The organism is Methylobacterium sp. ARG-1 (genome assembly GCF_001262595.1).
Lineage (GTDB): Bacteria > Pseudomonadota > Alphaproteobacteria > Rhizobiales > Beijerinckiaceae > Methylobacterium > Methylobacterium brachiatum.
On sequence record NZ_LHCD01000042.1, the window covers coordinates 1 to 49397 of the forward strand.

A 49397-nucleotide genomic window follows, 5' to 3' on the forward strand; every position below is an offset into this window, starting at 1 on the left:
TGGCCTTTGGAAGGTCTGCTTTCAGGCTACTGACAGCAGCTCGTCAACAGCCGGCCTCCTGGGTGTATGCTTTAGCCCACCAGCACGTGCAGGTTCTGGTCGATGTCCGATACGCCTTCCGAGGCGATCTGCATACTCGCTGAGATCTCGCGCGTCGCCACGGCCTGCTGCTCGACAGCCGAGGTGACGCCAGAGACCGCTTCGCGCACCGAGGTGATCGAGCGCGCGATGCTGCCAAGCGAGGACACCACGTCCCCTGCAATGCCTTGCATCGACTGAATGTCTTGAGCGATCCGGCTCGTCGCCTTAGTGACCTGGGTCGACAAGCTCTTCACCTCGCCAGCGACCACCGCGAACCCGCGGCCCGCTTCTCCAGCGCGGGCCGCCTCGATCGTAGCGTTCAGCGCCAGCAGATTGATCTGCTCGCCGACCCCCTGGATCAACTGAACGACGCCGGTCATCGAGGCTGTCGCCGCATTCAGCTGCACGGTCGATTGATCGGCCGCCTGAGCGCGCTCGTGGATGGCATCCACCTCCGCGCGGGAGTGCACGAGGTTCTGCGAGATCTCACCGAGCGAGGCACTCAGCTCCTCAGCTGCGGCCGCCGCGTTCTGCACGCTCGACAGGGTCTGCCCCGCCGCCCCACTGGCGCTGATCTGGGCTGCCATCTTGGCGGTGATGTCGGTGGCGTACTTCACGATCTTGAACGGCCTGCCGTTCATATCCAGGATCGGATTGTAGCTCGCCTGGATCCAGACCTCCCGGCCGCCTTTGGCCACGCGCTTGAACACGTCGGACTGGTACGCGCCGGCCCGCAAGCTATCCCAGAGTTGTCGGTACTCAGGCGTCCCAGCGTAGCCTGGGTCGACGAACATGCGGTGGTGTTGGCCCTGGATCTCGTCCAGCCGATAACCGATCGCGGCGAGGAAGTTCTCGTTGGCGTCGAGCACGGTGCCGTCGAGGTCGAAGTGGATCACACCTTGCGAGCGGTTGATCGCGGCGATCTGGCCCAGGATGTCGGCCATGCGCAGCTTCTCGGCCGTGACGTCGTTCGCGAACTTGACCACCTTGAACGGCTTGCCCTCCGGATCGAGGATCGGGTTGTAGATCGCCTGCAGCCAGATCTCGCGTCCGCCCTTAGCGAAGCGCTTGAACTCCGCCCGCTGAAACTCGCCCTGCGCCAGCGCCTCCCAGAAGGTGCGATAGGCAGCACTCTGGCGCTCAGCCGGATCGACGAACAGACTGTGATGCTGGCCGACGATCTCGTTCAGCGTGTAACCGACGGTGTCGAGAAAGTTCTGGTTGGCAGCGAGGATAGTTCCGCTGAGATCGAACTCGATCACCGCGCGCGAGCGGTCGAGGGCAGCAAACTTGCCCTGGAGGTCGAGGGTCCGAAGCTTTTGGGCGGTAATGTCGCTCGCGAACTTGACGACTTTGCTGGGTTTACCTGCGCGGTCGAGCACTGGATTGTAGGTCGCCTGCAACCAAATCTCGCGCCCACCCTTCGCGACACGCTTGAACTCGGCGGCCTTGAACTCGCCACGGGCGAGGGTGGCCCAGAACTCGCGATAGGCCGCGCCCTCTCGCTCCGTCGGTTCGACGAACATGCCGTGATGCTGGCCCTGGATCTCGGTGAGCGTATAGCCGACGGTGCTCAGGAAGTTACCATTCGCCGTCAGGATCGTGCCGTCGAGCGCGAACTCGATAACCGCTTGCGAGCGGTCGAGTGCGTCAAGCTTGGCGGACGTACCCCGGTCGGAGAAAAAGAGCACCGCGATCCTCCAGGCTGGGTGACAGTCGGAGACTTTCCGCTGACGCCCTCGGCGCATCAGACGCGCCTTTGCACAGATTGATTGCACGCAACTAACTAACGCAATGTTGCTGGTCATAGACTGCCAGGGAGCGAAGTCTCACGCTTGGTAGCCGTCGCGAAGGGCAGCTTGCAGCCCCGCCCAAGGTTTCTGGACGGCCGCTTACGAGAGCCGCTGATGGCTGTCGGAATGGCTGGCATGGCTCGGCAGCGGAACGTACGCTTCAGGACGAAGGTCTAAAGCCTGCTTTCCACCCAACCCAGACAATTGTCCTATCGGTTCGCGTGTCGGCAATTCGATCGTTTTCCCGACAATGCGCAATAGCACGTTCGGACCCGCCTCAAATGACTCCGTTCCTGTCGGAAAAGCGTGTCGGCTTTTCTATTGCCGGAGAAACGTATTTTTGGCACTGTCCCGACATGCTCGTCGGATATGCCCGCGTCTCGACCCTCGACCAGAACCTCGACCTCCAGCGCGACGCGCTGACCAAGGCCGGATGCGAGCGCCTGTTCGAGGAGAAGAAGTCCGGTAAGGCCGGGACCCGGCGGCCCGAGTTCGACGCCGCCCTCGCCTTCCTACGGCCCGAGGACGTGCTCGTGGTGTGGAAGCTCGATCGGCTCGGCCGCTCGCTGGTGGAGATGATGCGCACCATCGACGGTCTGCGCCTGAAGGAGGTGCACTTCCGCTCACTCACCGAGCAGTTCGACTCCGCGACCGCCCACGGCCGCTTCGCCCTGCAGATGCACGGCGCCATGGCCGAGTACTTCCTCGACCTCAACCGCGAGCGCACCATGGAGGGTCTGAAGGCCGCGCTCGCGCGCGGTCGCAAAGGCGGCCGGCCAAGGAAGCTAAAGGAGGCCGATCTCGAGGCGGCCCGGGCAATGCTGGCGGCCGGCACGATCAGCGTCGCCGACATCGCCAAGCGGCTCGGGGTCAACCGGGATACCTTCTACAACTACTTCCCACGCGCCCGTGCCAACAGCATGCCCGCAAAGGACTGAACGCTCCGATCCTCGGAGCACATCATCCCCCCGATGCCGGCAGCATCAGGGCCGACGATATGTGTCGCGAGCGGGGAGGTCTCGTGGTTCGCAACAGCAAGGGGCCGCCGGGAGGGGCTGGACGGCAACCAGCCGGAGCGGAAGAGGAGCGCAAATGCGCGCCTGCGTTTGCGCTTGGGTTTGGCAGTTTGGCTAAGCTCTGCCCTTGCGTTAGTGCCGGAAACACTGCGTGTAGCAGCGTGCATGCACCCTTATACTTCTTTACAACGACTCAGCCTGATCGTAGCGACCATCGAAAAAGATTTCATCAGCTGTCAAAAATTGTAGTCATTGCTTCGAAAATTTTTTAATAAACTTGGCATATAGGCTATTCTGACATCATTTTTTACGAGAGATGGCAAGTGTCGAACTGGAGCCCAGCAGCAAAGTCTATCTATTTCTTAGTTTTTGCTTTTATATTTTACGGAATAAACATATACCATTATCCAGACAATGTATCTGTACTACCGGAATTTCTCATGATGACGATAGGGGTTATGATTGGGTTTTTCGCGGAAGCAGCAAGAACGGCAAAGGTGCAGATTTTGCTATGGGCGACGAGTACGGCTTCAATGTGTATCAGCATCCTGATCGCTAGCATTGAAATCACGTCGTCACCATTTGACCTAACGATTTTACTGACTCCAGGCTCAGCGCGTTTGGCTCTGATGATGGCTATATTTAATATTATGTGGATAGTATATAATAGAGTTTGGGATAAGGTACAAATATTTCGGTCAGAATGAATTTTTCATCTCAGACTAAGATTATATTGCCATGCGCTTTATAGCTTTCGTTTTTATTGTAACCGTGTTCATGGCCTATCCGGTCGCGGGCTTGATCCAGAATGGGTTCGATCCTGCGTATTGGCCCACAGAGGTGATGCGCCCCGGCGCTTGGTTCGAGACCCTATTCTCCCCGCATGTCGGCGACGCGCTCGCGATGCCTTACCGAATGCTGATCGGCCGCGCCCCAGAGTTCGCGCGTGGCGGCTGGTCGCTGGCCCCGATCCTCGCCTTCTCACCGCTACTGATCCTGTTCGGCGCCGAGCTGCTGCGGCGTGCCAAGCCAGAACAGAAGCGGGACACCTCCAACCTGTTCGGCTCGGCCCGCTTCGCCAACACGGCCGAGCGCGGGCGGCTGCGCGGCGGCCTCGAACTCGGCCGAGATCCCGAGACGGGCCATCCGGTCCGCATCGCCGTGCAAGGCACACTCGTAACCATCGCGCCGCCGCGCAAAGGTAAGACCTCGGGCCTGCTCATCCCCAATCTCGCCTTTCCTGAGCCGCAGGGCTGGGGCGGACCAGCCGTCGTGTTCGACCCCAAGGGAGAGGTGTACCGCTCCGTAGCGGCAAGGCGCCGGGCGCTCGGCCGCCGCGTCGTCTGCCTGGATCCCATGGGTCTGGCCGGCGGCACAGATCGCTGGAACCCACTCCAGGGTCGTGACCCGAACGACCTCCTCTACCTCCAGAGCACCGCGCTGGCGCTCCTGCCCGAGGCTACCGGTGACGGCGAGGCATCCGCCTACTTCCGCAACCGTGCAGTCGACTTGATCACCGGCGCGTTTCTGGTCGCCCTACGCCGGCCGGAGGCGTGCACGGTGGTGGAGGTCCAGGACCTCCTCACCGCCGAGGCCCGTTTCCTCGGGCTCCTGCAGCAATACGTCAAACACTGGCCGGAGCCCGCGGCCTACGCGGCCATGGAGATCCTGGAGGCAGACCCGAAGACCAAGGACCCGATCAAGTCCACCGCCCTGCAGGCGTTCCAGTGGCTCGCCGACCGGCGCCTGCGCGACCTCGTCGGTGGCTCGACGTTCCAGCTCTCGGATTTGTCGACCGGCGAGGTCGATCTCTTCGTGGCCGTGCCGACCGAGTACAAGGCCGTGCTCGCGCCGTTCCTGCGCTGGCTGCTGTCCGACCTGTTCGCCTCGGTGCGCCGTCACCGCCCGACCGAGCGACTGATAATCTTCGTCGACGAGGCCGCGGTACTCGGGCGTTTCGACACGCTGCTCACCGCGGCGGGCGAGCTGCCGGGCTACGGTGCCAGCCTATGGACGATGTGGCAGGATCGCGCCCAGCTCGTCGGGCTCTACGGCGAGGCCGGAGCGGACGTGCTGCTCAATACCGCCGAGGTCGTCACCGTCTTCGACCTGCCCGCCGTCGATCCGGACGAGGCCGAGCGCTGGTCGCGGGCGCTCGGCGACTACACCGCCTTTGTGGAGACCCGGACGGCGCCGACCGGCGACGCCAAGGGGACGCCGTCGACGACGCGGGCTTCGCAGAGTGCACGGCTGATGACCAAGGAGGCGCTGATCGCGATGCCGGGCGACGAGCTCCTGGTGTTTCCCAATAGCGGCGGCCATGCCCGCCATCCGCTGCGCCTGAAGAAGACGGTCGCGCACACCGACGCGCGCTTCCGCAGGCTGATCACCTCCGTGCCGCCCGTTGGCCGGGCGCGGTGAGCCGAAGTTGTCGCCACGCACGCGTGCCCGGTGCCGGATCTGCATCGGCAGGGGTGGAAGGGCCGGGCACATGATAGAGGCAACGCGCCTGAGCGCGGCGGACGGCTGGAACGGCGCATGTCTACCGCCGGGGCGTTGCTCGATCGAGAACGCTCTGGCGCTCAGTGCGAGGCGGGTCCGGGGCGGGTCCGTACCCAGTCCACCGGCACGTGCGCCACAGCATAACCCGTACCGGACTGCCAATCGCGCAGTTCGGCCACCCCATCGGTGACACGCATCAGCGCGTAGCCGCGTCCCGCTACGAGGCGGTCTCCGGCGGGCCCTCCGTCCGGCATGACCCAGGCGGCAGTCACGTCCCTGTCGCTCCGAACTTCGACCCAGGAGGTCGGCGTACGGCGGTAGGCGACAACCAGCGCGAGCACCAGGCAGAGCGCGAGCAGCGCATCACGGGTGAGACGGCGCCCCCTGAACGGCAGGCGTCCGCGCCAGACCTCGATGCGGCTTGCGTGGCCAGGCGCGGGCCGGGCGCTCGGCTCTGCCTCGTCGGACTGGTCACGAATGGAGAGCAGGAGCTCGCGCCGATGCTCGGGCAGGAGCTGCGGGGCGCCATCCTCCAGGGCTGCGAAGCGCTCCTTTCTAGAGCGCGCTTTCAGCCGGGTGAGCGCGGCGCGGCTGTCGTGTTCGAATGCGGCTGCAGCCTCAGCGGCCGCACGGCTGGCCCGCGCGATGCGGGCGCGCACGTCCTCAGGCGTTGCGGGCACGCTTGGCTCCCCCCGTCGGCGTACCAGCACGAACCGGAACCGGGGCCTCCTCGACCAACCAGAGGGCAGCCGGTCTGACCGCCTCCATCACGGCGAGGCGGAAGGCGGTGAGGTCACGCAGGATCCGCCCGGCTTGGGCTGGTGAGGTCTGCTTGACCAAACCAGCCCGGTCGAGCCGGCCGACGCCGCGCAGCTGGCCGGCCGCCAGCACCGCACGCGTCTCGTCCTCCAGCTCGAAGGCGCGCAGGTGCGCGACCGTTGCGTCCCCTACGACCCGCTTCAGGATCGCCGGGTCGATCACCCCCCGTACGCCGTTGGCTACGACGAACCGGGCACCGGCCCAGTCCCGCGTCCCCTGCAGCAGCTTGCCCGCATCTGCGAGCGAGCCGGCCTCGGCGGCCACCACCACAACGAGCCCGAGCTCGATCCCGGCCTTGCGCAGCTCCGGCGCCTCGTCCTTCAGGACGCCGAGCAGGCTCGCGGAGGTGTTGGCGCCGATGTCGACGAGGGTGGGGGCCGCTACTTCGTGGAGCGCGTTGATCACGTCGTCGAGCTCGGATCGGGCGGCCTTGCCACCGCTGGCCTCGATCGCCTCACGCGTGGCGCGCATCTCGAAGTAGCGCACGCTGCCGGGCTCATTGGCGGCCGTCGCGGCCTTGAACTCGGTCAGGCGCGGCACCGACTCGATCTCCAGGATCGGGGCGTCCGGCACCGCCTCGGCCAGGCCGCGGGTCACGGTCGATTTGCCGACGCCGCCGGTTTCCTGGGCGACGAGGAGGACGCGGGGCATGGTGTCAGTCCTTCTTGAACAGGTGGTTGTGCTTTTCGGCCTGCAGCCGCCGGATCTCCACCTCGGTGAGCGGCGCATCCGCGGTCGACGGGGTGGGTGCGTCGCGATCCGGGCGCAGCTCAGGTGCGAGCCGCGACGGGCGGGGATCGGAAGAGGTTTGGGTGGCGGGAGGTCGCGCGGGATCCGGCCGATCGGGTCGGGCTACCCGCGCCGCCGCCTTGGCCGCGCGGGCGGCAGTCTGCCGGCGCACGCTGGAGATGATGCCGGTGAGATTGCGCCCGGTGATCGGCTGGCCGCCGGCGGTGGTGAAGCCCTGCGCCGTGAGCCCGGCCGCGACCGCGTTCCAGGTTAGGCCGCCGGCCTGAAGGGCGACGAGGGCGTCGAGATGGTCGCGCACGGCATCCATCAGACCCGTGGCGGGCCGACCGCCCGGTGCCCCCACCTTGCGGCGGCTGTCAGGGATCGCGGCGGCGTCGCGGGCGAGGCGGCTTAGATCGAGGCGGGGGCGCTGGGCCATGGCGAGGGCATAGCAGGACGGGACCTGCCAGGCCGTGCAGCCGATCGTTCAAATGCCGGAGATGACGGCAAGCGCACGTTAGGGTCCGGCATCGGACGGCAGGCTACGGCCGACGTCGGCAGCAGTACGGTAACGGGTACGGCAAGGAAGGATGTGTCACACCACACGCACTGAAGCTGCCGAAGCGTTAACTAAGGGGGCTCGCGCGCCTCGCCGCCGTGCCCAGAACCTGTCAGCGTCTCGGCCCGCTCCACGCGCAGCAGGTACGCCGATGCCCGACGAGGTCAAGCTCACCCTTACCCTGGCAGCCCCCCTCGCCCTCCGCCTCAGCGCCGCTGCAACCGAACGCGGCTGGTCGGCCGAGAGCCTGGCGGCCGAGTGCGTCGCTCAACACCTGGAAGTCGCGATCCGCCACCGCGTGCTGATCGAGCGCGCCGAACAGATCGACGCCGCCCTGCTCGACATGGCCCAGGCCGTGGGTGAACTCGGGGCGCCCTCAGGAGGCATCGATCTGACCAAGGTCTGTCGCTTTCGAGCCGACGACGGCGACGGCGACGGCACCGGAGCCCCGGTGGCGTGACCGCCTCGCTGCACCGGCTCGGGGCCGGCCCAGCGGCCGGGCTGTACTACACCAACGATAGCCAGCGCGAGGCGCGCCCGGACCGGCGCGACGAGTACTACGCCAAGGACGGCGATGGGGTGTGGTGGAGCTCCGGCGGGACGGTCGTGCGCCACGGCGCGGCGATCGACGCGGCCTCGTTCCGCGATCTCTGCGCCGGGTATCATCCCAGCACCGGCAAAGCGCTGGTGCGCGGTGCCGGCGCGGGCCACTGGGCCGGCCAGGACTGTACCCTGACACCCGGGAAATCAGTCTCAGTCCTGTGGATGGCGGGCACACCCGAGCAGCGCGCCGCGATCGAGGCGGCGCACCGGACCGCGGTCGAGCGGGCGCTCGCCTTCGTGGCGGCGGAGGGGCTGGTCACCGTCCGAACCGGTGCGGGAGGCGTCGAACGGCATCGGCCGAGTGATTTGATCATCGGCCGCTTCGATCATTACACCACTCGGGAAGGTGATCCAAATATCCACACGCACTGTGTTTTTATAAACGTCGCAGGAGCGCCGAAGAATACGGGTTCAGGTCGGTACAAATCGCAGACGCACCTGACCATCGAGGTCGAACAACTCTACACCTACCAGATCACTGTGGGTGCCGCCTATCGCGCTGCCCTGGCGGAGGACCTGCACCGTCGGTTCGGCTTTCGCTACCGCGAAGCCGGATGCGGGCAATGGGAGATCGCCGGCCCGCCCGAGGCGCTGCTAGCGAACTTTTCCAAGCGCTCGGAGCAGATCCTCGACTACGCTGGCGCCGGGGCCACGCCCGCCCAGCGCGAAGTCGCCGCGCTCGCCACCCGCCGGGGCAAGCACGAGCTGCCGACCGGCCCCGAGTTGGAGACCCGCTGGCGCGAGGAATTGGCCGCCTGCGCGCTCGATCCATGGGACGCTGCGCACCATCCCGAGCTCGACCCCGCCCTCGCGGCCGCACGCGCGGCGGAACTCGAACCCCCGTTCGACTCGCCCGAGATCCCCGGCGACAGTCCAGTGGCGCGCGCCGCCTCGGCCCTGTTCCGGCACGAGAGCGTCCTGACGCGCAAGGATCTGCTTCAGCGTGCCCTGGAGTTCGCAGGTTTACAGGGCCTCGGGGTCGGAGAGGTCGAGGCGGAGCTCACCCGCATGGAGCAGGACGGCACGCTGCTGCCGCTCGCCGCCGCCGAGATGGTGCCGGGGGCGAGTGCCTGCTGGACCAGCCCAGGCATCGCCGCGAGCGAGGCAGCGATGCTGCGCGCCGCCGATCGCCCGCTGGAGCGAACCTGGATCACCCCCGAGGCGGTGGCGACGGCCCTGGCCCGGGACGACCGCCTCAGCCCGGAGCAAGCCGAGGCCGTGCGCCACGCCGCCGGCCCGGATGGGGTGGGGCTGCTCCAAGCCGGTGCCGGGACCGGCAAGACCACCACGGCCGCGACCCTGGTCGACGCCGCGCACAAATCTGGGATGCGGGTGGTCGGCCTGGCCCCCTCCTGGGTCGCGGCCGACGAACTCGCCCGCTCCACCGGGATCCCGGCGCAGGCGATCGCGCGCTGGCGCCACGACCGCGCCCGGGCGACGCGCTCGGGGGCTGAGCGCCACACCGACGTTGCGGCACTCGACCGCGATACCCTGGTGCTGGTCGACGAGGCGGGCATGGTCGGGAGCCGCGATCTGGAGGCGGTGTTGAGCGCCGCGCAGATCGCCGGAGCGAAGGTGGTGCTGATCGGCGATCGCAAGCAGTTGGCCTCGGTCGCGGGTGCGAGCGCGCTGCGGGCGGTGGCCGAGGTGGTCGGGCGCTCGGCGGTGCTCGGGGAGGTCCGCCGGCAGACGGTGGACTGGCAGCGCGCCGCCTCGGTGGTGATGGCGCGCGGTGACGCCGAGGCGGGCCTGCGCGCCTACGCGGCCGAGCATCGGGTCGAGCTGGTCCCGGGCATCGAGGCTGCGCGCGGGCGGGTGATCGCAGCGTGGACCGAGCAGCGCGTCCGCCACGGCGGGGATGTGCTCATCGTCACCCGGCGCAACGCCGATGCGGCGGCGCTGAACGCTCGGGCGCGGGCAGTGCTGCGGGCCGAGGGTCAGCTCGGCCCCGACCTGATCACCCCACCGGCTCGCGACCGCGAGGACCGAGTCGTGCCGCTCGCGCTCGCCGTCGGCGATCAGCTCCGGTTCGGCGAGAGCCTCTCCCATCTCAAGCTCCGCAACGGCTCCCGCGCCCGGGTCGAGGCCATCGTCGCGGAACCGGACGGTAATGCCCACCTGCGCCTGGCGCTGGAGGACAACAGGGTCATCGAGGTGGCATGGAACGAACTGCGGCGGGTCCCGCGGTTCGGCCGCCGGCCCGCCCATCCAAAGGTCGTACACGCCTATGCCGGAACAACTTACGCGGCCCAGGGTCGGACATGTTCCGCGGCGGTGATGTATCTTGGGTCCGGCACCGACGCGCGCGAAATCTACGTCGGGCTGACGCGGCACCAGCACGAGGCCCGGGTGGTGGTCGAGCGCGACCGGCTCGACGCCCTGTGCCGTCAACGCCAAGCGGATCCGCGGATGCCGGCCACCGATACGATGGTCCTGGAGCGGCTGTTTCGGGAAGCGCTGAGCTACCACGAGAAGGCCAACGTGATCGACTACGCCGCCGATCGGGTCGCGTTCGTGCGCGATGGGCTGCTCAGGCTGCCCGAGCGCGTCGCCCCGGGGATCGACGTCGGTCGGGCGGTGCGCGCGGCGCGAGCGCTCCGCGAGGCCGCGGCGTGGCTCGGGGTCGAGCGCTTGATCGTGCCGGCCTGGCGTTTGGTCGACGCCTACGGACGCCGGCTGAGCCGTGCGCCGGCCCCGGCGGTCCGCAGCTTGGTCGCGCAGGTCACGCGCCGTCTCAGCCGCCGCGATCCGGAACTCGGTCGCGGGCAGGGTATCGAGCGGTGAACGCGATCGGTCGGCCCTGTGCCCGGTCATGGACCCTGGGCTCGACGATCCCGGTCGCCCAGGATCAACCGTAGGGCCCGCGGAACAGGTCACCCAGCGCCTTGCGCCGAAACAGGGTCGCCCAGCGACGGCGGCGGTGTTCGGGCCGATCGTGGATCATGTGGCAGCGCTGGCAGAACGCGGCGAGATTGGCTCCGGCGTTGTTAGCCGTGTCGTGATCGCGGTGGGCTGCTGCCAGCACCACCCGGGTCCGACGTGCAATCCCGAGGATGTCGACAGACCCGGGCGCGACCCGCACCCGCCGGCCACGTCCGTCGCGCCAGACGGTGGCCGCGTCGTCCCACCAGCGACCGTCGCCGAGATGGACGACGGTTCGCCCGTGCGGCCGGCCGCAACCCTCGCAAGCCCCCTGGGCGCGCCCGAACCGGATCGCGATCGAGAGCTGTGGCCAGTCGATCGGGTAGAAGAAGCGGTGCTCGCGCCGGATCGGCATGGTGCGGTTCGAACGCTCGAATTTGAAGCGTGACCGTAGAACAGCACGGACCGGTCGCCCAGGGCTTCGTCGTCAACTGGTGTGAGCCGCCCTGCCCCATCCAGATTCTGGCCGTGGAGCTTCAGCCCATCCGATGAGGCTGGGATCGCGTTCGCCAGATCGTACAGCGCCAGACCGTCAGCGCATGGCTGCGCTGGTCCTACGACCCGCGCGGATTCCCGGGCGGTCTGATCGGTCGAGGTCGCCCGCTGCCCTTCGGCAGCATTTCGACGGTGCCGTTGTCTCCGAAATTCCCGAATCTAGAACTTGAGTAGACGTGCGCTGCGCGGATTTGCACCCTCCCCCCTTGGCCGGGTCACGACGCACATCCGCAAGGCCACCGGGTCCCGCCGATGATTTGCGCGCCAGCCGCAGCCACGCCTGCCACTCCGGTGAGATGATCCGCACGATGTTAGTATCGTTGCGGAAGCCGGTAATCCGCCGCTCCTCCACCGTCACCAGCTCGAGCCTCACGGCCTCGCGGATGGCGTTGCGGACTGTGGTCTCGGCGACACCGACGATCGCCGCGATGTGCCCGACCGCCAACCGGCAATCCTTCCGGCGCACGGTTTCGGCCGCCACTAGGGCAAGTACCGCCTGCTCGGCCAGCGTGAACCGGGCCGCCAGTCCCGGCGGGAGCCGCCCCGAGGCGGCCCAGCGGCGACGGCGCTCTAGAGAGGCATCCGTGCGCGGGCGTGAGCCGATGGCCTTACTAGGTGATCCTACGTTCCCCGAAGCAATGCCTGCATTCCCGACGTTGGTTGAAACTCCTGGAACGGGGGAGTGCATAACCTGCCCCGTCGGCGGATTTTCGCGCCGTCGTGACGTGGAAATGGTGCGCGCCGCGATCAGCCCCGACAGAGTTTCCGCTTCGATCTCTGTGACTTTTCCCTCCCCGTAAGCACGCCAAAGCGCAGCCGTCACGGCCGGCAGCGCGGCTTGGGGGGCAATCTCCGCCTGTCGGCGGATCTCCTCAGCAAACATCGTCCTGGCCCTTCGCAGGGCCGCGGCAGAGCCAGGGGACCCACCCAGTAGGTCCCCTTTCCACAAAGCACGACTTCATCGGCGGCGGAATTGGCGTTCCGCCTTGACACCCGGGGGCGCCATGTGGCTTGTGAGGAGTTGGAACAGGTCCTCACAGACCACTCGATTTCGCGGGCTCCTCGTTTGGCGACGGGGAGCCCGTAGTCGTTTTAGGGTCTCGTTTCCGCGGCGATCATCTCCTTCTCCGGCTCACGACTCGACTGCTCGGGCGTAGCCGGGACTGCTCATGTCGTCTGGGCAGCACTGCTAAGTCAACGCTGCCGCGTGAACTGGTCCGTCAGTACCTTGCGTCCTAAGGGGCAGACGGGCTCGAAGCCATCTGCCCACTTGAGCTTTCGCCCAGATGCCCTTTAGGCCTGTCACCCATGCACCCACCTGCCTCAATGGGTACAAGGGTGCATGGGCTTTCGCCCACCAGTCTAGTAGACCAAAGGGGTTTTTGCCCATCAGGGCTCTCGGGTTAATGGTTTGTTGATCATTTGGGCGTCAGTTCACTTGGGCACTGGGGAGATCGTATAACATGGAGCTGGGGCAATGGCTGTGATCAGCGTTTGCAGCACCAAGGGTGGGGTCGGTAAGACGACGCTCGTGATTTGTCTGGCGGATGCCTACGCCCGGCAGGGCGGTAGCGTCGCTATTATCGATGCCGACCCAAACGGACATGTCGCTTCATGGCGCGAGCGGGCCGGCGAGGACTGCCGTGTAGATATTATCGCGGATGTGACCGAGAAGACGATCCTGGACCGGATCTCCGACGCCGCCTCGCGCTACAGTCTCGTGTTCGTAGATCTCGAAGGCGCGGCCTCGCAAGCTGTCACATACGCTATCGCCGAAAGCGACCTCGTGCTGATCCCTTCTAAGGTCTCAGGTATGGACCTACAGGAGGTGTTCCGCACGTACGAGGTGGTGCAGCGTGCAGAGAAGATGCTGCGGCGGCCGATCCCGGCTCGGGTGGCTCTCACGCAGATGTCACCTCTGCAGAGCCGTGTGGCGCAGCACGCCCGGAAGGAGATTCAGTCCGCCAGTATTCCGGTCCTGCGCACTGAGGTCATCCAACGAGCGGCCTATCAGGCGATCCACTTCACTGGCGCTACGCCCGCTCACCCGGACGGAGATCCCAAAGCCCTTCAAGAAGTTGCCGGTGCGCTGGGTGAACTTCTTGAAGTCTTGGCAGTCCAGCAGCAGGCGGCCTGAGCACGATGACGAAGCCCGCTTTCCAGCCCGCACCACGCCCGCGGCCTCGGATCTCACCCGAGGATGCCCAGCAACTCGCTGTGGCTACCAGCGACTTAGGCTTCACCCGCTCCTCGTCCGCGCCCCAGGCACGGGTCGAGGGGCTAGGGCAACCACTAGCCGAACCCACACCTACGGCAACTTCAATAAACCCAACCTCCCAAGAACCCAAAGCCCCATTTGCTCCTGTCACCCCTACTAAGGGTACCGCCCTCAAATTCGAGGTGCCAGATACAGTGTGGATGGCGTTGCGTCAGGAGGCGCTAAACCGTCGGGTTACGGTCAAGTACCTCGTGCTCGAAGCTCTAGCCGCGAAGGGCTACAACGTTGATTTATCGGCGGTACCCGAGGACGGGAGACGCCTGCGATGATCAAGGCAGCCTTGCATACAGTTCCAGCGGCGGCCTTGAACACCGCGCCAGCCAAAGCAATCTGCAGGTCAAATGTTCAAAGACTACTGTGGCCTTTCTTATCGACATGTTCAGCGTGTTCAAGAAATTTTTTATTGCTGCAAACACACTAGAAGATACATCTATACCCTCGGCACGACAAAGATAGCCTACGGCTTTAAGATTTTCAATTTATATTTTGTGATAGCAACGATCTTCGGCTTACCGGATGTGATCCAAATTTTGTAATTGCTCAGGGGTCTGAGATGACGCTCAGGCGGGTATGGAGATGGGCTGGCCACGCAACGTGAGCCGAATGGCGTCGATGGCGCGAACAGAGCGTCGTCGGGCCGTTTCGATGACGGACCTGATGTCGGTGTAGAGATGAGCGCCCCACTCCTGGCGGAAGCCGTTGGTGATCTTGCGGTAGACTGCGCAGGGTCGTTCCCGGTAGGGACGCTCCTTGCGGAGCGCCCCCCGGACAGATCCGTACGTGCGGGATTCCCGCATACGGCTCCTACCTCGGGTGTCTGACGGCGAAGCGGACGTTGGGCCAGGGATGACGGATGCGGGGTGGTGGGAGCCAGTCGCCGACCAGCCTCGCCATACGGTCCCACGTGCGTGCATCCTTCTGGCTGCGTCGCCGGAGCGTGCGTCGCCAGAGGTCTCCCACCCAATGCCGGAACGCCGAGAGCGCCCGGCTGTTGGTCGGCACCGCATAATAGGCGAAGTGGCCGGTGACCACCTGCTTCAGCCATGCTCCCTGGATCGGGATCGGCTGATGCATGCGTCGCCGAAGCTCTTCCTTCAGCTCCTTGAGCTTGGCACGTCTCCGATCGGCCCGGGTGATCCTCCTGAGGAGGAACTGTCCCTTACGGGACCGGCCGCAGATATGCGTGAACCCAAGGAAGTCGAAGGTCTCCGGTTTGGTCAGGCCCTGGCTGGATCGGCGTGCAGCCGCATGGCGGCCGAACTCGATCAGTCGGGTCTTGTCCGGGTTGAGCTTCAGGGCGAACGCTTCCAACCGCGCCTGCATCGCCTGCTGGAAGCGGTGGGCGTCGTCCTCGCGTTCGAAGCCGACGATCTGGTCGTCGGCATAACGCACCACGATCATCGCGCCCCGGGCCTCCCGCCGTCGCCAGCGCTCGGCCCAGAGATCGAAGACGTAGTGAAGGTAGACGTTGCCTAGGAGCGGCGAGATCACCGATCCTTGCCCCGTCCCCCTGTCGTCGACGGTGACGATCCCGTCTTCCAGCACCCCCGCCTTCATCCATCTCTGGATCAGGCGGAGGATGCGCCGGTCCCCGATGCGGTGCTCTAGGAAGCGGATCATCCATCTCTGGTCGATCGCCCCGAAGAAGTTCTCCACGTCGGCGTCCAGGATGTGGTTCACCTTGCGTCTGTCGATCGCCACCGCCAGGGCGTCGAGCGCATCGTGCGGTCCTCGTCCGGGCCGGAACCCGTAGGAGAACCCGAGGAAGTCCTCCTCATAGATGGCGCTCAGCACCATGGCGGTCGCACCCTGGACGATCTTGTCCTCCAAGGCGGCGATCGCCAGCGGCCTCTGCCGGCCGTCCGCCTTCGGTATATACGTCCGGCGGGACGGTTGCGGGCGGTAGCCTCCCCCATGGACCCGGTCGTGGAGATCTGCGAGCCGAAGCTCGATCCCCACCTCGTAGTCCTCCCACGTCACGCCATCCACGCCCGCGGCGGCCCGGCGCTTGAGCGCCAGGAACGCTGCCTGGAGCAGGTCGACGTCGATGTGGTGCAGGAGCGCGGTGAACCGTTCCGTCCTCCCATGCTTTGCTGCTTGCCGTACGCGTTCCAGCGCCTGTGTCACGCCAGCCCGGCCCTGGGTCCGGAGCGTGCTTTGCCGGTTCGCGTTCCCCTCGGTTCCCGGCCTTGGCTCCACCGGCTCCGCCCCCGGTCGCCCGGGTTTGTTCGTCGGCTTCTCAGCTACTATGCCGGGATCAGACTTCTCCCGATCGTTCATCGGCGGCTTTGGCTCCTCGCCTTCCCGCCACGGACCGATCCACCTCGACGGCCATCGGCCGATCGGGAGATCTCCCGGTTCCCGAACAAGGAACGTCCGCACATGCCAGGGTCTGCGACCACGCCGGGTCGGACAGGCACTCGCGATGACGCGCCTGTCCGTGTTGCCTTCCGACTACCCAACGCCGTCGGCACCCGGGAGATGTAACTTTCGTGGCTCGATAGCTGGCCTATGCGCTCCCCTACCGACGCTTCGCCGACGCCCTCACGGACGCCAACGCACGGCTCGGGGCCGATGCGGTTCGCTACACCTTCATCGTGACGGACTTCCACCATCTGTTCCTTGCCGGTCTCCCGGCGCACTGGGTAATTACGGTCGTAGGGCCCGCTCCGACCCGTTGTTCGTGGCTTCCAGATCACGGTTCTGGACGAAGACGAAGAGCTGGGCTCGGACCTTGGGGATCATGCGTCCGAGCTTGATCCCGGCCGTGTGGATGGGATCGAGCGCCATGATGCGGTCGAGGCATCGCTCGAGGTCGGCCTCGTAGGCTTTCAGGGTGGAATCCTTGAGAGTGGCCCGCCGTCGTCCGATCGCGCAGGCCCGTTCGAGCAGGTCCTTCAGGCGAGGCCCGAGCACCGTGTCCCCAGCCTCGATGGCGTACTGGACGTCCCGGATCAGGTGTGCCAGGCAGACCTGATGCTCCTTCATGGCCCAACCCGCCTGTGCACTGAGGCGGTCCGATGTCCAGAAGTCGGGCCGATGGTCGCCGAGGAAGGCCTCGGCGACGGCCTTTGAGCGATGGGCATCGGCGACGAAGACAGCGCTGTCGCCGTGGTGGAACACCCACAGCCACCAGTTGGCGCGGCCGACGCGCACGCCGGTCTCGTCGGATGCGATGGCGGTGCCGGCAAGAAGCCGCTCCTTGATAAGCGACACCGCGGCCTTGAACGGCGCGGCTCCCGCCGACAGCATGTTGACGAGCGCCCCCTCGCTGATCGCCAGGCCGAACAGGTCGAGGAGCGCGTCGCGCAACCGTGCCAGCGGGATGCCCTGGACCGCGCGCAGATAAATCACGAAGGCGCGGATGTTGGCCCCGAAGGGCGAGCCCGGCTCCAGGCCCACTGGCGCCTCCGCTTTGAACCGCTTAGCGCAGCACGGGCATGTGCCGCCGTGCAGCGACACGCGCGTCACGTCCGGCTCGATCTTCGGGATCTCCACGCGATCGTAGGTCTCGCAGGGGCTCTGCTCCGCCCCCGACACGTCAGCCCCGCAAGCCTGGCACGCCAGCGCCAGCACGTCGTGATGGCGGGTCGGATTGGGATGAAGCAGACGATGGGCACCGGGATGGGGCTTGGCCTTGCGCGCGGGGATCGTGGGCAGCGACGGCTTCTGCCCCTTCGAAGGCGGCAGGCTCGAGTTGTCCGGCGTCTTGGGCGGGAGGCCGAGCTTGGCTTCTAACTCAGCGACACGCGCCGCAAGGGCCGCGTTCTGCGCCATGAGCCCCTCGATCCGCTCAACCAGAGAAGCGATCAGGGCATCCTTGTCGATGAGATCGGCAGGCGTCTTCACGCCTCCTTTGATTCACATCTCAAGGCCCACGTCGACCGAAAAATCCGACATCGTCCCGACGCCTGCATCCAGACACGCACAGGCACTCTCAGCGTTGCTGGGCTTCGATAGGCGTCATTATTGAAAGCCATGATCGGCTTCGGCTTCTCAGGCTCCCGAACCGCGCGAGCAGAACCCGCTGATCGTGTACTGTTTCAGGTTTATCATCGCGAACAAAGTGTACCGGCTGGGCGATATGAATTTTCTGCGAACCATAGTACGTATATCGTTCAAATATGGGAGAAATTTCTTCCCGATGATCGATTTTGACGCTGCACAATATACGATCTTGAGAACGTCCGTACCACCTCGTCCACATGCGCCTCGATCTGCTCTCGGTCGATCGCGAACGTGTGCGGAGTGAACAGCATAAGCGTAATGAATTTTCCCATGACACTACCGGTGTAGATCTCCGCAGCCAGTTCTGGGGCATCGCCGACGAACTCCCCACGGGCTTTGGCGTCCGTGAGGTAGCGAGTGAGTTTCTGGAGCGTGCGGCCAGGAGCCATCGCGTAGAAGGCATCCCCGAGTGCCGGATACCGGGGTGTTTCGTTCACGATGATGCGAGCGAGGGCGGCCACCGTAGGGCTGCACATGCATTCCAGCAATGAAATACCAACAGATCGCAAGATGATAGGAATGGGCCTATCGCTCTCAAGCTCAGCGTCAAGTATCTGTCGAACCTTGTTGTTCCTGTTGTTCACGACCTCCAGAAATAGGTCTTCCTTGCTGCCAAAATGTCGATAGAGCGTCTCCTTGGAGGCACCAGCTTCCAAGGCGACCATCTGCATGGTCGTGTCGGCGAAGCCATGCTGCAGGAATACCTGCTCGGCGGCCCAGGCGATCTCTCTGCGCCGTCGAGCACCGCGCGGAATAGGCACACGTGCCATCTTCTGGTCGGGCACCTCGGCTCTTGACATCGATCCGTTCACCCGCGCACATCCGAACCAATGGGTTCGGTTATGTTGGCCATTCATAAGGCAAGATGGCCGCGCGACCTACTGTTCCAGCCGACCACGCCGTCGATAGGATTACAATTTCCATCCATGACCGACGACGCGGACAGCCGTTCCCGCCCCTATGACCGCTCTCGCGGCCGGCACGATTACCTCGATGTCGGATCCGAAGCTGACAGCCAAGGGGACTCACAGTCCGGTGCGTCCGCTCCCGGCGGGCGGCGGGGCGGCAACCGAAGTGAGCGATCGGCCTCGCACGATCGGCAGCGCCGCTCCGAAGGCGATTGGGACAACGTGTACGACGATCATGCCGAGGACAGAGGGCATCGAAGCTCCTCGGACGACCGTGGCGAGGATGATGGCCGCGCCCCGCGCGAGCGGGATGAGAATGAACGCCAAGACAGGCCGCGGAGCCAACGGGACGAGCCATCGGAGGCAGACCCCAACAAGCAGGATACTGGCGAGGACCAGGACGCGAACAAGCGTAAAAAGCGTCGACCGCTGGTGATCGGGATCGCCGCCGTGGTCCTGCTGCTGCTGGCCGGGGGCGGCTTGTACTATTGGCTATCTACCCGCGGGAAGGTCAGCACCGACGACGCCTACACCGACGGCAACATCGTCAACGTCGCGCCGCAGGTCGCCGGACAGGTCATCGCCCTCGACATCACCGACAACCAGTTCGTGCACAAAGGTGATCCACTCTTCCGCATCGACCCGCGCCAGTTCCTCTACAGCCGCGAACAGGCCCAGGGGCAGCTCGACGCGAACAAGGCACAGATCGCCAACCAGCAACTCGGTGTCGAGATCGCCAGGAAGAACTTCCCCGCCGCGCTCCAACTCGCTCAGGCCAACCTCGACGCGGCCAAGGCCAACCTCGCCCTGCAGCAGGCCAACTACGACCGGCAGAAGAGCCTGCCGAAGCTGGCGACCACGCAGCAGGAGGTCGACACCACGGCGTCGAGCTACCAGCAGGCCAAGGCCCAGGTCGAGCAGGCTCAGGCGCGCCTCGTCCAGGCCATGCCGGTCCAGCAGAACATCGGCCAGTCCGAGCAGCAGGTCGACCAGCTTAAGGGGCAGGCGGAGCAGGCCAAGGCGCAGGTCGACCAGGCCAACCTGAACATCGAATGGAGCACGGTGCGCGCGTCCCAAGACGGCTGGGTGACGAAGCGCAACGTCAACGCCGGCGACTACCTCACCGCAGGTCAGCAGGTGATGTCCCTGGTCACCACCGACGTTTGGGTCACGGCCAATTACAAGGAGACCGAACTCGACGGCATGCGTCCCGGGCAGCGGGTCAAGATCGCCATCGACGCCTATCCCGACCTCGACCTGCAGGGGCACGTCGAGTCGATCCAGCGCGGGTCGGGCTCGAAGTTCTCCGCCTTCCCGGCCGAGAACGCCACCGGTAACTTCATCAAGATCGTCCAGCGCGTGCCGGTGAAGATCGTGATCGATTCCGGCCTGAGGAAGGACGAGCCCCTGCCGCTCGGCGTCAGCGTCGTGCCGACGGTGATGCTCAAGTGAGCGGTGCATCGGACGGCTGGAAACCCGCCCACAACCCGTGGCTCATCGCCATCGCGGTGACGCTGGCGGCGTTCATGGAGGTGCTCGACACCACCATCGTCAACGTGGCGCTGCCCTACATCGCCGGCACGTTGGCGGCGTCGAACGACGAGGCGACCTACACGCTGACGGCGTACCTCGTCGCCAACGGCATCGTCCTGACCATCGCCGGCTGGCTGTCCGACACCATCGGGCGCAAGCGCTACTTCCTGATCTGCATCGGCATGTTCACGGTCTCGTCGTTCCTGTGCGGGCTGTCGCAGAGCCTCGGGCAGATCATCATGTTCCGGCTAATGCAAGGCTTCTTCGGCGGTGGCCTGCAGCCGAGCCAGCAATCCATCATCCTCGACACGTTCCCGCCGGCCAAGCGCGGGGCGGCCTTCGGGGTCACGGCGGTGGCAACCGTCGTCGCCCCGGTGCTCGGGCCGACGCTCGGGGGCTACCTCGTCGAGCATACCACCTGGCGCTGGATCTTTTTCATCAACGTGCCGGTCGGGATCTTCACCCTGTTCGCCAACGCCTACCTCGTCCAGGATCCCCCGGCTGAGAAGGAGAAGCGCTCCCGCGGCCTCGACTACGTCGGCCTCGGCCTGATCGTCCTCGGCATCGGCTGCATGCAGATCATGATCGACCGCGGCGAGGACGACGGCTGGTTCGGCTCGCCGTTCATCCGGACCATGGCCGTCCTCGGGTTCCTCGGGATCTTCGGCGCTATCTGTTGGTTGCTGATCGCGAAGAAGCCGATCATCGACCTCGGGGTGTTCAAGGATCGGAACTTCGCCGTCGGCTGCCTGTTGATCGGCGCCCTCGGTGCCCTGCTGTATGCGGGCTCGGTCCTGATCCCCCAATTCGCCCAGCAGGTTCTCGGCTACACAGCACTCGACGCCGGGTTCATCCTGTCGCCGGGGGGCGTCGCGGTAATCGTACTGATCCCGATTGTCGGCATGGCGATGAAGGTCGTCCAGACCCGATACATCATCATGTTCGGCTTCGCCTTCATGGGTTGCGCGCTGTTCTATTCGAGCCGCCTCGCCCCCAACATCGATTTTCGGACCCTGGTCCTGATGCGCACCTTGCAGACGGCGGCGCTCGCCTTCCTGTTCGTGCCGATCTCGACCGTGGCCTACCTCACGCTGCCGCAGAAGTATCGCAGCGACGGATCGGCCCTGTTCTCGATGTTCCGCAACGTGTTCGGATCCGTCGGTATCTCGCTGTCCACGGCCGCGGTCACGGAGCGGACTCAGTCCGACCAGGCCCACCTCTCGGCGTTCATGACGCCGCTGCGCCAAGGCTACAACACGCTGATCCAGGAGAGCGAGCACACGCTCCGTTCCCTCGGGCGCGCCGCAGCCGTGGTGCATCAGCAAGCCGTCGCGCACACCTACCAGACCTACATCAAGCAGGCCCAGGTTCTGGCCTACAGCAACGTCTACCAGTACGCCGCGCTCCTGGCGTTCCTCGTCGTCCCGCTGTGCTTCCTGATATCGGCCAAGACCGCGCAGGGCGGCGGCGGAGGACATTGAGATGATGCACCGCCGATCCCCCGAACACCGCATCCATGCGGCGGTGCTGGCCTCCGTCCTCGGCCTCTCCGGCTGCACGGTAGGGCCGGACTTCGCCACGCCGACGACGCCTCTGGCTGAGTCGAGCGACTACCTCGACACCGGGCTTTCGGTCCGCAAGGCGGGACGGCTCCTGGCGCGCACGACCGAGGCCGAGCCTGACGTGGCGTGGTGGCGAGCCTTCCGGGATCCGGTCCTGTCCCAACTGGAGAACCGCATCGCGTCGCAGAACCTCGACGTGCAGACCGCGACCGCGCGTCTGTTCGAGAGCCGGGCCCAGCTCGGGACCGCCGCCGCCGCCGGGTTGCCGACGCTCAATGGCCAGGGCAGCGCCTACCGACAACAGTTCAGCAAGAACGGCACGATTGGCCTGCTAGGCAATTCGCTCGGCGGCTTGGGCGGCGGCGGCGCTTCCGCCGGCAACCTGACCGCGCCGCTGACCAACGGCTTCGAGAGCTACACCCTCGGCTTCGACGCGTCGTGGGAACTCGACCTCTGGGGCAAGGTCCGCCGCTCGGTCGAGTCCGCCCAAGCCCAGGCGGACGCCTCTGCGGAGCAACGCCGCGACGCGCTGGTCTCCAGTCAGGCCGAGTTGGCGCGCGACTACGTGCAGCTGCGCGGCACCCAGGAGCTGATCCGGATCGATCTCGCCAACATCCGGGTCAACGAGCAAATCCTCGACGTCGTGCGGGTCCGTCAGCAGAAGGGACTGGTCACCGGCCTCGATACGTCCAACGCGGCCCAGCAGGTGGAATCAATCAAGGCGCAGTTGCCACAACTCCAGCAGCAGGAGATCCAGCAGATCAACGCGATCTCCCTCTTGCTTGGCGAGCCGCCGCTCGCCCTGTCCCAGGAACTCGTGGGTGGCCGCGCGATCCCGCCGGTGCCGCCGCGCGTGCCGATCGGCGTACCGTCCAGCCTAGTCCTGCGCCGCCCCGACATCCGCCGGGCGGAGGCCAACCTGCACGCCGCCGTCGCCGAGATCGGGGTCGCCGAGGCGCAGTTCTTCCCGAGCGTGACGCTCACCGGCAGCCCGACCGTGAACTCGGTCGACCCGGGCAAGCTCTTCCGGGGCTCGTCGCTGCAGTACATGAACATCGGGCCGTCGATCTCGATTCCGTTGTTCGAGGGCGGCCGGCTGAAGTCGAACCTGGTGCTCCAGCGCGCCCGCCAGCAGGAGGCCGCCATCGCTTACCAGAAGGCTGTGCTCCAGGGCTGGCACGACGTCGTCAACGCACTGGCTTCCCTGCGCGGCGACGAGGCCCGCCGGGCCCGCCTGTCCAGGCAGGTGGCCGATGCCCGCCAGGCGCTGGCCCTGTCGCGGGCGCGCTACACCCAAGGCGTCGAAATTTTCACCACCGTCCTCCAGGCGTCGCAGACGGTGCTCCAGGCGGAAACCAATCTGTCCCAGGCGACAGCTGCGATCTCGACCGACTTCGTGGCCCTGTCCAAAGCGCTCGGCGGCGGCTGGGAGACCACCTTCCCGCCGGGTCCGACGCCCCCGCTGGTCCTGTCCCGAGTCTCGATCCCGGCGTCCGATATCACGCACGCCAATCCGCTTACGCCATAACGGAACCGCACCGGGCTTCCCGGAGGTTCCAGATCTTATGGAGATGGAGCCCATGACGAAGCGAGCTCCAACCCTTCTCCCCAAGGTCGGTGAGCGTGCGGTGCGTACGGCGCCGGAACACCGGAGTGAGCACGCCCCACAGTACAGGGCACTCCACTCAATCGGCGCCATGATTGGCTGCTCAGGTGAGACGTGAAGGAGTTATGCTGTCATGGGCTACCCATTGCAGGGAAAGCGCGCTCTGATTACTGGCGCGTCGAGCGGCCTCGGTCTAGCCATGGCCGAAGCCTTGGCAGAGGCAGGTGCAACGGTGATACTCACGGCTCGCTCGGCCGAAAAGCTCGAGACTGCTGTGGCTTGTCTCGTGCGGCGCCAGCTAGATGCGCATGCCCGGGTGATGGATGTTCGTGATGAACAGTCCATTGCCGCCGCGGTAGAGGAAGTTCGGCGACGCTGGGGCGGTTTGGATCTACTGGTCAACAACGCCGGTATCGGCATGCGCACGGTCAATCCCGACTTTCTCAGCGAGCCACAGCCGTTCTACAAGGTCTCCGCCGCCGGTTTTCGTGACCTCATCGACACCAACCTGACCGGCTACTTCCTGGTCACTAAGGCGTTCGTGGTGCTGTTCCTCGAACAGGGCAGGGGCAAGATCGTCAATATCACAATGAACCACGCCACCATGCGTCGTAAGGGCTTCGTGCCCTACGGCCCGTCCCGGGCAGGCACTGACTCCCTCTCGCTTATCATGGCCGAGGATCTTCGCGAGGCGAACGTTCAGGTCAACATGCTGTTGCCGGGCGGAGCCACCGAGACCGGTATGATCCCGGAAGAGCACAAAGAGACGATCAAGGCTCAATTCGGCCTGCTCAACCCTGCGGTGATGGCCGACCCTATCGTGTTCCTAGCCTCGAAGGCGAGTGACGGCCTCACCGGCGAGCGCATCGTCGCCAGTGAGTTCCCTGAGTGGCTACGTCAGCGCGAGCTTTGAGCCCTTGTGTCGCACCGCGCGACACGCGTGTTTCCAACACCGAATCTTGCAGCCCCCTGCCGACGCGCATACTCGTCCGCACAGACTGCCGTCAGTTGGCTGATGGCGGCTAACAATAAGTTCGGAGCATTCCACCCCAGCAGCTCGGCCAGCGCTTCATGGAAGTCGCCGGTCGACACGCGGCGTAGTAGGTACAGGATCGGCAGCAGCGCATCCAGGCTGCGGGTGCGTCGCGCCCACTTCGGCAGAAGCGTCGAGGTGAACCGGATCCGGTCTGCAGGCTCCGTCGCACCACGGTCCCGGATGCGAACGTGTGTCACCGGTACCGCGCCGATGCCGGTCTGGATCGTCCCCGCCAGGCCATGGCCGTGCTGCACGAGCCGGGCCCGTCCGTCCGCGGCGGCCGCAAATCCTGCATCGCGCCCAAAAAGGCCTCGGCCTACATCTCGACAGCCTGGAGAGCAGGCGGCCTGCACCGGCGCTCAGCACCTCGGTCAGGGCATCCTCGATGTCCTCGGGCTGACGAAGCCGGACGACGTTGATGGGTGCCTCCGTAGTCATATCGCTCTCGATGAGAGGTTCTGGCAGGCTCGACAGCCACCCCGATACGCCGTCCTCATACCCCGTCGGCACCCAATCCCTCGCATAGCTCATCAGACCTGATGCGCGTCGCAGACTTGTGTCGGGGGGACGGTTCGGCGAAGGCGCTGCGGACGAACGCCGCTCACCCGCCCGCGTTGAGGTGTTCTTGCTCTGCCCCCTCGATCGCGGCACGGGCGGCCGTCAGCACCTTAGTGAGCTGATGCCGAACGGCGTTGCGGACCGCCGCATCGTAAACCGACGACATCCTGCTCAACGAGAGGTTGGACGGACGCCGGCGAGGAAAAGCACGATGGCGGCGCGGCGGCGGCGCTCCTGCGCCTCCGGGTCAACCTCGATACCGTAGAGAGCCAAGCGAGAACTGTGACCGAGAACAAGGTTGAGGAACAGGTCGGCGGCGACCTCCGCGTCGTCGATCACTATCTGCCCTTGGGAGTCCAGGACTTCCAGAAGACGCGTTACGGCGCGCACACCGCGCAGCCAACCCTCCTCGTAGGCAAGCGTCGCTAAGTCGGGGAACTGCAGAGCTTGAGCGGTGATGCAGCGCGTCAACCTGGATGCCCCTGGTGCCTGCGCGCGGGCGAGCAAGGTGCGGCTCAACTCGTCCAGCACTGTCCCGGCGTCGCGGGGCTCCGCCTGCAAGGCCTGCACCTCGGCCGCTGTCGATAGCGATCCGAGCCACCCCCGGATGCGCTCCTTCAGCACCGCCTCGAACAACGCGCGCTTGTCGTCATACCGGGCGTAAAGCGTCGGCTTGCTCACGCCGGCGGCCTGGGCAACCGCGTCGATGGAAGTCGCATCGAAACCACGCTCGATAAACAGTTGCGTGGCGACCTCGACAATGCGTGCCTCACGCCGCGCGGCCTCCTCGCGCGTCGGACGCCCACCGGTGCCGCGCTTCGGCGCCGCGTCCCGCTCCGCCACCGCCTCCATCTTGTGCCTCATTGCCTTGGCCGCGACCCTCATGTATCCATACCCTACCGTATCGTTTTGAAATTAGCTATGGACATGGACGCTCGACCTAGCGACCTCTCCCGACCGGCCGCTGCACCCGCTTCCTGGGACGTGGCGCCCCCGCCTGCGTCGACAGCAGCCTCCTTGCAGCTTCCTACGCGCAGGCGCAGGAAGGGTCGCACCATCTTGTCGGTCGCCCTCCTCGCTGTGCTCGGCGGCGGCGGCAGCTACGGTTGGCACTGGTGGACGGTGGGGCGTTTCCTGGAGACCACCGAGGACGCCTACCTGCAGGCGGACAAGGTCACGGTCGCTCCACGCATCGCCGGCCACGTCGCCGAGGTGCTGGTCGGCGACAACCAGCCGGTGAAGGCGGGCGATGTCATCGCCCGCCTCGACGACCGCGAGTATCGGGTCATGCTCAAGCAGGCCGAGGCCGAGGTCGGGAAGAACCGGGCCCAGCTTCTCGGCACCGCCGCCGCCATCCTGCAGCAGCAGGCTCAGGTCCAATCTGCGAGGGCCGAGGTCGAGAATACCGATGCGGCGCTCGATTTCGCCGGCAAGGAATACACCCGCTACCAGAACCTGCTACAGACTGGCTCCGGCACGGCGCAGCGCCAGCAACAAGCGGATTCCGACCTGCGCCAGAAGCGAGCGGCGCACGACAAGTCCGTTGCCTCCCTCGAGGCAGCCAGAAAGCAGGTCGACAGTCTGAAGGCGCTGGAGGGCAGTGCCCGGGCGAGCCTGGAGGCCGCACAGGCGAAAGTGGAGCAGGCTCGGCTCAACCTAACCTACACAACCATCACGGCGCCCACCGATGGCATGGTCGGCGACCGCTCGCTGCGGGTCGGCCAGTTCGTCTCGGCGGGCACGGGCCTGCTCACCGTGGTGCCAATGGGCCGCGACATCTACCTCGTAGCGAACTTCAAGGAGACCCAGACCGGGCAAATGGTCGAGGGGCAGCACGTCACCTTCACGGTCGATGCTCTGGGCGCGCACGAGTTCGAGGGGCGTGTTGATAGCTTCTCACCCGGCACCGGCTCGCAGTTCGCGCTCCTGCCCCCCGAGAACGCCACCGGCAACTTCACCAAGGTCGTGCAGCGCGTGCCGGTCCGTATCGCCCTGGATGATCGGGATCCGCTACTCGGTCGGCTGCGTCCGGGCCTCTCGGTCGAGGCGACGGTGCATACCCAGGACCCGATCGAGCCGGTCGAGCCTCGGGAGGGCAGGTCGCGCCCGGCCCTGGTGAGCGAGGCCCTGCCGCGATGAGCGCGACGGCCCTGGCGCCCGAGGCGAAGGCGAGCGCCCGGGACTGGCTCGCCGTGTTCGGCGCGATCCTCGGCGCCTTCACGGCAATCCTCGACATCCAGATCACCAACGCCTCGCTCGCCGACATCCAGGGGGCGCTCGGCGCCTCCACCGAGGAGGGGAGCTGGATCTCCACCGCCTACCTGATGGCCGAGATCATCGTGATCCCGCTCACCGGCTGGCTGTCCTCGGTGATCGGCCTGCGCCGCTACCTCGCGGTGAACACCATGCTGTTCACCGCCTTCTCGCTGGCCTGCGCGCTCTCGACGTCCTTGAGCCAGATGATCCTGTTCCGGGCGGGCCAGGGCTTCACCGGCGGCGTGCTGATCCCCACCGCCATCGTCATCGTGCGCACCCGGCTCTCGAAGGCGCAGCAGCCCATCGGCATCGCGCTGTTCGGCCTGACCGCGACCTTCGCGCCCGCCATCGGCCCGACGGTCGGCGGCTGGCTCACCGACAACCTGTCCTGGCACTACATCTTCTACCTGAACCTGATCTTCGGTCCGATCGCGGCGGCGATCCAGCTCGACGCCTTCGACAGCGTCCCGGCCCGCTGGGGCGAGTTGCTCAAGGGCGACTGGATCGGCATCGGCCTGATGGCGACCGGCCTGCCGGCCCTGACCTACGTGCTGGAGGAGGGCCAGCGCAAGGACTGGTTCGGCTCGCAGATCATCGTGAACATGTCGCTGCTGGCGGCGGCCGGCATCACCGGGTTCATCGTCCGTGAGCTCACGACGGAGCGCCCGTTCATCAACCTGCGGGTCCTGGCCAACCGCTCGGTCGGGGGCGCCTGCGTGCTGATGACCGTGCTGGGCGCGGTCTCGTTCGGGTCGATCTACATCATCCCGGTCTACTGCGCGCAGATCCAGGGCTACAACGCCCAGCAGATCGGCTACGTGGTGATGTGGTCGGGCCTGCCGCAGCTCGTCCTGTTCCCGATGATGCCGCTGCTGATGCGGACCATCGACGCCCGGGTGCTGGTGGTCACCGGCACGCTGTTCTTCATCGCGAGCTGCTGGATCAACGTCGGCCTGACCCACGATGTCGGCGCCGACCAGCTGATCCTGCCGCAGCTGATGCGGGCCATCGGCCAGCCGCTCTTCACCATCCCGCTGTCGCAGCTCTCCACCGTCGGCCTCGCCCCGCGCGACACCGCGGACGCCTCCGCCCTGTCGAACATGATGCGCAACCTCGGCGGCTCGATCGGCATCGCCATGCTGTCGACCATGATCGACAGGCGCGAACACATGCACTTCTCGGTGCTCGCCGAGGCGATCACCGTCAACGCGACCCGCACCCAGGACCGGCTCGCGGCTCTGGCGGCTGGGATGCACGCCCGCATCGCCGACCCGCTCGCCGCCAAGGGGGCGGCTCTGGGCATGCTCGCGCAACAGGTTCGCCGCGAGGCCAACGTCATGGCTTACGCGGATGGGTTCTACCTCGTCGGCGTGAGCCTGGTCCTCAGCCTAGCGGTTGTGGCCATTCTGAAGAAGCCGCAGCGGTCGTCGGGACCCATCGAAGCACACTGAACCCGCTGCCTACCGGATCGCGCGGTCTTGCCCCCTCAGCCGCGCGAGAGACGGCCGGTCCGCGTATCTCCTTCTCGCGTGGACCGGCCGTCGACTGCCTCGGACGCAGTTCAAAGGGACCTGTCGCAAACGCGAATGCGTGAGGTTAACGGGTCGTTAGCCATAGCCGCCGAGCTTGCTAGTTCGCCTCAGAGCCGGTCCATGATCCTGAACGTCCTCGCCCTAAAGCTGATGTAGCAGCCCCGCGGAGACTTCAGCGGTCGGCAAATCGAGGCGAAGCTGATCGTCCAAGCGGTCTTCTGGTACCTGCGCTACGCACTGAGCTGCCGCGACATCGAGGAGATGCTTCTGGAGCGCGGCCTCACGGTCGATCAGTCGACCATCAATCGTTGGGTGATGACCTACACGTCGGCCGTCGAGCGTTGCCTGCGCCAATTCCGCAGGCCGCATTGCGGGTCCGCGCGCGTAGATGGAACATACATCAAGGTCTGTGGCGGTGGCGCTACTATCGGGCCGTCGACAAGCACGGCGAGGCGGTTGACTTCCTGCTCACCGCAAACCGTGATCTCGACGCCGCCAAGTGGGCGACTCTGCCGCAGGTCGCAGGCCGCCCGCATCAAAAACTTGGCCGTCCATCTCGCGGTTGCTTCAGTGAGCCCGGACAGTCCGGGTTCGCGACGTAGGAAAACCATTATGGAAAACGGCGCTCTGAAGACACTCGTGGCGCAGGGTCTGACCGCGATGAAAGCCGGGAGTGAGGTCGCTGCACAGGCGACCGCCGAGATCCGACAAGATGCGCGTCACCCCGAGCTCAAGGCTGCATTGGAGGCCGGAAATAAGGTCTCACAGAGCTGGGCGCAGCGCATCGAGCAGGCTCTGCAGGAGGTCGGGGACGCCAGCGGCGAGGCGAAGAACCCAGTATTGGAGGGCATGTACGAGGTTAGCCGGATGATCCGGCGGCAGGCGCCCGATGACACCTCGCGCGACCTGGGCATCATTGCGAACGGTCAACTCGCGCTTCACTACTGGATCGCCGCCTTCGGTACGATCCGCACTTACGCTAGCCATCTCGGGATGAACGAGACGGCGCGCGCGATGCAGGCGTCACTCGATGAAGCCAAGGAGGGCGATGGGGCTCACACAGCTATCGCTCAGCGCATCATGAGTGCGTGATCCGGCAGGGCTTGTCGCAAACCCGGACACAAGCCGCAGAAGGGCGTCTACTGTCCCGCTTTCATGTTTTGTTCGCGGCGGTAAGTCCGAAGCAACAGGCCATCAGCTGGTTCTGCTCGCGCACGGTCGACGCGCCGGCCAACTCGAAGCCTTTGCACAGCCACGGCATCGCCTCGAAGCCGCAGATCGTGCGCCGGGCCGTATGGAACGAGCGGAAGCCGCCTACCCGCGGCATCGTCGGCTTCACCCGGAAGTGGTTGCTCTCAATCCCTTGCTGTAGGTGGTTGGTGACGTAGTGGGCTGGCGCTCGTGGCAGCAGACCTGCCTTGCGGCTCTCGGCGATGGCTGGCGGGTACGGGCCCCGGCGCCATCGGTGCCGATCTGATCTGGGGCGAGCAGCGGCTCGGCGGAGAGCATCTTGCGGAAGAACCGCTTGGCGGCGCCCTCAAAGTCACCGCCGGCCTCTCGCTTCAGCTTGAGGGCAAGCGCGTTGAGGATCATGGGCCGGCTCCGAGACGAAGGCGTCAAGCTGAGCGGGTATAGCTGACGACTCGTGAAGGACGGGTCGTCTGGGTTTGCAACAAGCCCCAGGCTCATGCGGCAGCTTGGTCTCCCAGGTGCAGGTAGTCGGACCGAAACTCCGCCAGCGCCTGCAGGCGCGGCAGGTCGAGGATCCTCACCCACCCCCTCCTCAGCTCAATCAGACCCTGCCGCCTGAGTTCCCGGAGCGAGCGGTTCACATGCACGGACGTGAGGCCAGCGGTGTCGGCTAGGTCCACCTGTGTGACCGCCAGCGCGTAGGCGTCCTCCGAGGCGCATCCGACCGCCTGCAGACGCAGAAGCAGCTCGCAGAACAGGTGCGCCAGCCGCTCCGGGGCCGAGCGACGACCGACGTTGACCAGCCACTCACGTAAGGTCGCCTCGTCGACGAGCTGGGCCATGCGCAACCCTCGCGCGATTCGCGGGTGGTTGACCAGCAGGTCAGCCACCATCTCGGGATCGAGGCGCACCACCCTGCAGCTGGAGAGCGTGCTAATGGTGTGGTCCATCCGGCTCAGCAGCGCGACGTCGAGATCGCACAGGTCGCCCGGCACCAAGTAGGCCATGATCTGGCGCGCGCCGTTGGCCCGCAGCTTGTGGCGGCAGACTAGGCCTGCCATCACTAGGAACACGCCTTCGGGCTTGTCGCCCTCGCGCACGAGGTCGGTACCGGCCGCTACGAGCCGTGTCTCCGCGCTGATGCGTGCCAGCACGGCCCGGTCCGCGTCTGACAGGGCCGTGAAGTCCTCCAACTTACGGATCAGCGGATTGTCCGTCGCGTCGAACTTAGGGCGGCGTACCGCGGTCGCTGGCGCAGTGGCCAGCCCGGCGAGGTCGTTCAGGCTGATCACCACGTCGGCGGACAGAGCCGGCTTGCTGAGCCAGGAGGCGCCATGGAAGTCGTCGGCCAGCCGCTGTTCCTGCCAGCGGTCCGAGTGGACGAGGAACGGCACGTTGAGGCGGTGCAGAGTATGGGCCAGTTCGGTGCAGCGGCCATCCTTCAGGACGCTGTCGATGACGGCCAGGGTTGGCTTCTCCTGCCCGAGCAGGCGCAGCGCCTCAGCGGCCGTGTCTGCGGGACCGAGCACGCAATAGCCCGCTCGGTCCAAGGCGTCGCTCAGGTCCATCCCGATGACGGCATCGCTCTCCGCGAGCAGCACCACAGGCTTTCGACCCATCCGCGACATGCAAGGCTCCAGCACACTGAGCCGCTCGCCACTCCCAATCGTGCGTGGCTCAATAACATGGGTCATAATCACAGCTTAGGACGATTTTGAAGATGCCGTCGACCTTCGGTGTGGGTCGGGGCTGAAGCTGCGCCTGGTCTGCAGGGGAAAGCGAGGCCAATAGTAGATTGCAGGACAAAAAGCGCTCAAGATATTTATAGCGCTTCTAATCATTCAAACCTCGGCTGTTTGGCAAGGTCCACAATCGGCAACGCCCAAGCGACATGGCCCTCGAGCGCCCCGGTGCTCACCGGTTCAGCGCCTGCATCTGAGGTGCGGCATAGCGTGTCCCCGCGGCAGCACCAGGCGGCAGGATGCGGTCGATGCGGGCGCGATCCTCAGCCGTGATCCGCACGTCCATCGCCCCCACGTTCTCCTCAAGCCGCGCGCGCTTCTTGGTTCCCGGGATCGGAAGGATGTCCCCTCCCTGGGCCAGAAGCCACGCGAGCGCCAGTTGGGCAGGCGTGCAGCCCTTCTCGCGCGCCATCGTCTCGATCTCGGCCACCAGATCGAGGTTCTTCTGGAAGTTCGCTCCCTGGAACCGCGGCGCGTTCCGGCGGTAGTCGTCCTCGGCGAGATCCTCGATGCGGCGGATCTGCCCGGTGAGAAAACCACGTCCAAGCGGGCTGTAGGCGACATAGCCGATGCCGAGTGCGCGCACCGTCGGCAGGATCTCTTCCTCCGGCTCGCGGCTCCAGAGCGAATATTCGGTCTGGAGCGCCGAGATCGGGTGGACGGCATGGGCGCGGCGGATGGTTTCGGGCGCCGCCTCCGACAGACCGAGGTAGCGGACCTTCCCGGCCTTCACCAGCTCGGCCATGGCTCCCACCGTCTCCTCGATCGGCGTGCTCGGGTCGACCCGGTGCTGGTAATAGAGGTCGATGTGATTGACCCCGAGGCGCTTCAGTGATGCGTCACAGGCTTGGCGCACGTATTCCGCGTCGCCGCGAATGCCGAGATATTCGCCGTTCTCGCCGCGGACGTTCGCGAACTTGGTCGCAAGCACGACCTGGTCGCGGCGGTCGGCTATTGCCTTGCCGACCAGAACTTCGTTGGTAAAGGGACCGTACATGTCGGCGGTGTCAAGGAATGTGACGCCGAGCTCGAGCGCGCGGTGGATGGTCGCGATCGCCTCAGCCTCATCGCGACCGCTATAGAATTCCGACATTCCCATGCAGCCGAGGCCGAGGGCTGAGACCTCGAGCCCCTGTAAGCCCAACTTGCGCGTATTGATCTGCACATCTTACTCCTGAAACTTGTCGCCTCGTGACAGGGGCAACGTCACCGAGCCCACACGACTCCCGCAACAAAGCGCACTCGGAAGAGCGGACGGCCTGCAACGCGGCTTAACATGAACCTGCTTCCCTGGCCCATCTTGTTCACCAAGCAGGCGACGGAGCGGGTTTTTGTGATGTTATCCTTGGCCTGATGAAAATCTGCGCCAAGCTTGGGATCCCGTTCTTCCGCTATATCGGCGACAGCGTTGGGATCTCAGACGCCGCGATCCCGTCCCTACCGGATCTCGTCAGGCAGACCGCAACAGCCTGACCGCCCGACAATCTGCTCCGGTTACGCCGATCGGCGTCCAAACCGCATTCTGGATCAGAGTCATGGGCTTTGTCGCCCCATGGGAGGCCCGTCCAGAGCCACCTCGGAAGCTCTGGGCTCTTCCCCGACGCCGTTCGCATTACCGCCGTCGAGCTGGCGGCTGTCGAGCTTGCGCAACTCCATTGCTATGTCCTGGAGGCTGGCGTCGCCCTTGCGCAGGACGCGGTCCGCTCCGGACAGCCGATCGCACTCCTCGGCCGTGACGTCACGGGCGCTGAGCACCACCACGGGAACGTCCGCGCTGCCGGGCAGCCCACGCAGCCGGTCCAGGAACGCGAACCCGTCCATCACCGGCATCGTCAGGTCGAGCAGGACGAGGCGCGGCACGCCCAGCTTGACCTGGTCGAGCGCCTCGCAGCCGTTCCCGGCCTCGCGGACGGCCCAGCCGTTGCGCTCCAGAACCGTCCGGAGGCGGTGGCGCATGTCGGCGTCGTCGTCGACCACGAGCACGTCACCGTCTTCGACCCGGAACCGATTCAGGATCGCCCTGAGGCGCGTCCAGTCCACGGGCTTGGGCACAGCCTCGGCAGCCCCGAGCGAGGCACTGAGCGCCGCGTCCGCGACGAAGCTGACCATGATCACGGGGATATTCGCGGTCACCGGATCGGACTTGAGGGCGGCGAGCACCGACCAGCCATCCATGTCCGGCATCATCACGTCGAGCAGGATGGCGCGAGGCTTGAGCGACCGCGCCAGGTCGAGCCCGGTGCGCCCGGCGCCCGCCGTGCGAACGGCGAAGCGCTGCCGTTCAAGGAACCGTGTCATCAACTCGCGCTGGGACGCCTCGTCGTCGATGACGAGCACGAGGTCGTCCGAGGACGCTTGGTTCTCGGGTGCGGCCTCCGCGACGGTCCGGTCCGGAGCCGAAGCCGGCACGCGCAGCGTGAAGCACGTGCCCCGGCCCTCGACGCTCGCGACTGTGATGTCGCCGCCGAGGAGCTGGGCGAAGGCGCGGCTGAGCGCGAGCCCGAGCCCGGTGCCGCCGAACTTGCGCGTGGTGGTCTCGTCGGCCTGGGTGAAGCGTTCGAACAGGCGCCCGACCTGCTCGGGACTCATGCCGATCCCGGTGTCTTCGACCGTGAAGCGGAGCCAGTCACCGACCGGGTCCGTCTCACGTGCGACCCGGAGGGTAATGGTCCCGCCCTCGGTGAACTTGGCCGCGTTCGAGAGCAGGTTGAACAGGCACTGCCGCAGCTTCACCGCGTCGGTGCGCGCCTGGCCCACGTCCCCCGCCACGGTGAGGACGAGGGTGTTCCCCTTCTTCCGGACCAGGGCGTCGACGGTGCCGGCCGCGTCGGAGGCGAAGGCAGCGACGTCGATGTCCTCGGGATAGAGGTCCATCTTCTCGGCCTCGACCTTCGACAGGTCGAGCACGTCGTTGATCAGCCCGAGCAGGTGCTGGGCGTTCGACTTGATCTTACCGAGGTCCTTGAGCAGGCTCTCCTGGCCAAGCTCCTCCGCCTCCTCCTCCAGCATCTCCGCGTAGCCGATCACCGCCGACAGCGGCGTGCGCAGCTCGTGGCTCATGTTGGCGAGGAAGCGGCTCTTGGCCCGACTGTGCTCCTCGGCGGCGTCCCGGGCCTCCTTCAGCGCGGTCTCGAACGCCTCGCGCTCGGTGATGTCCTCGTGCACTCCGACCCACTCGCGGATCGTCCCGTCGGGATTGCGCACCGGTCGAACCTTCACGGCAAACAGCCGGTAGGCCCCGTCCCGGTTCCGGATGCGATGCTGGAGCTCATAGCCGCAATCCACGGCGACGGCCTGCCGCCACGCGGCCTTCGTCGCCGCGACGTCGTCGGGGTGCACGACCCTCGTCCACCCGATGCCCTGGCACTCGGCCTCGGACTGGCCCGTGTAGGCCTGCCAGTACGGTTGCGGACCCACCATTGCGCCGCGTGCGTCCGCCGTCCAGATGATGTCGCCGACCGCCTCGGCCGCTGCGCGGAAGCGGCCTTCGCTGGCGTGCAGGTGCCGCTGGACCCGCTGCTGGTCGAAGGACGAGGCCACGACCGCCATGAACAGGATCACGAACGTCGCCCCGGCGACCGACAGTGCGAGATGCTGCTGGCCGAAGCCGACGCCGCCGACATGGGCGGCGTGGGCCCCGGCGTCCTCCGCCGTGAAGGTCGCCGCCGCCATGCCGGTGTAGTGCATCCCGGCGACGGCCAGGCCCATGACCGCAGCTGCAACGAGCTTCTGCCAGACGCTGTTCTGCCGGAAGGTCAGCCAGAGCGCGACTGTGGCCGCGACGGCCGCGAGGGCGACGGACGCGGCGACCACCGGCAGGCTGTAGGCGAGGTTGGCCGGCATGCGCATCGCGGCCATGCCGGTGTAGTGCATCCCGGCGACGCCGAGGCCCATGAGCGGCCCGCTCACGAGCACGTCGCGCGGCCCGGCCCCAGTGCGGCTGACCCAAGCGAAGGCGGCCCCGGTGGCGCCGACGGCGATCAGCAGCGACGCGAGCGTGGTGCCGAGGTCGTAGGCGGCCGGCATGCCCATCTCGAAGGCGAGCATGCCGACGAAGTGCATCGCCCAGATGCCGCCGCCCATCGCGAGCGCGGCCGCCGCCACCCAGGCCCGGCGCATGGCGCGGCCAGCTCCGCGGACGCGGTCGCCGAGGTCGAGCGCGGTGTAGGAGGCGAACACCGCGATGGCAATGGAGAGCGCGACCAGGGTGGGATCGTAGCCGGTGTGGGCCATGGAACTTCCGGTGTGTGCCCTCGAAGTCGTATAACCGAAAAAGAACGGCCTCGGGGGCGCTCGCACGTTTGTGGAGGCTATGAGCCGGTCAGGTGCAGAGGTCAGGCAGCGTCCGTCAATAAGGCGGACTTTGGGGTGGAATGTCTGGATGGGAGACCTCCTTGGCGTCTGTTACGATGCGAAGGGCGCGTTTGATGAGATTGAGACTGTTGTTGCCCCCTAAAGACCGGACAGGGTCTCCTGGGTTGATCGGGCGATGAACTCGCGCGGCGAGCGGTAGCCGAGCGCGCGATGAGGATGAAGGTTGTTATAGTGCGCCAGCCAAACGGGAAGCTGGCGCAGCACGCTTTCGGCATCCGGCAGGACCGAGACACGCACGTAGTCGCGTTTCAAGGTTCGCACGAACGCCTCGGCCATGCCGTTGCTCTGCGGGCTCTCCAGCGGCGGCGTCTTTAGTATCAGACCGAGCTCGCGGGCGAAGCAGCGGGTATCGCGGGTCACGTAGCAGCTACCGTTATCGGTCAGCCATTCGATCAGGCTCGGCAACTGATTGACTGGCCCGAAGCGATGCTCGACGGCCGCCACCATCAGGTCGCGGACGTCTTCGCCCGTGATGCCCGCCGTGGTCGCCACGTAGCTCATCGCTTCCCGATCGCAGCAGTCGAGCGCGAAGGCGACCCGCACCCGCTCGCCGTTCTCCGCCGCGATCTCCAGCCCGTCAGAGCACCAGCGCGTGTTGCGCGCGACCACCGCCACCTTGCCCTCGTGACGGCGCGTCTCGGCTCCCCCCGCATGTCGCTGCAGCAGGAGGCCGTGGACCTTCATGACCCGGTAGACCCGCTTCACGTTCGGTGCAGGCCGACCGTCCCGCTCGGCCTGCCGGCGCAGAAGGGCATGGACGCGCCGATAGCCGTAGGTCGGCAGATCCGCGATGAGCGCCTGGATTGTGGCCAGTAGCTCAGCGTCGGGTGCGGGCGGACGGCCGCGCCGGCCCATGGGCTTCCGGGCGGGAGAGGCCTGCCTGGACGAGGCGAGGTGCGGGCGCGACATGCTTAAAGCTGCGGCCACAGCGCTCACCGGCCATCCCCCGGCCACGAGGTCACGCGCGAGGGCAACTTTTTGGGGGCGGCGACCCGCTCCATCGCCTCGCGCAGGATCTCGGTCTCGAGCGTCTTCTTGCCCGGGAGCCGCTGCAGCTCGCGGATCTGTGGCTCAGGCGGCGCGAAGCTCGGAGGCTGGCACCACCTCTTCACCGGCCCCGGCGGCCGTGAACGCGCCGCGCTCCATCAGCTGACGCCACGTGAACAGCTGATTGGCGTTCAGCCCGTGGCGGCGGGCAACGAGCGAGACGGACTGGCCGGGCAGATAGGTCTCCTCGACGAGGCGCACCTTCTCCTGCGTGGTCCAGTGCCGCCGGTGCTGGACCGAGGTGATCACCTTGGTCCAGTGCCGCCGGTGCTGGACCGAGGTGATCACCTCGACGCGTTCGGCGCGGGGCGGGTCGTTAGAACTCACCATACGGTCGGTCATAGGCACACACTTCCATAAGCGTGAGCCCCTGTCCGGTCATTTCGGGGGCTACTTCAGGGCCTTCTCGGAGGGCGGCAGCCGGTTGAGGCTCTCGGCCTTGAAGATGCGGTAGACCGGGTCCCGGTTCAGGTGCGGCCACGAGGCCACACCGACGACCGATCCGGCCATGGGCGCGCTGTGGCTGCTAGGTGATGGTTCGACAATCGAAGCGCGGAACCCCTAGGGGCGAGTGGGGCTATGCGGAAGACCCGGGCGGTGTCGGCGGATTTGCCGGACACCCTAACCCTCGCACCGTCTCGACTTGGTATTGCTGATGGACATGCTTGAAGGTGCGCCTATGTGGGCCGCTGCCGCACCGGAATTCCATTTCGCGGCGCAAAGGATGCAGCTTGAAAAGCCATCTCGTTCAACGCCTTGCCGAGTCGCGCGAGACGGCCGCGATGGTCGCCGGGTTCGTCCTGCTCGTTCTCGCCGGCTTGGCAGCGGCCGCCGCGGCTCTGGCGAGTGCGGACGCCGATGGGTGGTCAGTTCACTCCGCTGAAGTGCGGCAAGCCGAGGCGCGGCTATCCCGGCTCGTTCAAGAGGCGGAGACCGGCCAGCGCGGCTACCTACTCACCGGGGAGCCAAGTTACCTCGACCCATTCACGGCTGCGCGCCGCGAGTTGTCGGCCGCTGAGGCTGAGCTGCGGGCACTCACGGGTGACAACCCAGAGCAGCAAGCCCGGCTCGATCAGCTCCGTCCCATCATAGCCGGGAAGATCGCCGAGCTCACTCAAACAGTCGATCGCATGCAGGCAGGGGATCAAGCGGGGGCGCTCGCCACTGCGCGCGCGAATGCGGGACGCGACCTGATGGGCCGCATCCGAACGGCCATCGCCGATTTCGACCGGGCGGAGGTGGAACTCCAGACCGCACGAGCCGACCGAGCCGCGTTCCGCCGATCGACCCTCGCCACGGTTATCGTCATCGCCGTGCTGCTGGCTGCTGCCCTCGCTTGGCTCGTCATCAGGACCGACCGACGACGCACGCACGAACTCCGAGCCACGAACGAGGCGCTTCGCCGTGAGGTCGCGCAGCGTGAACAGGCCGAGGGGCAGCTTCGGCAAGCGCAGAAGATGGAGGTGCTGGGGCAACTCACCGGCGGCATCGCGCACGACTTCAACAACATGCTGGCCATCATCGTCGGCAACCTCGACATGCTCACGCGCCGGCTGTCGGGCGAGGACGCGCGGGCGCGCGCCATGGCCGAGAACGCGCTGGGCGGGGCACGCCGAGCCGCCGAGTTGACCAAGCGGCTGCTCGCCTTTTCAAGGCTGCAGCCCCTGCAGCCACAGCCGACCGACGTGAACCGGTGCGTCTGCGACATGTCCGAGATGCTGAGGCGTTCCCTCGGGGAAGGCATCGCGGTTGAGACGGTGCTCGGCGGCGGTCTGTGGCCTGCCTTGGTCGACCGCTCTCAGCTTGAGAGCGCGATCCTCAACCTCGCCGTGAACGCGCGCGACGCCATGGGCGGACAAGGTCACCTGACCATTGAGACGTCGAACGCCATGCTCGATCAGGCTTATGCAGACGCTCACGTCGAAGTGACAGCCGGCCAGTACGTGGCGGTGTCGATCACAGACACGGGTGCCGGCATGGATCAAGAGGTGCTCGCGAGAGCATTCGATCCGTTCTTCACGACCAAGGCAGTGGGCCAAGGCACCGGTCTCGGTCTGAGCCAGGTGCACGGCTTCGCCAAGCAGTCCAACGGGCACGTCAAGCTCTACAGCGAGTCCTGGGTCGGCACGACGGTCAAGATCTACCTGCCGCGCAGCCATGCCGCTCCGGCCGCGAGGCCGGATGAGCCGGCGCGTCTTTCGACAGATCTCGCTGACCGGAAAGTGCTCGTGGTCGAGGATGAAGCGGGCGTGCGCAGCTTCGCATTGAGCGCCTTGCGCGAGCTTGGCTGCTGGGCGATTGGGGCCGATGGCGCTGAGATGGCGCGCCGGACGCTGGCCGAGCAGTCCGGCATCGAGATTTTGCTGACCGACGTGGTGATGCCGGGGGAGAATGGACGCGCGCTCGTCGATAGCATTCGGCACGCCCATCCCGATCTCATCGTGCTGTTCATGACGGGCTACACGCGCAACGCCATCGTCCACAACGGCATGCTGGACCCTGGCGTGCGCCTGCTCAGCAAGCCCTTCACGGTCTCTGACCTAGCCCGTGAGCTGCAGGCGGCATTGGAGGAGAAGCGGCGTGGTCAGGTCGCTTCTTCCGATGTGGCATTTGGTGCGAGTGCAAGCTCGTCCTGATGCTCGTCTGCCAAGTTGGCCGAATGCTCGACTGGCGGAAATAGGTCTGCCAGGGCGCTGGCGAGGCCCTGAACGCCACGCTGCGTCGGGCTGCGCGCCCGGCGGTCACTTCCCGACCGACGAGGCCGCGCTGAAGCTGCTCTACCTGGTCTTGAACCGCTCCGAGAAGGCGTGGAAGATGGGCCCGCGTGAGTGGGTCATGGCCAAGGCGCAGTTCGCCGTCATCTTCGGCGAGCGCTTCACCCGGGCCATGGCGGCCTGATGTTCAACCCGCCGCCCACACACGGAATTTCCGATAGTCCCCGGGCACCCGCAGATCAGCACCGCGCTCGGCCCAGGCCCTGGCCAGATAGGGATGGGTCAACGCCTCGCTCTCGTCGGCAAACAACAGCACGATGTCGCCGGCCTCAGCCTGTGCCTTGCGCAACGGAAGCCGGAGGCCGACCTGCGCGACCGGCTCGGCGTCCTGCCGGTTCTTCAGGCTGTGCCGCGGCCGTCGCCAGCGGAAGTTTTTTTACGCAGCACCTTGGACAACTGCGAGCGGGAGATGCTAACGCCTTCCCGTCGCGCGATCTCGCCCGCCAACCGGGCCAGCGTCCAGTTGGGTCGGTCGGCGACGGACCCTTGGAGCAAAGGCGCAGCCACCCGCAGCGCAGCCTGCGCCTTCAGGGGCGCCGGACCGGGGGCCGTGCGCGTTGCGAGCGCGGCGACCCCGCCGCGGGCAAAGTCGCTCCGCCACAGGCGCACCGTGTCCTCGCGAACCCCGAATGCCTCGGCGATGCGTGCGCTCGTCCAGCCTGAAAGCGTCAGCAGCACCGCACGCGCTCGATCCGCCTCGCTCCGCTCGCGTGAACCCGCCAAGGCTTGGAGCCCCACCTCCTGGTCCGCGTTCGCCCATACGGGAGACTTGCCTGCCATGATCCGATCCCCAGCCCCGTGCCGGCATAGGAATCACAGTCGCCATCCGTTGGCCAGATCAAGCGAACCTGCTTAGACGATGCTCGACCTGATGGGCGATCGTGACCGGCGACCGCAAGCGCTTCCATCAGGCGAGCCCGCGGACGCCAGGGCCTGATCTGCCGCCCGGGAATTGGCGCACTGTCGAGTGAGAAAGTCCGCGCCTCACGGTGCGGGCGGGTATATAACCACGACTGCGGGCGGACTTCCGATCCACTTCGGCGTGATCGTCCGGTGTGCGAGGTCTGGCTGCGGCAGCGATGCGTTGGCCGCGTAGACGAGGTCGGGGCCAAACCGGACCAGCACGATCAGGGTGATGAGGGCGGTGCGCATGAGGCACCAACACGCGGACACGGCGCGCGGCTCCCCCCGGTCACGCACCATCCGGCTGCGCGCGCCGCCGTGATATCGCCGTGCCGTCGGCAGGAATTGAGCATCGCTTGCCGGGATCAGGGCGGGATTGCACCTATCAGTGAACCAGCCGTCTAAACGAGTCCGGCCGGGGAGAACACGACCATGATCTTCCAAACCGATCAGGGGCAGACCGAAGCGCCGTTCACGACCGCCATCGACGTCTTCCGCGTGGCCCTCGTCACATTCGCCCGCGAGGTCGCCAATAAGGACCGGCAGCTTGCCGCAGCGGCATTTGCTGCGGCCGAGACCGCCGTGCAAGCCCGGCTCGGAGCCGGAGTTGGCGGTCAGGAGGCACAGGACGTGATCGGGACGGGCGCGGCGGTCCGCAATGCGGTCCGTCACCAGATCCGGAAGGTGCTGACGGCCGCGAAGGCTGCCATCGACGAGCAGGCGAACGAAGGCCGCATTGACGTGGGCGGCTAATCTCGGCGATGGCTGGTGGGTATGGGCCAGCGCCATCCGTGCCGATCCGGTCCGGGGCGAGCAGCGGCTGATCCGCCAGCATCTTGCGGAAGAACCGCCTGGCCCCATCGAGGTCGCGGTGGGCGGTCAGCAGGAAGTCGACCGACGTGCCGTGCTTGTCGATGGCCCGATAGAGGGTGGATTCAAGTGGTCGTCGCAACGGCTTGGCGGAGGGCGGTTGCGATGGCGGGTCGGCGGCGTTCGGATCGGGCTCTTCGGGATAAGCTACGGTCACCGGGTCGCCCCGGGGTAGCCTCGCGAGAGAAGCGACGGCAGTTCTGGACCTATATCGCCGAGGGGCTCTCGAGCGAGGACGCGGCGATGAAGGTCGGAGTCTCGCAACCAGTCGGCTCGCGGTGGTTCCGGGCGTCGGGCGGGTTGGCGCCGTCGCATCTATCGCGCTCGTCCAAGCCACTCTCGGACCGTTACCTCAGCTTTGCAGAACGGGAGGAGATCGCGCTGCTGCGCGCCCAGGGGGCTGGGGTGCGGGAGGTGGCGCGCCGTCTCGGACGGGCGGCGTCAACAATTTCACGCGAGCTGAGGCGGAACGCGGCGACGCGCAGCGGCAAGCTGGACTATCGGGCGACCACGGCCCAGTGGCATGCGGAGCGCGCCGCGCGTCGACCCAAGCCCGCGAAGCTGGCGTCGCATGCGGCGCTGCGGTCGTATGTGCAGGAGCGTCTCGCCGGTCGCGTCACGCGCCCGGGTGGGGACGAGGTGGACGGGCCTGCGGTACCCTGGAAAGGACGGCGCCATGGGCCGCGTCAGCATCGGCGATGGGCCAGGGCCTGGAGTCCACAGCAGATCGCGGCCCGGCTTCGGTTAGATTACCCGGATGACGAGAGCATGCGCATCAGCCATGAGGCGATCTACCAGGCCCTCTACGTGCAGGGTCGGGGGGCTCTGAAGCGCGAGTTGACGCAGTGCCTGCGGACAGGACGGGCTCTGCGGGTGCCACGGGCACGTGCACAATCGCGTGGCAAGTCGTTTGTGACGCCGGAGATCCTGATCCGCGAGCGTCCAGCCGAGGCGGAGGACCGGGCCATTCCCGGTCACTGGGAGGGCGATCTGATCCTCGGGCTGAACAGCTCCGCCATCGGCACACTGGTGGAGCGGACGACGCGGTTCACGATGCTGCTGCACTTGCCGGCGATGGAGGGGCATGGGACGCAGCCTCGTGCGAAGAACGGGCCAGCGCTTGCCGGGCACGGCGCCGAGGCGGTCCGCGATGCGATCACCCGCACGATTACCACCTTGCCCGAGCAGGTGCGGCGATCGCTGACATGGGACCAAGGGGCCGAGATGGCGCAGCACGTGCAGTTGCGGATCGATGCAGGCCTGAAGATCTACTTTTGCGATCCACACTCTCCCTGGCAGAGGGGCACGAACGAGAACACCAACGGGCTTCTGCGGCAGTACTTCCCGAAGGGGACGGACCTGGGGATCTACGACGTCGAGGAGCTTGCCGCCGTAGCGGCGCCCCTCAACGGCAGACCACGCAAGACACTCGGATGGCGAACGCCCGCCGAGGCTCTCGACGCCGTACTCCGATCAGTTCAGGGTGCTGTTGCGACGACCACTTGAGAACAAGGAGGTAGCGCCACTCGCCGCGGACCTTGATGTAAGTCTCGTCGATCCGGACCGAGCCGCAGTGTGACCGGCGGAATGCGCGCAGTCGCTTCTCGCTGAGCAGTGCGTAGGCCAGAACCCAGCGGTTCAGAGTGGAGTGGTCCACCGCCAGACCGCGTTCCAGGAACAGCTCCTCGATGTCGCGGTAGCTCAGCGGATAGCGCAGGTACCAGGAGACCGCCTAGACAATCAGGGCCGCTTCGAAGTGCCGGCCCTTGAAGTCCGCCTTGGCGCGCTGCTTGAGCTTGGCGGCGATGGCGGACAGGATCATGCGCCGGCTCCGAGGCGAAGGCGGCAAGCTCGGCGGCCATGGCTAATGACCCGTGAACACGGGCTCATTCGCGTTTGCGACAAGCCCATTTTCTTTCGAGCCGTAAGTCACGCTAGGCGCACAGGTATCGGGAGGCCTGAGGTTACCCGAATAGGATCAGGGCTTTCGAGAGCGTTATCCAGATCCCCCAGAGGATCGGGATGCCGACCGCAGTCCAAGCCAGCGCAGCCCCCGCGCTCACGCCCCCGCGCCCGATGCCGTAGGAGCCGAACCGGTCGGTTGCCGCCGCGACGGTCCCCTTGGCTTCAGCCGCCGCGACATCCGCATCGCTCATGAACCAACGTTTCGCCAGGGGACGGACAAGCAGGTTAGCCACGAAGCCGACCGCCAGGAAGGCAGCGAGGATGTACATCGTGCGGGTGTAGAGTTGCGCGCCCTGGATGCCGGCATCGACTTGGGCCTGACGGATCGCGGTGACAACAAAAGGCCCTACGACGCCCGCAGTGGACCACGCAGTGAGCAGCCGCCCGTGGATGGCACCGACGAACTGCGTGCCGAACACGTCGGCGAGGTAGGCGGGGATGGTGGCAAAGCCACCGCCGTACATCGACAGGATCACGCAGAAGAAGGCCACGAACAGCGCCTTCGAGCCGATCCCAGCCGCCCAGGGCGCCGCCGCGTATAGCACGCATCCCAACGCGAAGAACGTGGCGTAGGTGACTTTGCGCCCGATCTTATCTGAGAGCGAGGCCCAGAAAAAGCGGCCGAGGATGTTGAACAGCGAGAGCAGGCCAACGAACCCAGCCGCAATCGCCGCGACCTGCGACTTCTGCCCGGCATCGAGCTGCCCGAGGCCGACGCCCTGCTGGCCGATGAGCTGGCCGCCGAAGATCTCCTGCAACATCGGCGAGGCCAGCGCCAGGACGCCGATGCCCGCCGAGACGTTGAGGCAGAGGACCAGCCAGAGCAGCCAGAACTGCGGGGTCTTGTGCGCGTCCCGCAGGTGGACGTGGCCCGAGGTGACCATCGCGCTCTTCGAGGCCGGCGGCGTCCAGCCCTCCGGCTGCCAGCCGGCCGGCGGCACCCGGTAGCCGAACGCTCCGCAAGTCATGGCGACGAGGTACAGGCCGCCCATCAGCGCGAGGGTCTCCCACACCCCGGCCGAAGTCGGCGTCTTGAAGGTGTTGATCAGGATGTTGGCGAGTGGTGAGCCGATCATCGCGCCGCCGCCGAAGCCCATGATCGCCATGCCGGTGGCCATGCCGCGCCGGTCCGGGAACCACTTCACGAGGGTCGAGACCGGCGAGATGTAGCCGAGGCCTAGGCCGATGCCGCCGATCACGCCCATCCCGAGCCAGATCAGCCAGAGCTGGTGCAGGTACACTCCCAGGGCACCGACGAGGAAGCCACCGCTCCAGCAGAGCGCGGCGGCCAGGCCGGCCTTGCGCGGGCCCGCCCTCTCCAGCCAGCCGCCGAAGACGGCTGCGGCGAGGCCAAGCATGACGATCCCGATGGAGAAGACGGTTACGAGGTCGCTCACGCGCCAGTCGCAGGTGGTGGTGAACAGGGCGGTGGTGACGCTCATGTCCGAGCAGGTAGCGGGAGCCGGTTGACCCACACTGAGCGCCCGCGAGAGCGGCAGCCAGAAGACCGAAAGCCCGTAGGACATGCCGATGCAGAGATGGATCGCGAGGGCCGCCGGCGGCACCAGCCAGCGATTGAAGCCGGCTTTCGCGATGGTGTTCTCGCGAGAGAGCCAACCCGGCATGCGCGCATCCGCCAGGGATGCGTCAGCGACGCGAACGTTCATGCAGAGCTTCCATCCCAAGTGACCCGGAGGGTCGTTTTCTGGAATAAAGCACGTGTGTAGGGCGCTGACAAAACGGGCGTGATGGGGTAGACGGCCCCCCGCTACGGCATCGCTGTGCCAGGATGAGGTCGTTGATCTCATCGACAGGAGCCGTCCATGGCCCACGTTAGCACCATCGGCCTCGATCTGGCGAAGAACGTCTTCCAAGTCCACGGCATCGATGCGCAGGGCAAGGTCCTCGTGCGTCGGCCGTTGCGCCGGGCTGAGGTCCTGCCCTTCTTCGCCAAGCTTTCTCCGTGCCTGGTCGGCATGGAAGCCTGCGCGACCGCGCATCACTGGGGCGCGAGCTGACAAAGCTCGGCCACACCGTGAAGCTGATGCCGCCAGCCTACGTGAAGCCCTACGTCAAGCGCGGCAAGACCGATGCGGCCGACGCTGAGGCGATCGCGGAGGCCGTTCAGCGGCCGACCATGCGCTTTGTCGCTGTGAGATCGCCTGCAATGTTGGCCCCCTGAGGGGCGATTATCGCGTCCAATCCTAGCCCCCTCGTCCGAGGCGACTGACCTCTCCGGCTGAGAGCCGGAGGGGCAAGGGATGACGGGTGTGGAGACGATTGCGCGGATCCGGTTCGAGCATCATCAGAACGGCAAGGGCATCACATGCATCGCCCGTGAACTGGGCATTGCGCGGGACACGGTGCGCAAGGTTCTGCGCACGAACGCGACCGTTTTCGCCTACAAGCGCGCGGTCCAGCCGCAGCCCAAGCTCGGCACATTCGTGACCGTCCTGACGACAATCCTGGAAGCGGAGGCCAAGCTGCCCCGGCGCGAGCGGCGCTCGACCCAGCGTTTGTTCGAGGAGTTGCGCGGGCGCGGCTATGAGGGTGCCCACGACAGCGTGCATCGCTTCGTGAAGACCTGGCGAGCGGAGCGGGCGCGGATGCCGGTCCAGGCCTTCGTGCCGCTCTCCTTCGATCCGGGCGAGGCCTACCAGTTTGACTGGAGCCACGAGGTCATCGAGTTCTGCGGCCTACCGCTGACCGTCAAGGTCGCCCAGATGCGGCTGGCCCACGCGCGCATGCCGTTCGTGTGCGCCTCCTTTCGCGAGACCCAGGAGATGGTCTTCGACGCCCACGACCGGGCGTTTGCCTTCTACGGCGGCACCGGCCGGCGCGGCATCTACGACAACATGAAGACCGCGGTGGAGACCGTGTTCGTCGGCAAAGCCCGCGCCTACAATCAGCGGTTCCTGCAGCTGTGCTCACACCATCTCGTCGAGCCGGTCGCCTGCACGCCAGCGGCCGGCTGGGAGAAGGGGCAGGTCGAGAACCAGGTCGGCACCCTGCGCGACCGGGTGTTCCGGCCGCGCCCCAAGGTGCGCAGCCTCGACGAGCTCAACGCTTGGTTGGCGGACCAGTGCATCGCCTACGCTCAACGCACCCGCCATCCCGAGCAACGCGAGCGCACGATCTGGGAGGTGTTCGAGCAGGAGCGAGCCAGCCTGATGCCGTTCCGCGGCCCGTTTGCCGGCTTCGTCGAGAAGTCGATGCGGGCCACCTCGACCTGCCTGATCGCCCACGACCGCAACCGCTACAGCGTCGACGCCCGTGCCGCCGGTCGCAGCGTGCTGGTGCGGGTCTACGCGGCGCGCATTGTTGTGCTCCTGGGCGAGGAGGTCGTGGCCGACCATCCCCGGAGCTTCCGGCGCGAGCAGGTCGTCTACGATCCCTGGCACTACCGACCGGTGCTGATGCGCAAGCCCGGCGCGCTGCGCAACGGTGCACCGTTCAAGGACTGGGACCTGCCGCCTGCGTTGGCCGGGGTGCGTGCCAAGCTTGCCCATCATGAGGACGGCGACCGTCAGTTCGTGAAGGTGCTCGCCCGCGTGCCTGAGGACGGCATGGCCGCCGTCGAGGCGGCCTGCGCGGAGGCTTTGGCGGCCGGGCTGGCCAGCGGCGACGTCATCCTGGCCATCCTTGCCCGTCAGCGTCAGCCGCCGGCCCCGCCCAGCATCACGAGGCCCGAAGCCCTGAAGCTCGCCGCCGAGCCGGCGGCCGACTGCGCCCGCTACGACCGCCTGAGACCATCGACCTTGGAGATGACCGGATGGAACGCCAGCACCTCATCGAGGCCATGACCGGCCTCAAGCTCTACGGCATGCGCGCCAGCTTCGACGAGATCGCCGGCAAGGGGCTCAACCGGCGCGATGAGCTCTACCCATTGCTGGCCAGCCTGATCCGGGCTGAGCTCAATCACCGCAACGCGCGCTCGATCAACTACCGCATCAGCGGCGCGCGCTTCCCCGTGCTGAAGGATATCGACGCCTTCCAGTTCGTCGGCACACCCGTCGATGAAGGCCTCGTGCGCGAACTTGCGACGGGCATGTTCCTCGATGGCTGCCGCAACATCATCCTGATCGGCGGCACGGGCTCGGGCAAGACGCACCTGGCCATCGGCATCGCCTCGGCGGTGATCCGGGCCCGAGGCCGGTTCTTCAACCTCGTCGACCTGGTCAACCAACTCGAACAGGAGAAGGCGGCCGGGCGTAGCGGGCGATTGGCCGAGAGCCTGCAGCGGCACGACCTCGTGGTCATCGATGAACTCGGCTACCTGCCCTTCAGCGACGCGGGCGGGCAGTTGCTCTTCCACCTCATCAGCAAGCTCTACGAGACGACCTCGATCGTGATCACGACCAACCTCGCCTTCGCCGACTGGCCGCAGGTTTTTGGCGATGCCAAAATGACCACCGCCATGCTCGATCGGATCACGCATCACTGCGACATCATCGAGACCGGCAACGAGAGCTGGCGCTTCAAGAACAGAGCCTGACGCCCGACCCAGCCCTCGTCTGGACCTTGCTCAGGCACGGCAGCACACGTCAGCAAAGGGGCTGACCTTGAACGCGAAATGGGGGCTGACCTTCAAAGCGATTTGACATCCTGGAAGGTGACCTCGACCTGCCAGCGCCGGACGAACCACGTCACGATCTGGGTCGGGTCTCGTGCTGGGTCGGTGCAGAGCAGCGATTGGGGCTCGAAGCGCTTCTCGGGATCGCGGATCAGAACCCAGCGGATCGGCACCCCTGGTAGACCGGAATGATGCCAGACGGCGGTGGCCGAGGTGATCTCGATCTTGCGCTCGCCCATGCCGTACCAGCCCGGCACGCTCACCTGCTGCCAGAGGGTGCCCGGGTCGATCAGGATCTTGGACAAGGTTGGCCGCCGCACACCCTTCTTGCGCGGGCGCCCGATCGTACCGGGAAGCCTTGGGGGCGCTGGATCGTAGAGCGCCGCATCCAGGCGCAGGCGGGTGATGGCGGTGACGCCGCCGCGGCGCAGGGCATCGAGAAACAGTAAGGCCGAGAAGGCGCTGTCGCCCACCAGCACGAGGTCGCGCCCCGGCAGCCAGCGTCGCACCTGCAAGGCCATCTGCCGTCCGACATCGAGCAGGGTCTTGTGCCGATGACCGCGTTCCCGGCAGGCGCGCTCGGACGGAACGAGGGCGGTCAGAAACGGCAATGCCCAGACCCGCCCCGCCCAGGGGATGGGTGCGAGCAGCATCAGGCTCATCCAGCGCAGGCCGCTCGTCTTGACGAAATGGGCACCGGACGAACGCACCGGATCACGGTAGATCCCGCGGGCCCGGATGCGGCGACCCCAGCGCCGCTCGATCGTGTCGTCGAGCGCCAGCACCACGGGGCCGTGTGGGACGAAGGCCTCAACGAGCAGCCGAAGCAGGATGCGGGCTGCTGAGCGGGGAGACCATGCTGCGCGGCTGAGCACCCGGTGCGTGTTCACGAAATGTCGGTCGCGTGCCCGGCCGGTGATCCGCAGCACGCTCGCTACCGTGCGCCGACCCGGACAGAGGATCGCACCGATCAGCAGCGCCTGAGCGTGTCGCCACGACCGGTGGACGAACAGCGGAGCGAAGGACAGGATGATCCCGGCGAAGCGGGCAGGCAGGTGCGGCATGAGGCGTCTCTGGCGAGGGACACCATCAGCCTATCCGTCACGCCCGCTTCGTCACCCAGCGCGTCCCACGACCGGTCAAAATGGCCAAAGTCGAGCTT

34 protein-coding genes and 9 pseudogenes are annotated in these 49397 nt (G+C 66.3%); 20 read left to right on the forward strand and 23 right to left on the reverse strand.

Going from position 1 to position 49397, the window contains the following annotated elements; translation table 11 throughout:
* Window positions 1-71: 71 nt before the first annotated feature.
* Window positions 72-1772, reverse strand: coding sequence for a PAS domain-containing methyl-accepting chemotaxis protein (locus tag AKJ13_RS26500; protein WP_244471745.1), 1701 nt, complete (start codon window positions 1770-1772; stop codon window positions 72-74).
* A 458-nt stretch (window positions 1773-2230) separates the two neighbouring features.
* Here AKJ13_RS26500 and AKJ13_RS26505 point away from each other — a divergent pair, with 458 nt between their 5' ends.
* Window positions 2231-2812, forward strand: coding sequence for a recombinase family protein (locus tag AKJ13_RS26505; protein WP_050736010.1), 582 nt, complete (start codon window positions 2231-2233; stop codon window positions 2810-2812).
* 816 nt (window positions 2813-3628) lie between these two features.
* Entirely contained in the window at window positions 3629-5311 is a 1683-nt protein-coding gene (locus tag AKJ13_RS26510; protein WP_050736011.1) for a type IV secretory system conjugative DNA transfer family protein, read from the forward strand.
* A 161-nt stretch (window positions 5312-5472) separates the two neighbouring features.
* On the opposite strand, the gene AKJ13_RS26515 is transcribed toward AKJ13_RS26510, so the two are convergent.
* The 3 genes from AKJ13_RS26515 to AKJ13_RS26525 are packed head-to-tail and all read right to left on the reverse strand — an operon-like array spanning window position 5473 to window position 7379.
* Window positions 5473-6072, reverse strand: coding sequence for a hypothetical protein (locus AKJ13_RS26515; RefSeq protein ID WP_050736012.1), 600 nt, complete (start codon window positions 6070-6072; stop codon window positions 5473-5475).
* The gene (locus AKJ13_RS26520; protein WP_050736013.1) at window positions 6056-6862 is read right to left on the reverse strand and encodes a hypothetical protein; all 807 of its coding nucleotides are present in this window, start codon (window positions 6860-6862) and stop codon (window positions 6056-6058) included. Before AKJ13_RS26520 ends, AKJ13_RS26515 begins: the two co-directional genes overlap by 17 nt.
* Window positions 6863-6866: 4 nt before the next feature.
* Window positions 6867-7379, reverse strand: a complete 513-nt coding sequence (locus AKJ13_RS26525) for a hypothetical protein (RefSeq protein WP_050736014.1) — start codon at window positions 7377-7379, stop codon at window positions 6867-6869.
* 271 nt (window positions 7380-7650) lie between these two features.
* Between AKJ13_RS26525 and AKJ13_RS26530 the strand changes: the two genes are divergently transcribed.
* On the forward strand, window positions 7651-7959 hold the full coding sequence (locus AKJ13_RS26530) for a hypothetical protein (RefSeq protein WP_050736015.1): 309 nt from the start codon (window positions 7651-7653) through the stop codon (window positions 7957-7959).
* Window positions 7956-10886, forward strand: a complete 2931-nt coding sequence (mobF, locus tag AKJ13_RS26535; RefSeq protein ID WP_050736016.1) for a MobF family relaxase — start codon at window positions 7956-7958, stop codon at window positions 10884-10886. The genes AKJ13_RS26530 and mobF overlap by 4 nt, the downstream gene beginning before the upstream one ends.
* Window positions 10887-10950: 64 nt before the next feature.
* On the opposite strand, the gene AKJ13_RS26540 is transcribed toward mobF, so the two are convergent.
* Both AKJ13_RS26540 and AKJ13_RS30890 read right to left on the reverse strand, forming a co-directional pair.
* On the reverse strand, window positions 10951-11379 hold the full coding sequence (locus AKJ13_RS26540; protein ID WP_050736017.1) for a hypothetical protein: 429 nt from the start codon (window positions 11377-11379) through the stop codon (window positions 10951-10953).
* Between the two features lie 177 nt (window positions 11380-11556).
* The gene (locus tag AKJ13_RS30890) at window positions 11557-12402 is read right to left on the reverse strand and encodes a helix-turn-helix domain-containing protein (RefSeq protein WP_082317142.1); all 846 of its coding nucleotides are present in this window, start codon (window positions 12400-12402) and stop codon (window positions 11557-11559) included.
* A gap of 594 nt (window positions 12403-12996) precedes the next feature.
* Between AKJ13_RS30890 and AKJ13_RS26545 the strand changes: the two genes are divergently transcribed.
* Complete coding sequence (locus AKJ13_RS26545) at window positions 12997-13656, forward strand: ParA family protein (RefSeq protein WP_050736018.1); 660 nt, start codon at window positions 12997-12999, stop codon at window positions 13654-13656.
* A gap of 945 nt (window positions 13657-14601) precedes the next feature.
* On the opposite strand, the gene ltrA is transcribed toward AKJ13_RS26545, so the two are convergent.
* From ltrA to AKJ13_RS26565, 3 genes are all read right to left on the reverse strand, one after another.
* Window positions 14602-16179: a group II intron reverse transcriptase/maturase gene (ltrA, locus tag AKJ13_RS26555; protein WP_348270978.1), complete on the reverse strand. Its 1578-nt coding sequence runs from the start codon at window positions 16177-16179 to the stop codon at window positions 14602-14604.
* A 267-nt stretch (window positions 16180-16446) separates the two neighbouring features.
* Entirely contained in the window at window positions 16447-17646 is a 1200-nt protein-coding gene (locus tag AKJ13_RS26560; protein WP_050736021.1) for an IS66 family transposase, read from the reverse strand.
* A gap of 269 nt (window positions 17647-17915) precedes the next feature.
* Entirely contained in the window at window positions 17916-18590 is a 675-nt protein-coding gene (locus tag AKJ13_RS26565) for a TetR/AcrR family transcriptional regulator (RefSeq protein ID WP_160320629.1), read from the reverse strand.
* Between the two features lie 555 nt (window positions 18591-19145).
* On the opposite strand from AKJ13_RS26565, the gene AKJ13_RS26570 reads away from it, so the two are divergent.
* The 4 genes from AKJ13_RS26570 to AKJ13_RS26585 all read left to right on the forward strand — a co-directional run bounded on the left by AKJ13_RS26570 (window position 19146) and on the right by AKJ13_RS26585 (window position 24327).
* A complete protein-coding gene (locus tag AKJ13_RS26570; RefSeq protein WP_244471746.1) occupies window positions 19146-20165 on the forward strand; it encodes an HlyD family secretion protein in 1020 nt (339 codons plus the stop codon).
* Window positions 20162-21727, forward strand: a complete 1566-nt coding sequence (locus AKJ13_RS26575) for a DHA2 family efflux MFS transporter permease subunit (protein WP_050736023.1) — start codon at window positions 20162-20164, stop codon at window positions 21725-21727. Before AKJ13_RS26570 ends, AKJ13_RS26575 begins: the two co-directional genes overlap by 4 nt.
* A gap of 1 nt (window position 21728) precedes the next feature.
* Complete coding sequence (locus AKJ13_RS26580; RefSeq protein WP_082317144.1) at window positions 21729-23336, forward strand: efflux transporter outer membrane subunit; 1608 nt, start codon at window positions 21729-21731, stop codon at window positions 23334-23336.
* A gap of 211 nt (window positions 23337-23547) precedes the next feature.
* Window positions 23548-24327: an SDR family oxidoreductase gene (locus AKJ13_RS26585; RefSeq protein ID WP_050736024.1), complete on the forward strand. Its 780-nt coding sequence runs from the start codon at window positions 23548-23550 to the stop codon at window positions 24325-24327.
* Window positions 24328-24380: 53 nt separating this feature from the next.
* Here the strand turns inward: AKJ13_RS26585 and AKJ13_RS30900 are convergent.
* Window positions 24381-24928 (reverse strand): annotated as a pseudogene (locus AKJ13_RS30900) (IS256 family transposase); the annotation flags it as partial.
* 251 nt (window positions 24929-25179) lie between these two features.
* A complete protein-coding gene (locus tag AKJ13_RS26590) occupies window positions 25180-25893 on the reverse strand; it encodes a TetR/AcrR family transcriptional regulator (protein WP_244471747.1) in 714 nt (237 codons plus the stop codon).
* 174 nt (window positions 25894-26067) lie between these two features.
* Here AKJ13_RS26590 and AKJ13_RS26595 point away from each other — a divergent pair, with 174 nt between their 5' ends.
* The 4 genes and pseudogenes from AKJ13_RS26595 (at window position 26068) to AKJ13_RS26605 (ending at window position 29888) form a co-directional block, all read left to right on the forward strand.
* Entirely contained in the window at window positions 26068-27147 is a 1080-nt protein-coding gene (locus AKJ13_RS26595) for an HlyD family secretion protein (protein WP_244471748.1), read from the forward strand.
* Window positions 27144-28715, forward strand: a complete 1572-nt coding sequence (locus tag AKJ13_RS26600; protein WP_050736025.1) for a DHA2 family efflux MFS transporter permease subunit — start codon at window positions 27144-27146, stop codon at window positions 28713-28715. Before AKJ13_RS26595 ends, AKJ13_RS26600 begins: the two co-directional genes overlap by 4 nt.
* Before the next feature lie 201 nt (window positions 28716-28916).
* A pseudogene (locus AKJ13_RS30905) lies at window positions 28917-29296 on the forward strand (IS6 family transposase); the annotation flags it as partial.
* Window positions 29297-29456: 160 nt separating this feature from the next.
* Entirely contained in the window at window positions 29457-29888 is a 432-nt protein-coding gene (locus AKJ13_RS26605; protein WP_244471749.1) for a DUF892 family protein, read from the forward strand.
* A gap of 61 nt (window positions 29889-29949) precedes the next feature.
* On the opposite strand, the pseudogene AKJ13_RS26610 reads toward AKJ13_RS26605, so the two are convergent.
* The 5 genes and pseudogenes from AKJ13_RS26610 to AKJ13_RS26630 all read right to left on the reverse strand — a co-directional run.
* Window positions 29950-30329: pseudogene (locus tag AKJ13_RS26610) on the reverse strand (DDE-type integrase/transposase/recombinase); the annotation flags it as partial.
* A gap of 152 nt (window positions 30330-30481) precedes the next feature.
* On the reverse strand, window positions 30482-31615 hold the full coding sequence (locus AKJ13_RS26615; RefSeq protein ID WP_050736027.1) for a helix-turn-helix domain-containing protein: 1134 nt from the start codon (window positions 31613-31615) through the stop codon (window positions 30482-30484).
* A 286-nt stretch (window positions 31616-31901) separates the two neighbouring features.
* Window positions 31902-32888, reverse strand: coding sequence for an aldo/keto reductase (locus tag AKJ13_RS26620; RefSeq protein WP_050736040.1), 987 nt, complete (start codon window positions 32886-32888; stop codon window positions 31902-31904).
* Window positions 32889-33262: 374 nt separating this feature from the next.
* Entirely contained in the window at window positions 33263-35962 is a 2700-nt protein-coding gene (locus AKJ13_RS26625; protein ID WP_082317145.1) for an MHYT domain-containing protein, read from the reverse strand.
* Window positions 35963-36181: 219 nt separating this feature from the next.
* Window positions 36182-37435 (reverse strand): annotated as a pseudogene (locus AKJ13_RS26630) (IS3 family transposase).
* Between the two features lie 446 nt (window positions 37436-37881).
* On the opposite strand from AKJ13_RS26630, the gene AKJ13_RS26640 reads away from it, so the two are divergent.
* Together AKJ13_RS26640 and AKJ13_RS30910 are read left to right on the forward strand one after the other, a co-directional pair.
* Window positions 37882-39786, forward strand: a complete 1905-nt coding sequence (locus AKJ13_RS26640; protein WP_050736029.1) for a CHASE3 domain-containing protein — start codon at window positions 37882-37884, stop codon at window positions 39784-39786.
* A 56-nt stretch (window positions 39787-39842) separates the two neighbouring features.
* Window positions 39843-40048, forward strand: a pseudogene (locus AKJ13_RS30910) (transposase); the annotation flags it as partial.
* Between the two features lie 3 nt (window positions 40049-40051).
* Here AKJ13_RS30910 and AKJ13_RS31995 read toward each other — a convergent pair.
* The 3 genes from AKJ13_RS31995 to AKJ13_RS32365 all read right to left on the reverse strand — a co-directional run bounded on the left by AKJ13_RS31995 (window position 40052) and on the right by AKJ13_RS32365 (window position 41076).
* Complete coding sequence (locus AKJ13_RS31995) at window positions 40052-40213, reverse strand: hypothetical protein (protein WP_160320630.1); 162 nt, start codon at window positions 40211-40213, stop codon at window positions 40052-40054.
* A gap of 50 nt (window positions 40214-40263) precedes the next feature.
* Window positions 40264-40704: a helix-turn-helix domain-containing protein gene (locus AKJ13_RS26645; protein ID WP_050736030.1), complete on the reverse strand. Its 441-nt coding sequence runs from the start codon at window positions 40702-40704 to the stop codon at window positions 40264-40266.
* 204 nt (window positions 40705-40908) lie between these two features.
* Window positions 40909-41076 (reverse strand): hypothetical protein, encoded by a 168-nt coding sequence (locus AKJ13_RS32365; protein WP_200905710.1) that lies wholly within the window; start codon window positions 41074-41076, stop codon window positions 40909-40911.
* Between the two features lie 183 nt (window positions 41077-41259).
* Here AKJ13_RS32365 and AKJ13_RS32370 point away from each other — a divergent pair, with 183 nt between their 5' ends.
* The gene (locus AKJ13_RS32370; protein WP_050736032.1) at window positions 41260-41580 is read left to right on the forward strand and encodes a hypothetical protein; all 321 of its coding nucleotides are present in this window, start codon (window positions 41260-41262) and stop codon (window positions 41578-41580) included.
* A 1-nt stretch (window position 41581) separates the two neighbouring features.
* On the opposite strand, the pseudogene AKJ13_RS30915 reads toward AKJ13_RS32370, so the two are convergent.
* Window positions 41582-41755: pseudogene (locus AKJ13_RS30915) on the reverse strand (DDE-type integrase/transposase/recombinase); the annotation flags it as partial.
* Window positions 41756-41802: 47 nt separating this feature from the next.
* Here AKJ13_RS30915 and AKJ13_RS26660 point away from each other — a divergent pair.
* On the forward strand, window positions 41803-43203 hold the full coding sequence (locus tag AKJ13_RS26660) for an IS30 family transposase (protein ID WP_144426402.1): 1401 nt from the start codon (window positions 41803-41805) through the stop codon (window positions 43201-43203).
* A 7-nt stretch (window positions 43204-43210) separates the two neighbouring features.
* Here the strand turns inward: AKJ13_RS26660 and AKJ13_RS26665 are convergent.
* Window positions 43211-43519: pseudogene (locus tag AKJ13_RS26665) on the reverse strand (IS6 family transposase); the annotation flags it as partial.
* Between the two features lie 142 nt (window positions 43520-43661).
* Window positions 43662-45329: an OFA family MFS transporter gene (locus AKJ13_RS26670; protein WP_050736033.1), complete on the reverse strand. Its 1668-nt coding sequence runs from the start codon at window positions 45327-45329 to the stop codon at window positions 43662-43664.
* 156 nt (window positions 45330-45485) lie between these two features.
* On the opposite strand from AKJ13_RS26670, the pseudogene AKJ13_RS30920 reads away from it, so the two are divergent.
* The 3 genes and pseudogenes from AKJ13_RS30920 to istB all read left to right on the forward strand — a co-directional run.
* Window positions 45486-45823 (forward strand): annotated as a pseudogene (locus AKJ13_RS30920) (transposase); the annotation flags it as partial.
* A 100-nt stretch (window positions 45824-45923) separates the two neighbouring features.
* A pseudogene (gene istA / locus AKJ13_RS26680) lies at window positions 45924-47538 on the forward strand (IS21 family transposase).
* Window positions 47462-48157 (forward strand): IS21-like element helper ATPase IstB, encoded by a 696-nt coding sequence (gene istB / locus AKJ13_RS26685; protein WP_280137132.1) that lies wholly within the window; start codon window positions 47462-47464, stop codon window positions 48155-48157. The pseudogene istA and the gene istB overlap by 77 nt, the downstream one beginning before the upstream one ends.
* Before the next feature lie 92 nt (window positions 48158-48249).
* Here the strand turns inward: istB and AKJ13_RS26690 are convergent, their stop codons facing one another.
* Complete coding sequence (locus AKJ13_RS26690; protein WP_082317146.1) at window positions 48250-49299, reverse strand: transposase; 1050 nt, start codon at window positions 49297-49299, stop codon at window positions 48250-48252.
* Window positions 49300-49397 lie beyond the last annotated feature (98 nt).

Bases quoted from the DNA above. Each gene is read 5' to 3' on its own strand.
- AKJ13_RS32365 (WP_200905710.1), bottom strand. From the start codon at position 41,076: ATGCGCACCGCCCTCATCACCCTGATCGTGCTGGTCCGGTTTGGCCCC.
- AKJ13_RS26510 (WP_050736011.1), top strand. From the start codon at position 3,629: ATGCGCTTTATAGCTTTCGTTTTTATTGTAACCGTGTTCATGGCCTAT.
- AKJ13_RS26605 (WP_244471749.1), top strand. From the start codon at position 29,457: ATGAAAGCCGGGAGTGAGGTCGCTGCACAGGCGACCGCCGAGATCCGA.
- AKJ13_RS26525 (WP_050736014.1), bottom strand. From the start codon at position 7,379: ATGGCCCAGCGCCCCCGCCTCGATCTAAGCCGCCTCGCCCGCGACGCC.
- AKJ13_RS26615 (WP_050736027.1), bottom strand. From the start codon at position 31,615: ATGTCGCGGATGGGTCGAAAGCCTGTGGTGCTGCTCGCGGAGAGCGAT.
- AKJ13_RS26670 (WP_050736033.1), bottom strand. From the start codon at position 45,329: ATGAACGTTCGCGTCGCTGACGCATCCCTGGCGGATGCGCGCATGCCG.
- AKJ13_RS30890 (WP_082317142.1), bottom strand. From the start codon at position 12,402: ATGTTTGCTGAGGAGATCCGCCGACAGGCGGAGATTGCCCCCCAAGCC.
- AKJ13_RS32370 (WP_050736032.1), top strand. From the start codon at position 41,260: ATGATCTTCCAAACCGATCAGGGGCAGACCGAAGCGCCGTTCACGACC.
- AKJ13_RS26530 (WP_050736015.1), top strand. From the start codon at position 7,651: ATGCCCGACGAGGTCAAGCTCACCCTTACCCTGGCAGCCCCCCTCGCC.
- AKJ13_RS26660 (WP_144426402.1), top strand. From the start codon at position 41,803: ATGGCGGGTCGGCGGCGTTCGGATCGGGCTCTTCGGGATAAGCTACGG.
- AKJ13_RS26540 (WP_050736017.1), bottom strand. From the start codon at position 11,379: ATGCCGATCCGGCGCGAGCACCGCTTCTTCTACCCGATCGACTGGCCA.
- istB (WP_280137132.1), top strand. From the start codon at position 47,462: ATGACCGGCCTCAAGCTCTACGGCATGCGCGCCAGCTTCGACGAGATC.
- AKJ13_RS26545 (WP_050736018.1), top strand. From the start codon at position 12,997: ATGGCTGTGATCAGCGTTTGCAGCACCAAGGGTGGGGTCGGTAAGACG.
- AKJ13_RS26580 (WP_082317144.1), top strand. From the start codon at position 21,729: ATGATGCACCGCCGATCCCCCGAACACCGCATCCATGCGGCGGTGCTG.
- AKJ13_RS26585 (WP_050736024.1), top strand. From the start codon at position 23,548: ATGGGCTACCCATTGCAGGGAAAGCGCGCTCTGATTACTGGCGCGTCG.
- AKJ13_RS26625 (WP_082317145.1), bottom strand. From the start codon at position 35,962: ATGGCCCACACCGGCTACGATCCCACCCTGGTCGCGCTCTCCATTGCC.
- AKJ13_RS26520 (WP_050736013.1), bottom strand. From the start codon at position 6,862: ATGCCCCGCGTCCTCCTCGTCGCCCAGGAAACCGGCGGCGTCGGCAAA.
- AKJ13_RS26590 (WP_244471747.1), bottom strand. From the start codon at position 25,893: ATGAGGGTCGCGGCCAAGGCAATGAGGCACAAGATGGAGGCGGTGGCG.
- AKJ13_RS26690 (WP_082317146.1), bottom strand. From the start codon at position 49,299: ATGCCGCACCTGCCTGCCCGCTTCGCCGGGATCATCCTGTCCTTCGCT.
- AKJ13_RS26645 (WP_050736030.1), bottom strand. From the start codon at position 40,704: ATGGCAGGCAAGTCTCCCGTATGGGCGAACGCGGACCAGGAGGTGGGG.
- AKJ13_RS26600 (WP_050736025.1), top strand. From the start codon at position 27,144: ATGAGCGCGACGGCCCTGGCGCCCGAGGCGAAGGCGAGCGCCCGGGAC.
- AKJ13_RS26505 (WP_050736010.1), top strand. From the start codon at position 2,231: ATGCTCGTCGGATATGCCCGCGTCTCGACCCTCGACCAGAACCTCGAC.